This is a genomic window from Kitasatospora sp. NPDC029312 (assembly GCF_055569215.1).
Genome location: NZ_JBVHXY010000005.1, coordinates 1 through 56,138 on the forward strand (window position 1 = coordinate 1; position 56,138 = coordinate 56,138).

The following is a 56,138-nucleotide window of genomic DNA, read 5'->3' on the forward strand; positions in this document are numbered from 1 at the left end:
CGATGGTACTGCAGGGGGGACCCTGTGGGAGAGTAGGACGCCGCCGAACAATTCTTCTGAAGAACCCCCATCCGGATTCCCGGATGGGGGTTCTTTGCATTTCCCTTGACGTATCGTCGGTGCATGGACGATCAGACAGCGGTCATTGCGAACAACGTGCTCAGCCCGGGGCAGCGCGACGGCGCCCTGCGTGTTCTGGCGGAGGCCCAGGCGGTGGACGGCCGGGCCGCCGTGTCCGAGCAGGGCCGGCTCCGGCTGCGGAACGTCGAGACGGCCCGCCCTGGCGTCACCCACTTCATCGAGACGGAAGCCGGGACCGGGGCCGACGCCGTCCTCGGCTACGGCCAGCTCGAAGTCCCCGGCAGCCAGAGCGCCAACCCCGCCGCCGAGCTGGTGGTGGACCCGGCGGCCCGTGGGCGCGGCCTGGCCCGTCCGCTGGTGGACGCCGTCCTCGCGGAGGCGCACCGGGCGGGGCGCGACGCGGTGGACTTCTGGGTCCACGGCGGCCACCCGGCGGCCCGACACCTGGCCCAGGTGTACGGTGCCGAACTGGTGCGGGAGCTGCGGCAGATGCGCCGCTCCGGTCCCCAGACCGAGGCGGTGCCCGTCCCCGAGGGCGTCGAGCTCCGCACCTTCCGCCCGGGCGAGGACGACGCCGAGTGGCTGCGACTCAACGCCCTGGCCTTCGCCCATCACCCCGAGCAGGGCTCCTGGACCGCCCAGGACCTGGCGGAGCGCCTCGCCGAGCCCTGGTTCGACCCGGCCGGCTTCTTCCTCGCCACCCGTGACGGCAAGGTGGTCGGCTTCCACTGGACCAAGGTGCACCCGGCCACGGCCAGCGAGCCGCAGCTCGGCGAGGTCTACGTGGTCGGGGTGGACCCGGCCGAGCAGGGCAGTGGACTCGGCCGCGCGCTCACCGCGGCCGGCCTGCGTCATCTGACGGGCTCCGGAGCCGGCGAGCGCGGGCTGCAGACCGTCCTCCTGTACGTCGATGCCGACAATCCGGCCGCTGTCCGGGTATATGAACGACTGGGATTCACCATTCACGAGGTGGACCTGATGTACCGAGCCCAGTACCAGGCGGCTCGGCCCGCCTAGCCGCCACCCCACCCGGACCGCACCTCAGGGCCCAGCCGGGCCGGTCGTCGGCGACGGACGGAGGACGGCTCCGCCCCTTGCCCCGACCGACTCAGCTTTCCTCCTGGCCATGCGGTGTTTACCGTGGATTCAATTGCTGCCGCGAAGATCACAGGATGAAGTCCGTAGTGTCTCGCTCGTGCAGAGTCGACCGCCATTCGTCGGCCGGTCCTGTACGGACCGCGCCCGGAGGGTGGGCGCTGTCCCTGGGGGCAACCCGGGGTGAGGACGACGGCCCGCAGAGCCATTCGTGTCCGGACGCCGTCCTGTCGCTGGAGGAGCTGGAGCCCATGAGCATCCCCCGCCCCGTCTCTGCCCCGCCGTCGCCGACGGCCCGGATGTCCGGTTCACTGGGCATCCCGCCGGAGTTGCCGGCCACGGACGAGCAGGACCTCGAAGCCCTGCCGCAGGGCCGTTTCCTGGACCGCGAACGGAGCTGGCTCGCGTTCAACGAGCGCGTCCTGGAGCTGGCGGAGGACCCGGGGATACCGCTCCTCGAACGCGCCAAGTTCCTGGCGATCTTCGCGAGCAACCTGGACGAGTTCTTCATGGTCCGGGTGGCCGGGCTGAAGCGCCGGATTGCCACCGGAGTGGCCCAGCGCAGTGCGTCGGGCCTCCAGCCGCGCGAGGTGCTGGACCTGATCTGGACGCGCTCGCGCGAGCTGATGGCCCGGCACGCCGCCGCCTTCCAGCAGGAGGTGCTGCCGGACCTCGCCGCCGAGGGCATCGAGGTGGTCCGCTGGTCGGAGCTGGCCGAGAAGGAGCAGGCCCGGCTGCACACGCTGTTCCGGCAGAAGATCTTCCCCGTGCTGACCCCGCTGGCTGTCGATCCGGCGCACCCCTTCCCGTACATATCGGGACTCTCCCTCAACCTGGCCGTCGTGGTGCGCAACCCGGTGTCCGGGCACAAGCACTTCGCCCGGGTGAAGGTGCCGCAGTCGCTGGCCCGCTTCCTGGAGGCCTCGCCCCAGCGGTACGTGCCGCTGGAGGACGTCATGGGCGCCCACCTCGAGGAGCTGTTCCCGGGGATGGAGGTGCTGGCCCACCACGCCTTCCGGGTCACCCGCAACGAGGACCTCGAGGTGGAGGAGGACGACACCGAGAACATCCTCAAGGCCCTGGAGAAGGAGCTGATGCGGCGGCGCTTCGGCCCGCCGGTCCGGCTGGAGGTCGAGGAGTCGATCGACCCGTACATCCTGGACCTGCTGGTGCGGGAGCTGAACATCACCGAGGCGGAGGTCTTCCCGCTGCCCGGGCCGCTGGACCTGACCGGGCTGTTCGGGATCGCCGAGCTGGACCGCCCCGAGTTCAAGTACCCGAAGTTCGTGGCCGGTACGGCCCGCGGGCTGACCGACGTCGAGTCGGCCTCGCAGCCGGACATCTTCGCCGCGATGCGCGAGCGCGACGTCCTGCTGCACCACCCGTACGACAGCTTCTCCACCTCCGTGCAGGCCTTCCTCGAGCAGGCCGCCGCCGACCCTGACGTACTGGCGATCAAGCAGACCCTGTACCGCACCTCGGGCGACTCGCCGATCGTGGACGCGCTGATCGACGCGGCGGAGTCCGGCAAGCAGGTACTGGTCCTGGTCGAGATCAAGGCGCGCTTCGACGAGCAGGCCAACATCAAGTGGGCCCGCAAGCTGGAGGAGAGCGGCTGCCACGTGGTCTACGGCCTGGTCGGGCTGAAGACCCACTGCAAGCTGTCGCTGGTGGTCCGTCAGGAGGGCGACACCCTGCGCCGCTACTCGCACGTCGGCACCGGCAACTACCACCCGAAGACCGCCCGGCTGTACGAGGACCTCGGTCTGCTCACCACCGACCCGCAGGTCGGCGCGGACCTCTCGGACCTGTTCAACCGGCTCTCCGGCTACTCGCGCCGCGAGTCCTACCGCCGGCTGCTGACCGCGCCGCGCGGCCTGCGGGACGGGCTGGTCTCGCGGATCCACAACGAGATCGCCCACCACCAGGCGGGCCGGCCCGCGTTCGTGAAGATCAAGGTCAACTCGATCGTCGACGAGACCGTGATCGACGCGCTGTACCGCGCCTCGCAGGCCGGGGTGCCGGTGGACGTCTGGGTGCGCGGCATCTGCGCGATCCGGCCGGGTGTGCCCGGGCTGAGCGACAACATCCGGGTGCGCAGCATCCTGGGCCGCTTCCTGGAGCACTCCCGGGTGTTCGTGTTCGGCAACAACGGCGATCCGGAGGTCTGGATCGGCAGCGCCGACATGATGCACCGCAACCTGGACCGCCGGATCGAGGCGCTGATGCGGCTCACCGACCCGGCACACCGCGCCGAGCTGTCCGGGCTGATCGACCTCGGGATGTCGGACGAGACGGAGTCCTGGCACCTCGGGTCCGACGGCGCGTGGACCCGCCACTCGCTGGACGCCGACGGCCGGCCGCTGCGACACGTCCAGGACCTGCTCATCGACTCGCGTCAACGCCGCCGGGCCGCCACCTCGCGCTGACGCGTCCACTGATGCGAACCGCCGGAGCGGTTCCGGGCCTTCCGAGCCCGAGGGGATCTGCTCCGGCGGTCGGCCACCAGCTCCGGGGGACGGCCCCGGAGGAACGGGGATCTACCACGCCATGACCGATGCGCCGATGACGGCCCAGGCGGCCTCCACAGCGACCGCCGGGGACATCCTTTCCCGCCATCTCACCGCCCAGGCCGGGGCGTTCCTGCGCGCCCTGCCGCTCGCGGTGGGCGAGGTCGGCGCGAGACCCGGTTCGGCCGCGGTCGTTCCGGCGGTGGGTACCGCCGACCTGCTGCGGACCGTCCGGCGGATCGGCGGGCTGCTGCACACCTTCGGCGCCCTCTTCGAGCAGACCTGGGCCCACGAGTCGCGCACCGAACTGCGCTGGCTGCTCAACCTGTTGGCGCTGGAGCCCGGCTACGCCCGCCGGTCCGCGCGGCTGCTGGGCGCGCTGGACTCGCTGAGCGGCACCGCCCCGGAGGGGACGGGCATGCTGGCGGGGCACGCGGGCGCGCCCAAGGCGCGGGCGCTGCTGGACCGGCAGCTGACCCTGGCCCGGACCAGGGCGCACTCCACGGTGCTCCAGGAGCTCCGCTCGGCCCGGCTGCACGCGCTGGCGGACCGGATGACCCTGCTGGTCGGCGAGGCGCCGCTGCTGGACGCGGCGGGCGGCCGGGCCTCGGCGGTGCTGCTGCCGCAGGCGGCCGCCGCGTTCACCGCGCTCGCCGCGAGCACCCAGCAGCTGCCGCTGCAGCGGGCCGCGACCCCGTACGGCGGGGACGGGCTGCGCCGGCTGGGCGCGGTGCCGCAGCCCTTGGCCGCCCTCGGGCAGGAGAGGCCGCTCGCGCGCGTCCCGGTGGACGCGGACACCGCGCTGGCGGCCGACGACGCGCCCTGGTCCCGGCTGCGGATCCTGGTGAAGCGGGCCCGGTACGCGCTGGAGGTGTGCGGCCGGCCGTCGCCCGAGCTGGACGAGCTGGACGTGGTGCTGGGCCGGCACCAGGAGGCGGCGGACGCCGCGGTGACCGCCGCGACCGCGGCGCGCACCCCGAGGATCACCCCGGCGACCGCCTACGTGCTGGGCGTGGTGCACGCCGATCAGCGACTGGAGGTGGAGGCGGCGCGGTACGCCTTCGGCCGCCGGTGGCCCGACCTCCCGCCGGGCCCGGAGGGCTGGCTGGAGGTCCCCCCGGCCGAGGGCTGGGGGCATTCCCCCGCACCACGGACGGCCTGACGTGCGTGATCGCTCGAGCAGCGGCCTGACCCCCGGTGAGAGCCGGCCTCCGGGCCCCGGACCCAGCCCGGGTCCGAGCGCCGGGCACAGCTCCGACGACGGCCGAAGCCCGGGTGCCGACTCAGCAGCCGCCACCGCCATCACCGCCGCAGCCGCAGCCGCCGCAGCCGGAACGGCCCGGGGCCCGGTGATCCTGGCCGCGGGCGCGGTGCTGTGGCTGCCGGGCCGGCCGAAGCGGAGCGGCCGGCTGGGACGGCCGCGGGTCGCGGTGATCCACCGCCCGAAGTACGACGACTGGAGCCTGCCGAAGGGGAAGCTCGACCCGGGCGAGGGGGTGGTCGGGGCGGCGCTGCGCGAGGTGCGGGAGGAGACCGGCTTCCACTGCCTGCTCGGCCCGGAGCTGCCCACCCAGCACTACCTGGCGCAGGGCCGTCCGAAGGAGGTCCGGTACTGGGCGGCGGTGCCGACCAGCGGGGCCTTCCACCCGAACCGGGAGGTGGACCGGCTGGAGTGGCTGCCGGCCGGGAAGGCCCGGGCGCGGCTGACGCACGACCGCGACCGGTTGCTGATCGACGCCCTGCTGCTGATCCTGGGGGCGAAGCCCGTACGGATGAGCGGTGAGCCCCCGGTGGAGGAGCGGGGGAAGTGATCTCCCCGCACCCTCGCCGTGATGCAACCGTTACTACGTGGCGTAGTTTCCTGACATCCGTTCGAGGTTCACTCGCCGTTCACTTGCGACCGGCTGTCGTGTCACCTGCCCGGCTTAGCTTCGGGATCACCGGAGGGCCGAACGGGCCCCGGACCTCAGCAAAACCCGTGCCCGGCCGTCCACGGACGGCCCGCGCGACGGGCAATGCCACAGAAAGGGACACCCCTGTGAAGCTCCAGCGGAACGGCCGCTCCAAGGCCCTCGCCATCGGTGCCATGGCGCTCGTCAGCTCGCTGTCGCTCGCCGCCTGCGGTTCGGACGACAACAACACCACCAAGGCGTCCGGTGGCTCCGGCGGCACCACTGCGGCCTCGTCGATCAACTGTGGCAAGGCCGGTTCGCTGATCGCCGCGGGTTCGACCGCCCAGGGCGCGGCGATGGACGTGTGGAAGACCACCTTCAGCGCCGCCTGCTCCGGCACCACCATCAACTACCAGGGTGGCGGCTCCGGCGCCGGCATCCAGCAGTTCAACCAGGGCAAGATCCAGTTCGCCGGTTCCGACTCGGCCCTCAAGCCCGCCGAGGTCGACTCCTCCAAGGCGGTCTGCTCCGGCGGCCAGGGCATCGACCTGCCGATGGTCGGCGGTCTGATCGCGCTGGTCTACAACGTCGACGGCCTGGACAACCTGGTCCTGGACGGCCCGACCGCCGCCAAGATCTTCGACTCGCAGATCACCAAGTGGAACGACCCGGCGATCGCCGCCCTGAACCCGGGCGCCAAGCTGCCGGACGCCGAGATCCAGACCTTCCACCGCTCGGACGACTCCGGCACCACCGAGAACCTGACCAAGTACTTCGCCGCCGCCGGCAACGGCGCCTGGTCCTACCCGGCCGGCAAGGCCTGGGCGGGCAAGGGCGGCCAGTCGGCCAACGGCAGCGCCGGTGTCTCGGCCCAGGTGAAGCAGGTCAAGAACTCGATCAGCTACGTCGAGCTCGCCTACGCCCAGACGAACAGCCTGAAGAGCGCCGCGATCAACACCGGTGCCGCCAAGCCGGTCGCGGCCACCGCCGAGAACGCCGCCAACACCTTCGCCAAGGCGCAGGTCGCCGGCACCGGCAGCGACCTCTCGCTGAAGCTCGACTACGCGACCAAGGACGAGGGCTCCTACCCGCTGGTCCTGGTCACCTACGAGATCGTCTGCGACAAGGGCAACAAGGCCGACACCCTCGACACCCTGAAGTCCTTCCTGACCTACACGGCCAGCGACGCCGGCCAGAAGGCCGTCGGCGAGAAGGGCTACGTCCCGCTGCCGAAGACCCTCACCGACAAGGTCAACGGCGTCATCACGACCCTGGCCTGACCCGTCAGGCCCACCGGTGGGACGGCCCCGTGAGCGAGGGGGGCCGGGGCCGTCCCACCGGAACGACCGACCCAGCACCAACGTCCGGGGCACCGCCGCCATGGTGCCGTCCCCCTTCCGGGGCGGCGCCACCAGACCGGAGTACACCAATGACTTCATCCTCCCCTGCCGCCCCGCGAGGCAGGGAACGCCGACAGCGTGACAGCCGCGTCGGCGACAAGATCTTCATGAACCTCGCCCGTGGCTCGGGCATCCTGCTGCTGGTCATCATGGGCGCCATCGCCGCCTTCCTGGCCTGGCGCTCCGTCCTCGCGCTCAGCACCAACCAGGGCAACTTCCTCACCACGTTCGAGTGGACGCCGGACGCCCCGAAGCCGGTCTTCGGCATCGCCGTCCTGGCCGTCGGCACCATCGTCAGCGCCGTCATCGCGATGGTGATCGCCGTTCCGGTGGCGATCGGGATCGCGCTGTTCATCTCGCACTACGCGCCGCGCCGGATCGCCCAGCTGTTCGCCTACCTGGTCGACCTGCTCGCCGCCGTGCCCAGCATCGTCTACGGCCTGTGGGGCGCGCTCTTCCTGGTCCCGCACATGGACGGCCTGACCAGCTGGCTCAACGACTACCTGGGCTGGACGTACATCTTCGACCAGACCAAGACCGGCACCCCGCGCAACCTGTTCACCGTCGGCATCCTGCTGGCGATCATGGTCCTGCCGATCATCACCGCGGTCTCCCGCGAGGTGTTCCGCCAGGTGCCGCGGATGCACGAGGAAGCGGCGCTCGCGCTCGGCGCGACCCGCTGGGAGATGATCCGCACCGCGGTGCTGCCGTTCGGCCGCCCCGGCATCATCTCGGCCTCGATGCTCGGCCTCGGCCGCGCGCTCGGCGAGACCATCGCGGTCGCGGTGGTGCTCTCCGCCAACAACGTCCTGTCGCTGCACGTCCTCGACGCGGGCGGCGGCACCTTCGCGCAGAACATCGCGCTGAAGTTCGCCGAGGCCGGCGACAACGGGCGCAACGCGCTGATGGCCTCCGGCCTCGTCCTGTTCGTCATCACCCTGCTGGTGAACGGCGCCGCGCGACTGATCATCGCCCGCCGCAAGGAGTACTCGGGGGCCAACGCATGACCGCCGTCACGACCGCCCCCTCGGACGCCCGGCCGCTCGGCCGGACGCTGACCGCCAACCGGCTGCCCAAGTGGGCCCCACCCGTCACCGTCGCCGGCTCGATCGCCGTCGGCTGCGCGATCGGCGCCATCGGCGGCCTGCGCAGCCACCTCCAGTGGGGCCTGATCTCGGCCGTGCTGTTCCTGCTGGCCAGCTACCTGGTCTCGGCCCAGGTCGAGGGCCGCCGCCAGGCCAAGGACCGGCTCGCCACCTCGGTGGTGTGGGTCGCCTTCATCCTGGCCGTCGTCCCCCTCGTCTCGCTGACCGTCTACACGGTCCAGCAGGGCATCGAGGTGGTGAACGGGAACTTCCTGAGCCACTCGATGCGGGGCGTGATCCAGTCCGGCCCCGGCGGCGGCATCTACCACGCGCTGATCGGCACCCTGCAGCAGGTCGGTCTGGCCACCGCGATGGCGGCCCCGCTGGGCCTGCTGACCGCCGTCTACCTGGTCGAATACGGCCGCGGCCGGCTCGCCAAGGCCGTCACCTTCTTCGTCGACGTCATGACGGGCATCCCGTCCATCGTCGCCGGTCTGTTCATCCTCTCGCTCTGGAACCTCGCCCTGGGCTTCTCCTACTCCGGCTTCTCGGGCAGCCTCGCGCTGGCGATCCTGATGATCCCGGTCGTGGTCCGGTCCACCGAGGAGATGCTCAAGCTCGTCCCGAACGAGCTGCGCGAGGCCTCGTACGCCCTCGGCGTGCCGAAGTGGAAGACCATCCTGCGGATCGTCCTCCCCACCGCCATCGGCGGCATCACCACCGGTGTGATGCTCGCGGTCGCCCGCATCACGGGTGAGACCGCCCCGGTGATGATGCTGGTGTTCGGCGCGGACGCGATCAACACCAACCCGTTCGAAGGACCGCAGCAGTCCCTGCCGATGTACATCTGGCAGCAGTACTCGATGGTCAACAACGACTTCGGCTACGCCCGTGCCTGGGGTGCCGCGCTGGTGCTGATCGCCTTCGTGATGGGGCTCAACCTCATCGCCCGGGGCATCGCACGCTGGCGCTCGCCCAAGGGCGGACACTGACCGACCACTGACGTACGAAGAAGACGAGAGAAGCAACGATCATGGCCAAGCGCATCGACGTCAGCGGACTGTCGGCCTACTACGGCACCACCAAGGCCATCGAGGACATCTCGATGAGCATCGAACCCCGTTCGGTGACGGCCTTCATCGGCCCCTCCGGCTGCGGGAAGTCCACCTTCCTGCGCACCCTCAACCGGATGCACGAGGTGATCCCCGGCGCCCGGGTCGAGGGCAAGGTCCTGCTGGACGACGAGAACCTCTACGGCGCCAACGTCGACCCGGTCGCCGTGCGCCGCTCGGTCGGTATGGTCTTCCAGCGGCCGAACCCGTTCCCGACCATGTCGATCTACGACAACGTGGTCGCCGGGCTCAAGCTCGCGGGCGTGAAGAAGAAGGCCGTCCTGGACGAGGTGGTGGAGCGCTCACTGAAGGGCGCCAACCTCTGGAACGAGGTCAACAGCCGGCTGAGCAAGCCCGGCGCGGGCCTCTCCGGCGGCCAGCAGCAGCGGCTGTGCATCGCCCGGGCGATCGCGGTCGAGCCGCAGGTCCTGCTGATGGACGAGCCGTGCTCCGCGCTCGACCCGATCTCCACCCTCGCCATCGAGGACCTGATCGGCGAGCTGAAGTCGCAGTACACCATCGTCATCGTGACCCACAACATGCAGCAGGCGGCCCGCGTCAGCGACCGCACCGCCTTCTTCAACCTGTCGGGCGTGGGCCAGCCGGGCAAGCTGATCGAGCTGGACGACACTCAGCGGATCTTCTCCAACCCGTCGGTCCAGGCGACCGAGGACTACATCTCCGGCCGCTTCGGCTGAGCCGCCGGACACCGGCTGTCCCGCGGTGCTGCATGGCGGTGCCGCCGCGGGACATGAGAAGGGCCCGCCCCCGAGATGTGGGGGCGGGCCCTGTCTGTTACTCATTCGCTTACTCACCCGCTCGCCTCCGGGGCGCTCTGGCCCGGTGCCGACCGTCGGCGCTCCTGCGCTCGTGCCTCGCTTGTCGCTTCTCCCTTTCGGCACCGGCGCGCCCCTTCGGCTCGGGGCGGGGGTTCACCCGCTCGCCTCCGGGGCGCTGTGGATCCGGTGCTTCGGCTCGGGGCGGGCCGTCCGGGGCTCAGCCCCAGAACAGGTGCACGAACCAGTACACCAGCGCCGCGACGATGGCGGCCGCCGGCATCGTGATGAACCAGCCGAGCACGATGTTCTTCGCGACGCCCCAGCGCACCGCGCGGATCCGCTTGGTGGCCCCCACACCCATGATCGCCGCGGTGATGACGTGGGTGGTGGAGATCGGCGCCTTGAAGACGAACGACGTGATGTACATGATCGCCGAGGAGGTGGCCTCGGCCGCGAAGCCCTGCGGCGGGTCCAGCTCGATGATCTTCCGGCCGAGGGTCCGCATGATCCGCCAGCCGCCCGCGTAGGTGCCCAGCGACAGCATGGTCGCGCAGGAGATCTTCACCCAGACGGGGATGTCACCGGTGGTCTGGTGACCGGAGATGGTGAGCGCCATCACCACGATGCCCATGGTCTTCTGGGCGTCCTGCAGACCGTGCGCCAGCGCCATCGCGGCGGCCGAGGCGGTCTGGGCGACCCGGAAGTTGCGCTTGGCACGGTGCGGGTTGGCCCGGCGGAAGATCCACAGGATCGCCAGCATCACGAGGAAGCCGCCGACCAGGCCGACCACCGGGGACACGATCATCGGGATGACGATCTTGTCGACGACCCCGCTCCAGATCACGTCGATCCCGCCGGCCAGCGCCGCGCCCACCATGCCGCCGAACAGCGCGTGCGAGGAGGAGGACGGCAGACCGAAGTACCAGGTGACCAGGTTCCAGGCGATCGCGCCGACCAGGGCGGCGAACAGGATCGCCATGCCCTGGTTGCCGGACGGGGTCTCGATGATCCCCTTGGAGACCGTGTGCGCCACGCCGCTGCCCAGGAAGGCGCCGGCCAGGTTCATCACCGCGGCCATCGCGAGCGCGGCCTTCGGGGTGAGCGCCCGGGTGGAGACCGAGGTGGCGATCGCGTTGGCCGAGTCGTGGAAGCCGTTGGTGTAGGTGAAGAAGAACGCAACGCCGATGACGGCGATGAGTGCTGCCATGTCCACGAGGGTCAGGACTCCTTGACCGCGATGGTCTCCACGGTGTTGGCGACGTGCTCGAACGCGTCCGCCGCCTCCTCAAGGACGTCCACGACCTGCTTGAGCTTGAGCACCTCGATGGCGTCGTACTGGCCGGAGAAGAGGTGGGCGAGCAGCTTGCGGTGGATCTGGTCGGCCTGGTTCTCCAGCCGGTTGACCTCGATCCAGTACTCCGTGAGGTTCGACATGGTGCGCAGGTTCGGCATCGCCGCGGCGGTCAGCTCGGCGGCCCGGGCCAGCACCTCGATCTGCTGCTCGATGCCCTTCGGCAGGGTCTGGATGTCGTAGAGGACGACCAGGTCGACGGCCTCCTCCATGAAGTCCATGATGTCGTCCAGCGACGAGGCCAGGCTGTAGATGTCCTCGCGGTCGAACGGCGTGATGAAGGAGGAGTTCAGCTGGTGGAAGACGGCGTGGGTGGTGTCGTCCCCGGCGTGCTCGGCGGCGCGCATGCGCTCGACGATCTCCGCGCGGGCCGAGACGTCTGATCCCAGCAGTTCCAGCAGGAGCTTCGAGCCGACGACCAGGTTCTCCGCCGCGGCGGCGAACATGTCGTAGAAACTCGTCTCCTTCGGGGTCAGGCTAAAACGCACGGAAATCTCCGATGTGCGGGGTAGGGACTGAACGATGCTAGGTGCAACCGAGCGCAATCGCGCAAACGGGGTGGTACCGGGGGAGGCGGAACCTCCTCTTCCGATCGGCTGCCGCACCGGCTGATCCGCACCGCACGGCCAGGTGCGGACGGGAGCCCCCAGTCTGACGGAACCTCGCCCGGAACGCCCCCGTCGTGCGCCTCCGGGACGGGGGCGCCGCTCAGACGGGTTAACCGCACCGGAGCCCGCGCGGGAGCCGGCGCAGAGGCCGCACCGGAGCCCGCACCGGCCGTCCGGCACATGCCGAGTGGGCCGTCGGAACACCACGGAAGACCCGGGTGTTGGACACTGGTGGCCGACGCAGCCACCAGGCACTCAGACGAAGGCGGGCCGATGACCACGACGCAAGCGCGCACCGAGCCGGACGACGCGCACGAAGCCGAGCCGCAGGCCGACACCGCCGCCGCAGCCGTGGCCGCCGCAGGACACCGGAACGGGCACGGCCCGCACGGCTACAGCGCGCAGAAGGACGCCCACCTCAAGCGGCTGCGCCGGATCGAGGGCCAGATCCGCGGCCTCCAGCGGATGGTCGACGAGGACGTCTACTGCATCGACGTGCTCACCCAGGTCTCGGCCAGCACCAAGGCCCTGCAGTCCTTCGCGCTCTCGCTGCTGGAGGAGCACCTGCGGCACTGCGTCGCCGCGGCCGCCGAGCAGGGCGGCGTCGAGCTGGACGCCAAGGTGGCGGAGGCCACCGCCGCGATCGGCCGACTGCTGCGCAGCTGAGCCACCGGCCAGGACGGTCCGGACGGCCAGGACGGTCCGGACCTACCGGCCGTCAGCCCTCGCGCTCGCCCCGGCCCGGCTCCACCCGGTCCAGCAACACCTCGTCGATCCGCTCGGTCGGCAGCCGGTCGCCGCTGCTGGCCGTCGCGGCGATCATCAGCTCGCCGGCCAGCTCGATCTCGTCGAGGGCCGTGTCATCGTGGCCGCCGTTGCGGCCGCCCGTGGACGACACCACTCGCACCACCCCTTCAGTGCCTCGCCAGCCCGGGCGGCAGCCACCCGACGTCCAGCCTAGGCACTCCGGGGCCCGCCCACATGGCACGGACGGGCCATCTCGGCGCCGCCGAAACGGGTGGCCGTCGCTCCCCGGACGGCCACCCGCTCCGGCGGCGCCCCGTCTGCCCCCCGTACTACTTCGGGCTCTCCGAAGGCTTCATCTGGTAGATGTCCGAGGCCGGCGGCTCGGCCGCCTCGACCGGCTTGCCGAAGTCCGACAGCGAGGTCGTCGAGGTCACCTTCACCTGGTCCTTGGCCTCCTTCGACCCGGCCACCCCGGCGAAGGTGAACACCTCGACCACCTTGTGCAGCCGCCCCTGGTCGTCCAGCCAGGCGTCGTACGGGACCTCCTTGACGGTGAAGGTCTGCCCGCCCATCCGCAGACCGTCCCCGCCCCGGCCGCCCGTCGCGTCGGCCGCCTTGGCCAGGTCCAGGGTGCCCCGGTAGTGGTGCAGCGAGGCCCCGTCGACGGTCTCGGTGCCGACCAGGTCGGCCTTCTGCACCCCGCGCAGCGCACCGGCCGCCGAGGCCGGATCGGTGGCGCCGCTGCTCACCAGGTTGCCGTCCGGCAGCTGACGCACGTCCAGCTTCACCCACTTGCCCTCGGGCACCTTGGCGCCGCTGTTCTGCAGGTAGACGGTGCCGGGCAGGACCACCTCGACGATCTTCCCGGTGGTCGCCGCGCCCGGCGGCACCTGGACCTCCAGCCGGCCGATCCGCTTCACGTAGTCGTAGCCGCCCGTCCCGCTGAAGGACGCCTTCTTCTCCGCCGACTCGGTGACCAGTTCGGTGGCGGCGTGCGCGGAGCCGGTGCGACCGGTGATGTCGGCGGCGTTGCGCACCGCCGTCAACGGGTCGGTGGCCAGCTGGTCCGCGGCGCCCGTCCCCTGGTCCGAGGAACCACCGCCGGAGTCGCCCGTGCACCCGGCGGCTCCCGCGGCCAGGACGGCGGCGAGCAGGGCGGCCCCGGCCGCCGAGCGCAGGTGTGGCCCCGGACGGCGCGCTGGCCGCCCGGTTCGCTGCTGGTCGGTCATCTTCATCCTCGCGACAACCCCCTCGGGCCCGACTGCCCTGCCGGGACACCACCGGGTGGGCAGAGCTCTTTCCGGGCAAACGAGTTGGGCCGCGAAGGGTTACGGCGCCGGCGGAAACCGGACGAGTCGCCCGTCGGCCGACCGGCGCGTTACCGTGAACCACGTGCACAGTGAGCTGCCGGCCTCGCCCGGCACCGCCCGGATGCCCGAGCACCGCGTCGCGGTCGGCGAACGCGGTTCCTTCGCCTACGCGACCTGCAGCTGCGGCTGGTACTCCGCCGCCCGCCGCTCACGCGACCTGGCCCGCCGCGAGGGAGCCGGCCACCTCGCCGACCACGGTGGCGGCGAGCCGGACTAGGCCCGGGGGCTCCGCAGGCTGCCGAGGCGCTCAGGCCGCGAGGTCCGACTCCGGCGGCTGCTCCTCCGAGCGCACCGCCCCGCGGCCGCGCCGCCGGCCCCGCGGGGCGGTGCCACGGACCGGGCCGCCGCGCTCCGGCGCCCGGATCAGCGGGGCGACGGCCGTGCGGCTCAGCGCGTGACAGAACGGGACCAACACCGCCATCGCGATCGGCGCCAGCAGCAGCACCACGGCCACCGCGAGCGCGAAGCCGCCGATCACGTCCGTCGGGTAGTGGACGCCCATGAACATCCGGCAGAAGCCCTGCAACAGGGCCAGTCCGCCGGCGATCCAGCCCAGCCTCCGGTTCACCAGGAACAGCGCCACCGCGACGGCCATCGTCATGGTCGAGTGGTCGCTCACGAAGGAGTGGGTGCCGGCCTTGCCGTCCACCAGCACCAGCAGCCCGGGGTGGTCGACGAAGGGCCGCGGACGGTTCACGATCGCGGCGATCGGCAGGTTGGCCAACTCCGCGACGGCCACCGACAGCGGCACCCAGAGCAGGCCCGCGATCGCCACCGGCGCGTCCGTCCGGCGCCGGGCCTGCAGCCAGGCCACCAGCCCGAGCATGGCGAGGCCGATCAGGATGCCGTACTCGCCCACCCAGGAGACCAGGTGGTCCAGCCACTGGGGGGCGCGCTTGGCCAGGCCGTTGACGGCGTAGAGCAGGCCGAGGTCGGGGTTGGTCGTGTCGGCAAGCGGCGTCGACACGCCGCACCTCCTTCTGGTCCGCAGCAGCTGGTTCCGGCCGGGTCCCGCCCGGAGCGGAGAGCTGACGAGGGGCCACCGGATCAAACGTCATCTCCGGTGCACAGCGTTCCACGGAAAACGCGCGGTTATGGAAACTTGACTCAGCGTCCACAGCGCACACACAGATCCGCCAGGCTCAGCCGCCCGAGAGGGGCTGGCCGGGCGCGGTGGGGGCGGGCGGTGCGGCGACCGCGGGGCGGGCCGGGGGCAGCGGGCCGGAGGCGGCCGCCGGGGCGGCGGCGGGTGCCGGGGCGGCGGCGGGTGCCGACGGGGTCGTCGTGCCCGGGCGGCTCGGGGCGTTGACCGCCCCGCTGTCGTTGCGGGTCGGCAGCGCCTGGGCGCCGTCCGAGGTGACCCGGGTCGCTCCGATGTACTCCCTGGTGTCGATCTTGTCGTAGCGGATCACCGCCCCGGTGTGCGGCGCGTTGATCATGTAGCCGCCGCCGACGTAGATCCCGACGTGGTGGATGCTGCGCGGATCGCTCAGGTCCGTCGCCCAGAACACCAGGTCTCCCGGCCGCAGCTGATCGCGCGACGGGTGCGGACCTGCGTACCACTGGTCGTTGGCCACCCGGGGCAGGTTGATGCCCACGCTGGCGTACGCGGCCTGGGTGAGCCCCGAGCAGTCGAACCGCCCGTTCTGCGAGGGCAGGCCCTCACCGCCCCACAGGTACGGGGTGCCGAGCTTGGTCTGCGCGAAGTAGATCGCGGCCGCCGACTGCGCCGACACCTCCACCGGCGCGGTCGGCGCGGTGAAACTGCGGGCCATCGCCTGGATGTTCCGCACGTACCCCTGGGTCTCCCGGTACGGCGGGATGCCCCTGTTGCTCGTCACCGCGTACGGGCCGGCGTTGTAGGCGGCCAGCATGTTGGCCTGCGGATCGCCCGGCACCCCCGCGACGTCCTTGGCGAGCGCGCAGTCGTAGGCCGCCGCCGAGGCGATCGCGTCGTACGGGTTCCAGACGTCCTTCTTGCCGTCCGCGTCGCCGTCCGTCGCGTACATCGGCCAGGTGCCCGGCATGAACTGCGCCATTCCCTGCGCCCCGACGCCGGATTGGGCCTTCGGATCGAAACCGCTTTCCTGGTACAGCTGCGCCGCGAGCATCGGCGGGGAGATCTCCGGACAGAGGGATCCCCACTTCTGGATCGCCTCCTGGTAGGCGGCCGGAACGGTCCCCGGGGAGAGGGCGTAACGATTCGCCGACTGCTGCGGCGTCCCACTCGCCGCAAGCGTCCCCGTGGTCACCAGACCGATGAGCCCGAACGCGACAACTCCCGCAGCGGCGGCGGCCGTACCGGCCTTCCGGAGTACCATCAGCACCATCCCGACGAATCGTCAGTCGAAGTGTCCCGGAAGGCGTTGCTCACCGCAATCATCAGAGATACAAAGAGTGAGCGCTATCCTTCGTACGGTGGACATCCTCGCGTACGTGTCCGACGCCTCACGACCAATCCGCGAGAAGTAGCCAAGTCGACATCAGATCTGGCCAAGAATAGGTACCGACCCTTCGCGCGGGCGGGGTCCGGGCCCTTGAATTTGCCTGATCGGGCGGTGAGATGGAAATGAACCTGAGCAGCGTGCACACCTATGCGGTCGGCCACCTGGCCGAGGACCCACCCAAGAAGCCGAGCATCGACACCATCATCGGCGGGATCGCCCCGGACTGGGGCCCGTTCGCGAGCCTCGGGTCGGAGGCCCGGGTGATGGTCGAGGTCATCATGGCCATCGCCATCCTCGTCTGCCTCGGCCTCGCGGTATGGGGTGCCGCGAAACAGCGGATCGGCGCCACCGCGATGCGCGACAGCTTCGGCGCCGAACAGGGCAAGGGGCTGATCATCGCCGGGCTGACCGGCGTGTTCATCATCGGATCACTCGGCACTCTGTTCACCATTGTCTACGGCATGGCCATCTGACGAGCCAACAATCCGACAAGCCGACGATCCGAACACCTGACGACAGGGCAGCAGTCACCCGGCCCGCCTGAGGACAGGTCTCCGTCCCCACCCCACCGGGGGGCGGCCGCCAGGAGCCCACCCCCGTCCCCACCCCCCGTCCGCGCCCGCCCCCGGACGGAGGGCCCCCGGAGCCGCCCAGGCTCCCCGCACCAGGAGGGCCGCCGTGCCGTTGTCCGACGACCAGCCGCACACCCGTACGCGGCTGCCGGTCGGCGACCAGCCCGCGACCCCGCCGACCCTCGGCCAGTCCCGCCCGCTGCGCGCCCTGCTGGCCGTCCTCGTGGTCGTCACCCTCCTCGTGGTGGCCGTCGCCATCGCCAACCGCGGCAAACCCGACCCGGGCACCGGCGGCAGCTCCGCCGACCGCGCCGCCCCCACCGCCCCCTCCGGCGCCGGCCCGGCCCCCAGCGGCGACCAGCCCGTCGCCACCACCGCCAACGGCATCGCCAGCGGCTTCCCGCACACCGAACAGGGCGCCCAGTCCGCCGCCACCAACTACGTGGTGGCGATCGGCTCCGCGGACATGTTCCGCACCGACAGCCGCCACACCATCGTCGCCACCATCGCCGACCCGGGCGCGGTGGGCGCGCTGCAGAGCCGGCTCGACCAGGGCTTCGGCGGCGACACCGCCGCCCGCTACGGCCTCGACGCCCAGGGCCGCGCACCCAAGGGCCTCACCTTCGTCAGCCGCACCGTCCCGGTCGGCGCCAAGTCGGCCGGGTACACCGACGGGGACGCCAAGGTCGAGGTGTGGTGCACCGGCCTCACCGGCCTCGCCGGCGAACGCTCCGTCCAGCCGGTGACCGCGAACTGGTTCACCCTCACGCTCTCGCTCCACTGGACGGGCGGGGACTGGAAGCTCACCGACTTCGCCAGCAGGCAGGGCCCCGCGCCGATGCCCGGAGACCAGCAGGCCGCCACCGCCGATGAGATCACCGGCGCCGTCCAGCAGTTCGGGGGGTTCCGCTATGCCCGTTGACCAGCCCTCACGCCGCCCCTTCCGCCGACGTGCCGCCCGCCGCGCGGGCGCGGTGGCGGGTGCGTTGGCCACGCTCCAGGTTGGGGCGATGCTCGCGGCGCAACGGGTGTTCGCGGATCCCGCGCCGACTCCGACGCCCACCGGGACCGCGAACGCCAACTGTCCTGACCTGCCGATCTCCGGGAACGGCATCCTCTGCGTCGACAAGCCCGGCGGTGGCGGGTCGCTGCCCGGGAGCGGCACCGTCAACAGCGTGACCGACCCCCTCGGGTCGCTCGCCAAGGGCTGCGCCCAGGCGGCGGCGTGGGTGGTGCGGAAGCTGTCGGGGGCGATCGACGGGACGACGCAGGTGGACTTCACCAACGCGTCGTTCCTCCAGCAGTACGCCGTGGTGTTCGCGGTGTCGACGGTGATCACGCTGGTGCTGTGGCTGCTGGCGGTGACCAAGCGGGCGGTGCGTGGGGCGCCGCTGACGACGGCGATCTCGGAGGCGATCGGCTTCCTGTGGCTGACCGTGGTGGCCTCGGCGTTCACGCCGCTGATCCTGTTCACCGTGGTGAGCGTGACGGACGGGCTGACCAAGGCGATCTCGGTGGGGACGAAGTCGGACACCGGGACGTACCTGGGCGCGTTCGCCGACACCCTGGAGAAGGGGGACGTCGGCGGCGGTCCGCTGATCCTGGTGATCGTGTCGCTGGTCGCCGTGCTGGCGGCGGCGGTGCTCTGGATCGAACTGGTGATCCGGGCCGCGATGCTGTACGTGGGCGCGCTGCTGGGGACGGCGGTGTACGCGGGGCTGGTGGACCGGCAGCTGTGGAAGCACGTGCGCCGGTGGGCCGGGATGATGCTGGCGGTGGACCTGGCGAAGCCGATCATCGTGATCATCCTCGGGCTGGCGGGCGCGGTGGCGACGGGGGCGGGGGCCAACGACGACTTCGCCCGGGTGCTGTCCGGGCTGGCGATCCTGTTCCTGTCGATCTTCGCGAGCGCCGCGGTGTACCGCTTCGTCCCGACCTTCGGCGACGAGATGCTGAACATGCGGCGGGCCCGGGCCAGCGCGGTGCAGGCCGGCTCGGCGATGATCAACGGCACCGCGAACCTGATGAAGCAGGGCATCACCACCCACGGCGACCGCGGTCAGCCGGCGGGTGCGGGCGGCGGGGGTGCGGGCGGCGGCTCGGTCGCGCCCGGCATCGCCGCGCACGCCGGCCGGACGCCGGCCCCGCCGCCGCAGGCCGGGCCGCCGCAGGCCCAGGCTCCGATCCGCAACAGCAATCCAGCGAAGGGAGGGTGACGGGTAAGTGAGCAGCGAACCGCTCGGCCAGTACGGCGCCCAGTACGCCCAGCCGTACGTGCACCAGCGCCGCACCTACCTGATCGGCAAGGCCCGCCCGAACGCGCCGATCGGCCGGAACCGGGAGTCCGGGGAGATCCTGCTGATCATCTTCGGGGCGTTCCTCGGCATGCTCTGGGGCCTGCTGATGCCCGTCCTGGCGTTGCGGATCGGAGGCCTGGTCGGCCTGCCGATGCTGGCCATCGCGGCGGTGTACGTGCCGTACCGCAAGCGGACGTTCTACAAGTGGGCGGAGATCAACCGCACCTACCGCCGGACGGTCCGCAGCGGGCGCGCGGTGTGGCGGTCGGACGCCATGGACGCGGGGACCCGGTTGGACGGCCGTGAGGTGGAGATCGGGCCGCCGCCCGGGGTGGGGCGGCTGCGCTGGCTGACCGCGCCGTTCGGGCCGGACGAGGTCGGGGTGCTGATGCACCTGGAGCGGCGGACGGTGACGGCCGCGATCGAGATCGAGGGCCCGGGCGTGGGCCTGCGCGACTCGGAGGACCAGGAGGCGCTGGTCGACCGGTTCGGCACGCTGCTGAAGCACGTCGCGAACGGGGACGGCTTCGTCACCCGGCTGCAGATCCTGGCCAGGACGCTGCCGGCCGACCCGGACGCGCACGCCAAGGACGTCGAGCGGCGCGGTGACCACGATGCCCCGCGCTGGCTTCAGGAGTCGTACGACCAGCTGCAGTCGATGGTGTCGACCTCCTCGGAGCAGCACCGGGCGTACCTGGTGGCGTGCATGCACTACACCCGCGACCTGGCCGCCGAGGCGCACGCGATGGGGCGCAGCGCCTACGAGAAGCGCGGCGGCGGCCGGTCCCGGGACGACGACGGGTTGGCGGCCGTGATGGCGCGTGAGCTGACCGACATCTGCGCCCGGCTGGCCGAGGCGGACATCCGGGTGCGCCAGCCGCTGGGCCAGGCCCGGCTGTCCTCGCTGCTGCACTCGATGTACGACCCGGACCACCCGATCGACCACATCCAGGCGATGTCCCGGCGCAACGCCTGGCCGGCCGAGCTGGACGCGACCCACCCGCAGTACCTGCGGGCCAAGACCCGCGAGTCGGCGACCCGGGAGCCGTGGTGCCACGCGACCGCGTGGATCAAGGAGTGGCCGCTCACCCCGGTGGGCGTCAACTTCCTGGCGCCGCTGCTGGTGCACACCCCGGACGTGATCCGCACGGTGGCGGTGACGATGGACCTGGAGCCCACCGACGTCGCGATCGAGCGGATGCTGACCGAGAAGACCAACGACGAGGCGGAGGCCAGCCGCGCGGCCAAGATGAACCGCACGGTGGACCCGCGCGACCTGGCCCACACCGGCCGGGTGGACCAGCGCGGCGACGACCTGGCGTCCGGCGCGGCCGGGGTGAACCTGGTCGGCTACATCACGGTCTCCTCGCGCAACCCCGAGGCGCTGGCCCGCGACAAGCGGACCATCCGGGCCTCGGCCGGCAAGAGCTACCTCAAGCTGGAGTGGTGCGACCGCGAGCACCACCGGGCCTTCGTCAACACCCTGCCGTTCGCCACCGGCATCCGCCGCTGAGCGACGGCGGCCGTCCGTGCGTACCGTTGCCATCCGTACCGTGTTCGTCCACACCGTGCTCGTCCACCCCGTTCTCGTCCACCCCTACCGCTGACACCAGGAGGCCGCTCATGGGGCTCGGCAACCTCACCGACGCGTTCACCAGCCTGATGTTCGGCAAGGTGGAGACCACCCGGCTGCCGGTGCGCACCTCCACCGGCCAGGCGCAGGCCGTCTACCTGCCCACCGCCGCACCGGGGTTGGGCGACTCGGGCGTGATCATCGGGCGGGAGGTGTACAGCGGCAAGGGGTACGTGTACGACCCCTTCCAGCTGTACGGGCAGCAGCTCCCGGCTCCGCACTGGCTGGTGCTGGGGGAGTCCGGCAACGGCAAGTCGGCGCTGGAGAAGACGTACGTCCTGCGCCAGTTGAGGTTCCGGGACCGTCAGATCGTGGTGCTCGACGCGCAGGGCGAGGACGGCGTCGGCGAGTGGAACCTGATCGCGAACGCGCTGGGCATAAAGTCGATCCGGCTGGATCCGATGGCGGCCCGGGACGGCGGCGTGAAGCTCAACCCGCTGGATCCGGCGATCACCCAGACCGGCCAGCTGTCGCTGCTGCGCACCATCATCGAGGTGGCGATGGGGCGCGGTCTGGAGGAGCGGGCCGGCTTCGCGCTGAAGGCCGCGCACGCCCATGTGGTGGCTTCGGTGACGGACCGCCAGCCGGTGCTGGACGACATCATCGACACCCTGCGCAGCCCCGAGCTGTCCTCGGTGGAGTCGCTGGGCGTGGCGGTGGACGAGGTGCAGTCCTGGGGCCTGGACGTGGCGCTGGTGCTGGACCGGCTGGTCGACGGTGACCTGCGCGGCATGTTCGACGGGCCGACCACGGACGGCATCGACCTGGACGCCCCGCTGATCGTCTTCGACCTCTCGCACATCGACCGCAACTCGATCGCGATGCCGATCCTGATGGCGATCGTCGGGGTGTGGCTGGAGCACACCTGGATCCGGCCGGACCGGAAGAAGCGCATCTTCCTGGTCGAGGAGGCCTGGCACATCATCAACAGCCCGTTCGTGGCGCAGCTGTTCCAGCGGTTGCTGAAGTTCGGGCGCCGGCTCGGCCTGTCCTTCGTCGCGGTGGTGCACCACCTGTCGGACGTGGTGGACGGCGCGGCGGCCAAGGAGGCCTCGGCGATCCTGAAGATGGCCTCCACCCGGACGATCTACATGCAGAAGGCCGAGGAGGCGCGGGCCACCGGTCGGGTGCTGGGCCTGCCGCGCTGGGCGGTGGAGATCATCCCGACGCTGTCGCCCGGCATCGCGGTCTGGGACGTCAACGGCAACGTCCAGGTGGTCAAGCACATCATCACCGAGGCCGAGCGGCCGCTGGTGTACACCGACCGCGCGATGACCGAGGACGCCGTGGCCGAACGGGTCCGGGCCGAGCGGCAGTTGGCGGCCGAGCCGGGGGTCTGACCGGCGGTCAACAGCGTGTGCGGCAGCGGTCCCGCGCCGTCCGCGCACCGCAGGGGCGGCGACGGTTCGTCAGCAGGTCATCAGCTTGTTACGTTCGACGTCCTGACAGCTACGCGCGTTGACCCTAGGCTGCACACGCACGACTCATGCCCGAACACCGGTGCTGTCCACCGCCGGTACTCCCTCCGAGGCGCAGGGGACCCCTTCATGCTCACCGTCAGATCCCGACGGACGGCGCTCGCCGTCGTCGCCGCCGCAGGTCTGCTCGGCACGGTGGCCGTGCCGACGGCCGCCCAGGCCGCCGACGCCAAGCGTCACAAGACCGTCAACCTCCAGCTGCTGGCGATCAACGACTTCCACGGCAACCTGGAGCCTCCGGCCGGGTCCTCCGGCACCGTCAAGGAGATCGACCCGGCCACGGGCAAGGAGGTCGCCACCCCGGCCGGCGGCATCGAGTACCTGGCCACCGAACTGCGCAAGGCCCGGATCCCGGCCGACGACTCGATCACCGTCGCGGCCGGCGACATCGTCGGCGCCAGCCCGCTCACCTCGGCGCTCTTCCACGACGAGCCGACCATCGAGGCGATGGACAAGCTCGGCCTGGACGTCACCTCCGTGGGCAACCACGAGTTCGACGAGGGCGCGCAGGAGCTGCTGCGGATGCAGGAGGGCGGTTGCCACCCCACCGACGGCTGCTACGAGCCCGGCCGCACCTTCAAGGGCGCCGCCTTCAACTACCTGTCGGCGAACGTCACCGACGAGAGGACCGGCAGAACGCTGCTCCCTCCGTACTGGGTGACCAAGTCGCAGGGCGTGAAGATCGGCTTCATCGGCGTCACCCTGGAGGGCACGCCGAACATCGTGACCGCCGAGGGCGTCAAGGGCCTGAAGTTCGCCGACGAGGTCTCCACGATCAACAAGTACGCCGCGGAGCTGAAGTCCAAGGGCGTCAACTCGATCGTCGCGTTGGTCCACGAGGGCGGCTACCCGGCCAGCAGCGTCTACAACTACGACTGCGGCCCGGCCGGCCAGGGCATCTCCGGCCCGATCGTCGACATCGCGAGGAAGATCGACCCGGCGGTCGGTGCCATCGTCACCGGCCACACCCACAACGCGTACGCCTGCAGCATCCCCGACCCGAACGGCGTGCCGCGCTCGGTGACCAGTGCCGCCTCCTTCGGTCGGCTCTTCACCGAGATCGACATGAAGCTGGACAGGACCACCGGGCAGATCGTGCGTCCCTCGGTCAAGGCCGAGAACCACGTGGTGCGCCGCACGGTCGAGAAGGCGCCCGACATGACGGCGCTGGTCGACCACTACCGGAAGCTGGCCGCCCCGATCGCCAACCGGCCGATCGGTTACATCGGTTCGGACATCAACGGCCGTGGCAGCAGCGACCTGGAGAAGCCGCTCGGTGACGTGATCGCCGACGCGCAGCTGGCAGGGCTCTCCCCGGCCGACAAGGGCGGGGCGCAGGTGGCCTTCATGAACCCCGGCGGCATCCGCTCCGACCTGGTCTACCAGGCCTCGGGCGGCGAGGGCGACGGCGTGGTGACCTACGGCGAGGCGTTCACCGTCCAGCCGTTCACCAACATGATGCAGGTCAAGACGCTGACCGGCGCCCAGCTGGTCCAGCTGCTGCAGCAGCAGGTGAGCGGCGCCAACGACGCGGCGCCGAAGGTCCTCCAGGTGTCCTCGAACCTGCACTACACCCTGGACATGCGCAAGACCGGCGCGGACCGGGTCGTGGTGGACTCGATCCGGCTGAACGGCGCGCCGGTCGGCCCGGCCGGCACGTACCGCGTCGCGGCCAACGAGTTCCTGGCCGGCGGCGGCGACGGCTTCCCGGCCTTCGCGGCCGGTACCGACAAGCTCGTCGGCGCGTCCGACCTGGACGTCTTCACGGCCTACCTGGCGGCGCACAGCTCGGCGGCCGCGCCGCTGAAGCCGCCGGCGCAGGACCGGATCAAGGTCCTCGGCCCGGGCAGCGACATCGACTGACCGCGCGCCGGACATGAGGACGGGCGGGGCGCTGTCGGGGCGCCCCGCCCGTCCTGCTCTTCCCGCCGCTGCTCCAGGGCCGCTTTCGGGGTCGGGAGGGGCTGTGCGCGGGGCCGTGCGCGGGGCCTTACTCGGGGGCCGGGCCGCCGGGCAGCCGGACGGTGGCCAGCGCACCCGGTCCGCCGTCCTCGGCCGGGCCGAGGGTGACCTCGCCGCCCGCCTCCCGGACGCTCTGCGCGACGATCGACAGGCCCAGGCCGGAGCCGGGCAGCTGGCGCGAGGAGGGAGAGCGCCAGAACCGGTCGAAGACGTACTGCAGTTCGTCCGGCGGAATGCCGGGGCCGTGGTCGCGCACGGTCAACACGCCCTGCCGCAGCCGGACTTCGATGGTGCCGCCGGGCGGGCTGTACTTGACCGCGTTGTCCAGCAGGTTGATCACGGCCCGCTCCAGCCCCGCCGCGTCGCCGTGCACGTACCAGGGCTCCGCGCTCGTGTCGAAGACCAGCCCCGGCCCGCGCAGCTTGGCCCGCTCCACGGCCCGCCCGGCGATCTCGTGCAGGGCGACGACGGCGAGGTTCGGTCCCGTCTTCGGGGAGTCGGGGCGGGAGAGCTGGAGCAGGTCGCCGATCAGGACGGTGAGTTCCTGCATCTGCGCCTTCATGTTGCCGAGCAGCTTGGTCTTGGTCGCCGGGGGCAGCGGGCGGCCGGTGTCGTTGCTGCGGATCAGCAGGTCGACGTTGGTACGCAGCGAGGTGAGCGGGGTCCGCAGCTCGTGGCCCGCGTCGGCGATCAGCCGGGTCTGGCGTTCGCGGGAGTTGGCGAGGGCGGTGCTCATCGAGTTGAAGGAGGTCGACAGCCGGGCGATCTCGTCGTGCCCCTGGACAGGGATGGTGGTGCCGACCTCCTCCGTCCGGGCGATGTGCTCGACGGCGTCGGTGAGTCGGTCGACGGGCTTGAGGGCGGAGCGGGCGACCAGACGGCCGGCGACGGCGGCGAGGAGGATGCCGCCGACGGAGACGGAGCCGAGGAGGACGGCGAGGCCCTGGAGGGAGTCCTCGACGCCCTGGGTGGAGGTGGCCACCATCAGCAGAGCGGGCTGTGATCCGGAGTGGGTGAGGGAGATGCGGACGACTGCCGGTGTTCCGTCGGTGAACTGGCCGTCCCGGATGATCGATTGGCCGGGGCCGAGGCTGAAGCCCGCAGCGTCGCCGGGCCTGACCACGATGGCCTTGGTCGCGTACGGGGGGAGGCAGACCCCCGCCGGGTTGGCCACGACGTACTGGGTGTCCCGGGGCACCGCGCCGAAATTCTCCGGGGCGATACCGGTTCGCTGGTGCTCCAAAGCCTTCTCGGCGGTGTCGTAACACAGGAGACGGCCGCTCCCTGGCAGCGGCGGCGGTGCACTCGCGAGGTCGTTCCGGACCTGGCCGTAGAGCTGCTTCTCCACGATGAACCAGCACGCCAGCGCGGACAGCGCGATCGCCACCGCCACCGCCGCCGCGCTCAGGAAGGTGAGGCGGCTGCGGAGGGACCGGGAGCGGAGCCAGTGGAGCAGGCGCCGCCGGCGGCTGGGGGCGCGTGGCGGTGCCAGTGGTGGCGGGGGCGGAAGAGCGTTCACGCGCCGGCGCCGGCGGCCGGGCGCAGCGCGTAGCCGACGCCCCGTACGGTCTGGATGAGGCGCGGCATGCCGCCCTGCTCGGTCTTGCGGCGCAGGTACATCACGTACACGTCCAGGGAGTTGGAGGAGGGCTCGAAGTCGAAGCCCCAGACCGCCTTCAGGATCTGTTCGCGGGTGAGGACCTGGCGGGGGTGGGAGAGGAACATCTCCAGCAGCATGAACTCGGTGCGGGTGAGTTCGACCGGCTTGCCGGCGCGGGTGACCTCGCGGGTGGCGGTGTTCATCCGCAGGTCGGCGAAGGCGAGTACCTCGCTCTCGTCCTCGGCGGCGGCGCGGGCGGCGGCCTCGGCGGCGAGGGCGTTGCGGCGCAGCAGGGCGCGGACGCGGGCGAGGAGTTCGTCGAGCTCGAAGGGCTTGGCGAGGTAGTCGTCGGCGCCGACGTCGAGGCCGGTGACGCGGTCGCCGACGGCGTCGCGGGCGGTGAGCATCAGCACCGGGACGGTGTCGCCGCGGGAGCGCATCCGGCGGACGGCGGTGAGGCCGTCCATCCGGGGCATCATGATGTCCAGCAGGACGAGGTCGGGCTTGTCGCGTTCGACGGACTCCAGTGCCTCGTAACCGTCGGTGGCGGTGGCGACCTCGTACCCCTCGAAGGCGAGGCTGCTCTCCAGGGCGTCCCGGAGGGCGGGTTCGTCGTCGACCACGAGGAGCCGGGCGGAGGGGTGGCCGGCCTCGGCGGGGGTGCGGTCGTCGGCGGACGGGGTCATGGGCTGGTGCCCTTTCTCGTCGGATGGGGTGCCTGCTGGGAGCAATTGTCCGCCTCGCGGACGCCTGCCGGCTCTTACGGATTGTGACTCACGGGTTCTGGCCGGCTTCGAGCTTCGGCAGGACCTGCTTGATGTCGTTGATCGGGATGGCGAAGCCGAGGCCGACGCTGCCGGCCGTGCTGCTGCCGCCGCCGGCGGTGGAGTTGGCGCCGTTGGGGGCGTACATGGCCGAGTTGATGGCGATGATCTGGCCGTTGGCGTTGATCAGCGGGCCGCCGGAGTTGCCGGGGTTGAGGGCGGCGTCGGTCTGGAACGCCTTGTAGGTGGTGGTGTCGCCGGTGCTCTGCTGCTGGGGGGTGCTGCCGCGTAGGCCGGGCAGGTCGGGGAAGCCGAAGCCGCCGTTGTTGCTGGTGCTGCCTTCGTCGAGTTGGACGGTGACGTCGCGGTTTTCGGCGCTGATGATGCCGGAGGTGACGGTGCCGGTGAGGCCGTCGGGGTTGCCGATGGCCACGACGGGGTCGCCGACGGCCACGGTGGAGGAGTCGCCGAGGACGGCGGGGGTGAGGTTCTTGGCGCCGGTCGCGGTGATCACGGCGACGTCGAGGTTCTTGTCGGTGCCGGTGACGGTGGCGGGGGCGGTGGAGCCGTCCTTGAAGGTCACGGTGATCCGCCCGCCGTTCGCGGTCGCGGTGTCGATCACGTGGTAGTTGGTGAGGATCCGGCCGGAGGTGTCGAGGACGACGCCGGTGCCGGTGGCGGTGCCGTTGCCGGTCTTGACGGTGATCTGGACGACGCTGGGTGAGACGGCCGCGGCGATGGCCGGCACGTCGGCGCCGCCGTCGGAGCGGGCGGAGACCGGGCTGGCGATGGTGCCGACGTGGTTGCCGGAGGACTGCCGGTCGGCGGCGACGACCCCGCCGGTGAGCCCGCCGATGACGGCGGCGGTCGCGGCGACGGCGGTGACCAGGGCGAGCCGTCCGCGCAGCAGGCCGCGCCGGGCCCGGTTGCCGTGGCCGGGGCGGTCCGGGCCCGCGGGGTGCCCGAGGAGGGTCGGCGGCTCGGGCGGGACGGGCGGGGGAGGGGGCGGTCCGTCGAAGGCGCCGCCGGAGTGGTCCTCGCGGTAGGCGTACCCGCTGTACGGGTCGGTGCCGCCGGGGCCCGCGGCGCCGCTGCCGAGGACGGTGCCTTCGATGACGCGGGGCCGGTACGGGGCGTCGGACCGGTACGGGTCGTGGGGCTCGTCGGGGTGCTGCTGCTGTTCGCTCATGCCGACCAAGCTCCGCCCGGTGCATGAGGACCGGATGAGAAGCGGCTCAGAAGGGCCCGAGAAGCCCGTCGGCTTCTCATAAAGCCTGGTCACGCCGCCTTCGGAGCGGAATCGGCTATTCCGCCGGGGTTCGGCCGGGAGCAGCCCCGTCGCAGCCGCAGGAACGGCGGACGACCAGGCGGGACGGGAACTTGCGGACCCGCTCGGTGTCCGAGCCGGGGACCATCAGCGAGTCGTCCAGCACCAGGTCGACGGCGGCCCGGGCCATCGCGTCGCGGTCGGAGGCGACGGTGGTCAGCGGCGGGTCGGCGAGCGCGGCCTCGGGCACGTCGTCGAAGCCGGCCACCGCGAGGTCCTCGGGCACGCGCAGGCCGACCTCGCGGGCGGCCCGCAGCACACCGATGGCCTGGTCGTCGGTGGAGCAGAAGATCGCCCTCGGCCGGTCCGGGGAGCGGAGCACGTCGAGCGCGACGTCGTAGGCGCCGTAGCGGTGGAAGGGCGCGTCGATCAGGTGCGGCTCGGTGGGGACGCCGTGCGCGTCCATGGCGCGCTGCCAGCCCTCGACGTGGTCGATGACCGGGTCGCCGGGGGCCGGGGAGTCGACCGGGCCGCCGAAGCAGGCCACGTACGAGTGGCCGTGCTCCTCCAGCAGGTGGCGGACGACGGCCTCGGCGCCGCCCACGTCGTCGGTGACCACGGCGACGTCGTCGATCGCCTCGGGGCGGCGGTGCAGCAGCACCACCTTCGCCCCCTCCATCGCGGCGAACTCCTCGGCGGCGCGCTGCGAGGGCCCCTGGCTGACCAGGATCAGGCCGGAGACCCGCATGCCGAGGAAGGCGCGGACGTAGTGGACCTCGCGGTCGTCCACGTAGTCGGAGTTGCCGATCAGCACGAGCTTGCCGCGCTCGGAGGCGGCCCGTTCCACGGCGTGCGCCATCTCGGCGAAGAAGGGCTGGCGGGCGTCGGGGACGACCATGCCGATCAGGTTGGTCCGGCGGGAGGCCATCGCCTGGGCGACGCTGTTCGGCCGGTAGCCGAGCTGCTCGATCGCCGCGAGGACCTTCTCCTTGGTCGCGGGCGCGACCGGACGCGGCCCGTTGTTGATCACGTAGCTGACGACCGCGGTCGAGGTCCCAGCCAGTCGGGCTACATCGTCGCGCGTCACCTTGGCCACGGGGGGAGTCTACGCGTGTGGCCCCGGGGGCGGCAGTGGGACCTGAGCCGCCCGCGGGGCGCACCGGCGCAATCGGGACGAGCCGGGCGGCGCGGGCCGCCCGGCTTCCCGGTCACGCCTCCAGCGGGGTGGAGGGGCGCTGGGCGAGGTCCGGACGCTCGCCCTTCTCGGACTTGTCCGGGACGACGAAGCGGTAGCCGACGTTGCGCACGGTGCCGATCAGCTGCTCGTGCTCGACGCCGAGCTTGGCGCGCAGCCGCCGCACGTGGACGTCCACCGTCCGGGTGCCGCCGAAGTAGTCGTAGCCCCAGACCTCCTGCAGCAGCTGCGCCCGGGTGAAGACCCGGCCGGGGTGCTGGGCCAGGTACTTGAGCAGCTCGAACTCCTTGAAGGTGAGGTCGAGCGCCCGGCCCTTGAGCTTGGCGGAGTAGGTGGCCTCGTCGACCGAGAGGTCGCCGTTGCGGATCTCCATCGGGCTGTCGTCGACGGCGACCTGGAGCCGGCCGAGCGAGAGCCGCAGCCGGGCTTCGACCTCGGCCGGGCCGGCGGTGTCCAGCAGGACGTCGTCGATGCCCCATTCGGCGGTGACGGCGGCCAGGCCGCCCTCGGTGACCACCAGGATCAGCGGACAGCCGATGCCGGTGGAGCGCAGCAGCTGGCACAGGCTGCGGATCTGGGGCAGGTCACGCCGCCCGTCGACCAGGATGACGTCCGCACTGGGGGTGTCCACCAGGGCGGCCCCTTCGGCGGGGGCCACCCGGACGTTGTGCAGCAGCAGGCCGAGGGCCGGCAGCACTTCCGCCGAGGGCTGCAGCGCGTTGGTCAGGAGGAGGAGGGAGCTCATACCCGGTGGTCCCCTTTCCGGGTCGTCGTGGTCGCGGTGGGGCTGCCGCCACAGCCGGATGGCGCACGATCGGGGAGGTGCCGCCCGCGGCGCGTCCCGGCAGGGGCGGCGGTGGGCGACGTGAGGGTGAGGAGGAGGGCGCGGACGACCGGCGGCCGGGGCGTGCGGGGGGAGCTCAGGGCGGAACGGCGCTCGCGCCGGGGGTCCCGCAACCCCTGGCGCGCCGTCCGCGCTCCGCTCGTCCTGCTCATCCGCGAACCCTCCGGTCTGGTCCGGTACCGGGTGGCGGCCCGGCGCCGGGTGACGACCCCCGCCGGCCGGGCACGTCCTCGTGCCCTGTCGAGCAGGGGGTTCCTGCGGCGCGTCGGGGGTGGGCCGACGAATCGCAAGAACGTCCGTACTGGCGTCCTGAAAGCACAAAAGGACCCGGGGGCGACTCTGCCCGGATCCCTCTTGGTGGTTGAGGATAGCCGACCCGCTCCCGCCCCGGGAGTGCGCGAATCCGGCGGTTCGCCCAATCCGGGCGTGCGCCGGGTGAGACTGGACACAACATCGGGCGCCGTCGCACACCCGCCCGGCCAGGGCGATTGCCGGTCACGACGGCGGACACGCCATCATGGACGCACATCGGCGGTGCCGCGCGGGTCCATTCGTTCGGGTGGTCGGGCGGCCGCCCCGGTGGCGAGCCGGACCGGGCCACCGGGACCGGGCGAGGACGAACGGAAGGGGTGGCCCGATGGGCGCGACCACCGAGCCCGCGAGCGGTGCCCGGGTGCGCGGGACGATCCGCTACTGGGCGGCGGCGAAGTCCGAGGCCGGGCTGGCCGAGGAGCCGTACCAGGCGGCGACCCTGGCGGAGGCGCTGGCGGCGGCCAAGGAGCGGCACGCGGACCGGCCGAAGTTCGTCCAGCTGCTCGGGCACTGCTCGTACCTGGTCGACGGCAGCCAGGCGGGCGGCCGCGACCACGCGACCGTCGCCCTGACCGAGGGCGGGACGGTCGAGGTCCTCCCGCCGTTCGCGGGAGGGTGAGCGGCGTGACGGACATGAACGACCCGAACCGGGGCGGCGGCTACGGCAACTGGCCGCAGCAGCCCCAGCCGCAGCAGCCCCACCCGCATCAGCAGCAGTACGCGCGGCATGCCCGGCAGTACCCGTACGGCTGTCCGGTGGACGACGAAGCGGCGACCACGCTGCTGCCGCCGGTGCCCCCGATGGACGATGCCGCGACCGCGCTGCTCCCGCCCGTCCCCGCGCTGGATGACGCGGCGGCCACCACACTGCTGCCGCCCGTGACGGTCTCCGGCGCGATGCCGGTCGCCCCGCCGCCGCACCTGGGGCGGCCCCCGGCGCAGCCGCGGTTCCAGCCCCAGCCGTACGCGGAGCCCCAGCCGCACGCGCAGCCGCAGGAGCAGCCCCGGTCGCACGCGCGGCCTCAGCCTCAGCCGTGGCAGGAGCCGCCGTCCCGGGCGCGGCACCGTGCGCCGTCGCCGCAGCCCGCGCCGCAGCAGGCCGCGCCCGGCGCGCCCTCGGCCCCCGTCGGGCCCGCCGTCGACTCGCCGACCATGACGCTCAAGCGCCCGACCGCCCCGTCGCCCGGCCAGGCGCCGGGCGCCCCCGGCGTGCCCGGCGCCCAGCCGTACGGGGCCGTCCCGGCGCAGCCGCTGCCGGTAGCGCCGCGGCCCGGCGGCCCGGGCGACCGGACGGGTTCGCCGATCATCGACCCGGGCCTGCAGCCTGCCCTCATCACCGCCGGTGCGGCCGCGCTGCTGGCCGGTGGCGCCGCGTTGGGTCAGGTGGCGCTGGCCCTGGTGGTCGCGCTGCTGCAGCTGCTGACGGCGGCCGGCTGGTTCCGGTTGAACGGCATGTGGCCGGCCCGCCAGGGCATCCTGCTCGCCGCGCTGGCCGGGTTCACCGCGGACGCGGCCGTGCTGCTGGCGGACGCGGACGGCGGGGTGGCGGCCGTGGTGGGCACCCTGGGCGGGTTCTTCCTGCTGGTGCTGGTGCTGCAGACGTTCCGTCCGTCGGATCCGAAGGAGCGGTTCTACGCGCTGACCGTGCTCGGTTCGGCCACCGTGGTGACGGCGCTGTGCACGATGCTGCTGCTGGCCGACTGGGTGCCGGCCGGGGTGGGGGCGGTCGCGCTGGCCGTGCTGCTGGCGGCGGCGCCGCTGCCGGGCCCCAAGCAGCTGGGCCCGGTGCTGGGTCTGGTCGCGGCGGTCCTGCTGGGCTTGCTGGTGGGCGCACCGCCGGCCTTGGGGGCGCTCGCCGGGCTGGGTGCGCTGGTCGGCCGCCGGGTCGCGGCGTACGACTTCCCGTCCCGCTTCGTCCACATGACGGCGGGCGTGGCGCTGCCGCTGGCGGTGTCCGCGCCGCTGATCTGGATCGCCACCGACCTGCTGGCCGGCTGAGCCCGGTACGTCACACCTGCCCGCCCCGGAACCACCTTCCGGGGCGGGACGTCGTACGGTCGTGCGGGAGCGGCCGCGTGCAGCGGTCGCCAGGGAACGGCGACGGACCACAGCGACGGACCGCAGCGGATGACGACGGCGAGCGGCGACGACGGGGGACACGATGCGCGGATGGCTGAAGGCGACGATCGGCCTGGTGGTGCTCTCCGGGCTGCTGGTGGGTGCGGACCGGATCGCCGTCGGGGTGGCCGAGGACGAGGCCGCCGACCGGCTGGTCAAGAGCGGGCAGATGAGTCAACGGCCGGACGTGACGATCGAGGGCTTCCCGTTCCTCACCCAGGTGGTCTCGAAGAAGCTGGACGACGTCCGGATCTCCTCGGACGACCTGACCGTCCAGAACAACGGCCACCGGGTGGCGCTGCACTCCTTCAAGGCCAAGCTCTCCGGCGTCTCGGTGAGCGACAGCCTGAACACCGCGACCGTGGCCGACGGCACCGGCAGCGGCGTGATCTCGTACCAGGACCTCGCCCAGCTGCTGCCGCCGGCCTCCGAGCTGCTGGGCGCCCCGGTGCCGGGCGGCGGCAGTTCCCGGCTGAGCCTGTCGTACGGCGGTCCGGGCAAGGTCAAGGCCTCGCTGGGGCCGGTCTCGGTGGGTGAGGCGACCGTGCACAACGAGGGCAACACCATCACTGTGGACGGTCTGAAGCTGAGCTCGCTGGCCGAGATGGTCGCCGGGCTCACCAACCGGAAGATCCAGCCGGCCAGTTTCACCCTGGACTCGATGCCGGCCGGGCTGGCGCTGGCCGCGAAGGACGGCGCGACGCCGCTGCCGGAGGGTCTCCAGCTGTCCTTCGAGGGCAAGGGCGTCAAGCTGCTGGGCTGACCGCGGGCCCACCCCGCGCCTCCGCCCCGCTTCACCCCGCTTCCGTTCCGCCCCGCGGGACGCGCTGTCCAGCGCCGACCGCGGAGCGGTGCCGTTTCCGCCCGTTGCGCCCCGCCGCCGGGGGTGCTTCCCACTAACGCCCGGCCGCGAGGACGGCAAATCCCACCATCCGACTGTTTCCATCTCGATATTCGATACGCTGATGACAGCGGGCCTCGGATGTCCCTAGCATCGTCGGCATGAAGCGACAGACGGATCTCACGAAGCGGCGGGCGGTCGACCTGTGCCGCGTGGCCGCCTGTCTGTGTCGAATGCGCTGAATCGGCAGTCTCGCAGGGCAGTTGACGCCCGCCGCCGATTCCCATGGTGACCCGTTCCGGCTGTTGCGGCCGATGGTCGCCGCCGTACTCCGCAGTCCCCCGCCCGGCCCTCCGGTTCCCTGCTCCGTCCCGTCATTCGGACAGGAATTCGGACCGCATCCGTCCGGGCGCCCTGCAGCACCTCCTCAGCAGCACCTTCCGCCAACCGCCCTCGGATGGAGAACACCACCATGAGCCGCAGCGACGTCCTGGTCGACGCCGACTGGGTCCAGGCCCACCTGGACGACCCGAAGGTCGTCATCGTCGAGGTCGACGAGGACACCTCCGCGTACGACAAGAACCACATCCGCAACGCCGTCCGGATCGACTGGAAGCAGGACCTCCAGGACCCGGTCCGCCGCGACTTCATCGACCAGGCCGGCTTCGAGGCGCTGCTGAGCGCCAAGGGGATCGCCAACGACGACACCGTGGTGCTCTACGGCGGCAACAACAACTGGTTCGCCTCCTACGCCTACTGGTACTTCAAGCTGTACGGCCACGGCGACGTCCGCCTGCTGGACGGCGGCCGCAAGAAGTGGGAGCTGGACTCCCGCGACCTGGTCGCCGAGGTCCCGGTCCGCCCGGCCACCGAGTACAAGGCGCAGGCCGCCGACTCCTCGATCCGCGCCTTCCGCGACGACGTGATCGCGGCCATCGGCAACCTCAACCTGGTCGACGTCCGCTCGCCCGACGAGTTCTCCGGCAAGCTGCTCGCCCCGGCCCACCTTCCGCAGGAGCAGTCGCAGCGCCCCGGCCACGTGCCGAGCGCCCGCAACATCCCGTGGGCCAAGAACGCCAACGACGACGGCACCTTCAAGAGCGACGACGAGCTCAAGGCCCTGTACGAGGCCGAGGGCATCGACCTGGCGAAGGACACCATCGCCTACTGCCGCATCGGCGAGCGCTCCGCGCTGACCTGGTTCGTGCTGCACGAGCTGCTCGGCCAGCAGAACGTCAAGAACTACGACGGTTCGTGGACCGAGTACGGCAGCCTGGTCGGCGTGCCGATCGAGCTCGGCAGCAACTGAGCCCCGGCTCGAGCCGTAAGTCAGAAGGGAAGACAGACATGTGCGGTGCGAAGGCCGGCGGCCCGGACCTGGCAGGAGTTGACGTGGCGAACGAGACGATCATCCAGGGTTCGGTGACCCGCGACGGTGAGCCGGTCAACGGCTACGTCCGGCTGCTGGACGAGGGCGGTGAGTTCACGGCCGAGGTGCCCACCTCGGCGACCGGTCAGTTCCGGTTCTTCGCCCGCCCGGGCAAGTGGACCCTGCGCGCCCTGGTCCCGGGCCAGACCGTGGACCGTCAGGTGGTGGCCTCCCAGGGCACCGCCGTCGAGGTCGCGATCGCGGTCTGACCGGACCCCGACCGGACCCGGACCGGACCGCGACCGAAGCGAGACCGGCCCGGACGACCCCCCGAGGGCCCTGCCACGGCAGGGCCCTCGGCCGTACCGTGGAGACGTGCAGACAAGGCGTCGGCGGCGCTTCTACTACGCCATGATGGGCGTGTGCCTGGGCCTGTTCGTCATGGCCTGGGGCGTGGTGCGGTTCTTCTCGGTGGGCGCCGCCGTCGGCATGTGCGTGGTGGCGATGGTCATCCCGCCGGCCGCCGCGGTCTTCGCCAACAAACGCGACCCGGACGACGACTGGTGGAACGACCCGCGCTGGGACGACCCGAAGTGGGACGACCCCGGTCACGACCGGGACCGCCCCGACGACGAGCCGCACGACTCCCCCGGTGGAAGGCGTTAGCGCCGGTCGAGGGCGGACGGCCCGCGACCCGACGGCACAACCCACCGGGACGCGGCTCAGTACACCAGCGCCTGGACGTCGTTCGACATGATCTCGCTGACGAAGACCTGCGCGCCCGCGATCCGGACGCCTTCGACGGTGTCCTTCTGCCCGATCCCGCGCCGCGCCGCGCACTGGGTGCACAGCGTCACCGACCCGGCCGCCAGGATCGACTCCAGCAGGTCCGGCAGCGGCGCCGCGTGCGGCAGCTCGAACTCCGCCGCCTTCCCCGGCAGGGCGAACCAGGAGGACTCCCCGGTCAGCCAGAGCGAGACCTCGATCCCGCTGGCGACGGCCACGGCCGCCACCGTGAACGCCTGCGAGCACCGCTCCGGCGCATCCGCCCCTGCGGTGACCTTGATGACGAGCTTCTTCGACATGGCGCCACCTTAGAGGGCCCGCCGCCGCGGCCCGCCGTCATCCCGGAATCCCGTGGGGAAACCTTGGGCGGCGCCGGAGGGCGGGGGCGCGGACGGCGACGTGGTGGGGCTCACCGCGACCGGCCGGAGCCCGGCGGATAGAGTGAGCGCCAGCAAAATCCACCACACTGTCGCCGCCTGGGAGCCCCCCGTGTCCGGTCTGGAAATGTTCTTCGACGGTCTGCTGGCCCTCATGGCCGTGCTGATCACCTGGTTCGCCATCTTCTCGGTGATGAAGCTGTACCAGGGCCAGCGCTGAGCCTGCCGTACGGTTGAGGCAGACCGCACCGACCACGACAGTGACCAGGAACATGATCGAGATCCCCTCTGACCTCCACAAGGACGTCGTCCCGCTCGCCTTCCTCCTCGGCACCTGGGAGGGCGCGGGCGTCTATGACTTTCCCGGCACGGAGAAGTGCAACTTCGGCCAGGAGATCGTCATCCGCCACGACGGCCGGCCCTTCCTGGAGTTCCGCTCCCGCACGTGGGTGCTGAACGACGAGGGCGAGAAGGTCCGTCCGCTGGAGAACGAGCACGCCTTCTGGCGCGTGACCAGCAACCACGACGGCACCAGCGGGGTCCGGGGGATCGAGATCTCCTCCCTCCGCGACGACGGCACGGTCGAGATCTGGTACGGCGAGCTGGCGGACGGCAAGCCGCAGGTCGACGTGGCCACCGACGCCGTGGCCCGGATCGAGGGCTCCCCGGACTACTCCGGCGGCAAGCGGCTGTACGGCTTCGTCAACGGCGAGCTGCTCTGGGTCGGCGAGAAGGCCGCCCCGAACGTGCCACTGCGCCCGTACATGTCCGCGCAGCTGAAGAAGGTGCTCAGCCCGGCCCAGCTGATCAAGGACATCAACGACCTGCCGGACGACGGCATCGCCTTCTTCAAGTAAGGCCCGCGCACGAGGTAGGGACCGGCCCGCGGCCGGTCCCTACACTTGCATCAGGACCCCCGACCTTGGCAGGGACAGCACCGTGGCGGACACCGGCACCACCGACTGGCAGCTCTCCGGCGACTGGCACCTCTCCGACGACTGGAAGGCCGACCTGCGCGAGCGCGGCTACCGGCTCACCCCGCAGCGGCAGCTCGTCCTGGAGGCCGTCGACGTCCTCGACCACGCCACCCCCGACGACATCCTCTGCCACGTCCGCAAGACCGCCAGCGGTGTCAACATCTCCACGGTCTACCGGACCCTGGAGCTGCTGGAGGAGCTGGGCCTGGTCTCGCACGCCCACCTGGGCCACGGCGCCCCGACCTACCACCTGGCCGGCCGCCACCACCACCTGCACCTGGTCTGCCGGGACTGCGAGAAGGTCACGGAGACCGGCACCGAGATAGCCCAGCCGCTGATCGACCGGCTGCGCGAGCAGCACGGCTTCGACACCGACCTCAAGCACTTCGCCATCTTCGGCCGCTGCGCCGACTGCGCCGCCGGGCGCCCGGGCGACCGGTCGTAAGCTGGCCGGTATGACCGGTGTGAAGAGCCCGCTGCTTGCCCTGCCCGGAGCCGTCCCCGCCGAGGGGGCCGACGAGGGCGTCGCCGCCCACTACGGCGACATCTTCCGCGAACAACGCGACCTCGCTCGGGGCACCGGCTTCGTGGACCTCTCGCACCGCGGCGTGGTCACCGTCACCGGCGACGACCGCCTCTCCTGGCTGCACCTGCTGCTCACCCAGCACGTCAGCGAGCTGCCGCCGCAGCACGCCACCGAGGCCCTGGTGCTCTCCCCGAACGGGCACGTCGAGCACGCCCTCTACCTGGTCGACGACGGCACCACCACCTGGGCGCACGTCGAGCCGGGCACCCAGGGCGCGCTGGTCGCGTACCTGGAGAGCATGAAGTTCTTCTACCGGGTGGAGGTCGCCGACGCGACCGCCGACTACGCCGTGGTCCACCTGCCGGCCGGCTCCACCGCCTCCGTCGAGGGCGCCGCCGCGGTGCGCGAACTCCCGTACGGACGCGATCTGTTCGTGCCGCGTGCCGACCTGGCCGAGCTCGCCGAAGGGTACGGCCCGGCGGCCGGGGTGTGGGCGTACGAGGCGCTGCGGATCGAGGACCACCGGCCCCGGCTGGGCTTCGAGACCGACCACCGCACCATCCCGCACGAGGTCGACTGGCTGCGCACCGCCGTCCACCTGCAGAAGGGCTGCTACCGGGGCCAGGAGACGGTCGCCCGGGTGCACAACCTGGGCCGCCCGCCGCGCCGGCTGGTCTTCCTGCACCTGGACGGCACCGAGGAGACCCTGCCCCCGCACGGCACCGAGGTGCGGCTGGCCACCGACCCGGACGGGCGGGCGCTGGGCTCCGTGACCTCCTCGGCCCGGCACCACGAGCTGGGGCCGATCGCGCTGGCGATCGTCAAGCGGAACGTCCCGGTGGACGCGGTGCTGCTGGCCGGGACGGTTCCGGGCACCCAGGACGTGATCGTCCCGCAGTGAACGGCGGGCCGCGGGCTGCGGCCTCAGACCTCGACGAGGACGGTGAACGGGCCGTCGTTCACCAGCGCCACCCGCATGTCGGCACCGAACCGGCCCGTCTCCACCTTGGCGCCCAGCGCGCGCAGCTGGGCGACCACCTCGTCCACCAGCGGTTCGGCGACCGGGCCGGGGGCCGCGGCGTTCCAGGTGGGCCGGCGGCCCTTGCGGGCGTCGCCGTAGAGCGTGAACTGGCTGATCACCAGTAGCGGGGCGCCGAGGTCGGAGCAACTCTGCTCGACGCCCTCGTCGTTGGCGGGAAGCAGCCGCAGTGTCCAGAGTTTGCGGGCGAGTTGGGCGGCCTTGGCGGGGGTGTCGTCGTGGGTGACGCCGACCAGGACGCACAGCCCGGGCCCCTCGATCGCGCCGACGGTCTCTCCGGCCACGGTCACCCTGGCCTCGGTCACTCGCTGCACCACTGCTCGCATGCCGCCATTGTGCCGGAGCCGCCGTACCGCCAAGGGGGTGACCCGGGCGCACATCGGGGGCGTGCGCACTGGCAGCGCACGCCGTGATGCGCGCGCCTGCGCAGGGCGGGGCGCCACTCTTGCTGCGGAAAGGGTCGGTCATATCAGCCACCTCCGTTCGCCAGGGGGCCGTTCGGGTGCACGGGCGGTGCGCGCGCGCCGGGTGGGGTGGCACGCTGGGGACGTACGAAGGGCCCGGCGCGCCTGGAGGTCCGCCGCACCGGGCCCGGGTTCGGCCGGGCGGTCGAGCCGGTAGGTCAGGCGTTCTGGCCGGGTCGCCCCGGCGAGTGGTTCCGGCCGGGGAACGGAACCCTTCGGGGACCCCGGGCGTGCCAACGGACGGGACGCGGGAGCCCGTCGGGGGACGGGCCGGACCGGCGGCAGGGACGGAGTGCCGCGAGCGGGCGGGATCGGACGACGGCAGGTGGGTTGCATGATGGACGCGAGCAGCGCGGCGGGGAACCGCTCCGGGCAGGTGGCGCAGGCCCCCGGGGCTTCCTCCTGGGCGGCCGGCCCGGACGGCGAGCCCGAGCTGGAGCGGCTGGGCCTGGACCAACTGCGGGTGCTGCGCAGGGAGACCCTGGAGCAGGAGGCCGACCTGTCCTACCTGCGGCGGCTGCTGCACGGCCGGATGGACATCCTGCGCGCCGAGCTCGACCGGCGCCCCGGTGGTGGCACCGCCCCCTCCACCCGGATGCCGGACGACGGCGGTGGCGAGCTGCTGGACCGGCTGCCCGCCATCCTGACCGACGCGCCCTCCACCGTGCGGCGCTCGGCCCGGCACGTCACCCTAGGTCCGCCGCGCACCCAGGAGTCGCAGCTGGAGGCGGACGCCCTGATGGGGGACGTGCAGCTCGCCGACCTTGCCGCGCACCCGGCCGAGGAACTGGTGGCCGCCCTGGAACGGCTGCACGCGCACGAGCGCGAGGTCTCCGGACGGCGCCAACGGCTGCTGCGGACGGCCGACGGTTGCAATGCCGAGATCACCCGCAGGTACCGTGATGGGGAAGCACGGGTCGACGACCTGCTCTCCGAGAGGCCGCTCTGACCGGGTGAGTCGTCGCGGGCGGGTGGGCCCGGCTTCCGCCCGGTCCACCCCCGCCCCCGGAAGGCTCCCGATGTCGCAGTCCGCCACCCCGCCCGTGCTCGCCGAGGTCGTCCGCTCGGGCTTCACCGAGGGCCGCCACCACGGCTCCCTGGTCCTGCTCGCCGCCGACGGTTCGGTGGAGTTCGCGCTGGGGGACCCTGACGCGCCGGTCTTCCCCCGCTCGACGGCCAAGCCGTTCCAGGCGGTGGCCACCCTGCGGGCCGGGCTGGCGATCGAGGGCGAGCTGCTGGCGCTGGCCGCCTCCAGCCACTCCGCAGAATCGTTCCACCTCGACGGGGTGCGGGCCATCCTCGGCTCCGCTGGCCTCGACGAGGCAGCCCTGCGCACCCCGGCCGACCTGCCGCTCGACGACACCGAGGCGGAACTGCTGCTCGGCGCGGGGGGTGGGCGCGCCCCGATCCTGATGGACTGCTCCGGCAAGCACGCCGGCTGGCTGGCCGCCTGCGTCGCCAACGGCTGGGACACCGGCCGCTACCTCGACCCCGACCACCCGATCCAGCGGCTGGCCCGCGAGGCCCTGGAGGAGGCCACCGGCGAGGCCCCGGCACACGCCGGGGTGGACGGCTGCGGCGCCCCGCTGCTGGCCGTCACGCTGACCGGCCTGGCCCGCGCCTACCGCGGCCTGGTGCTGGCCGCCGAGGGCACCGCCCAGCGCCGCGTCGCCGATGCGATGCGCGCCCACCCCGAGTACGTGGCCGGCACCCGCCGGGCGGACACCTGGCTGATGCGGGCCGTCCCCGGCGCGCTGTCCAAGATGGGCGCCGAGGCCGTCCAGGTCGTCGCGCTGCCGGACGGACGGGCGCTCGCCTTCAAGATCGACGACGGCGCCGAGCGGGCCCGCGGGCCGGTCCTGGCGGCCGCGCTGCGCCGGCTCGGCGTGACCGGCGCGCAGGACACCGTCGAGCGGATAGGCGCGGCCCCGCTGCTCGGCGGCGGCGTCCCGGTCGGCGAGGTGCGGGCGGCGTTCTGAGGGGTGTCCCCGGGCGCCCCCTGGCGGGCGCCGCCGGGGTGCGGGCGGACCCTCGCCGGTGCACGGTGGACCGGGGGCCGTCGCACAGCTGAGGGAGTCCGCCATGACCGACCATGTGTACCGGGTGACCGAGATCGTCGGGTCCTCGACCGAGAGCGTCGACGCCGCGATCCGCAACGGGGTGGAGCGGGCCTCCCGGACGTTGCGCAACCTCGACTGGTTCGAGGTGTCGCAGGTCAGGGGCCACCTGGAGGACGGCCGGATCAAGCACTACCAGGTGTGCATGAAGGTCGGTTTCCGGCTGGAGGACTGAACCCGGAAGTCGGCGGCCCGCCTCCGGACGCGACAGGGCCGGGGCGCGCGGAGGAATCCGCGTGCCCCGGCCCCTGGCAGTCCCGACCCGCCTCGAACCGTCCTGGCCGAGCCGGATCGGAACGACGGCTCAGTGGCCGCCCTGCTCCGCGAGGCGCTTGATCGAAGCGGTGACCTCGGCCTCGGCCTCGGCGCGGCCGACCCAGTTGGCACCCTCGACGGACTTGCCGGGCTCCAGGTCCTTGTAGACCTCGAAGAAGTGCTGGATCTCCAGGCGGTCGAACTCCGACACGTGGTGGATGTCCCGCAGGTGCTCCCAGCGCGGGTCCGTCGCCGGGACGCAGAGCAGCTTGTCGTCGCCGCCGGCCTCGTCGGTCATGTGGAACATGCCGATGGCGCGGCACTTGATCAGGCAGCCCGGGAAGGTCGGCTCGTCCAGGATGACCAGGGCGTCCAGCGGGTCGCCGTCCTCGCCGAGCGTGCCCTCGACGTAGCCGTAGTCGGCCGGGTAGCGGGTCGAGGTGAAGAGCATCCGGTCGAGCCGCAGACGGCCGGTCTCGTGGTCGACCTCGTACTTGTTACGAGAGCCCTTCGGGATCTCGATCAGGACGTCGAACTCCAACGGTTCCTCCAAGGTAGGGACTGACAGAATCCAAGTGTCTCCTACGGGGGTGAGTGCTCAGGAAAGGGGCCGGTCGGTGCGAGCTGGGGCGGGGGCGGCACGCCGTCGCAGGGGGACGGCCGCGGGACTGTTCGGAGCGGGCCTGCTGGTCGCCGGGGCCGTCCTGACCCCGAGCGGCGCGTACGCGCAGCCGTCGCCGACCCCCGGAGGCCACAGCGCGGGGCGCGGCGAGGACGACGACAGCCAGGGCGGCCAGGGTGACCAAGGCGGCCGGGGCGGCCGCAAGGGCGAGCACGGGAAGGCGAAGCCCCGTACGGGCGGGAGCCCGGGCGCCGGACCGGCCCGCCGGGCCGAACCGCCCGTCAGCCCCGCGCCGGTCGTGCTCCCGGTGCCCGCGCCGGCGGGCGCCGTGCTGGCCCCCGCGGAGAACGGGCCGGAGGCCGCCGCTCCCACCGCCCAGGGACTGCAACAGGCGCTCGCCCCCGCCCTCGCGGACAAGGGTCTGGGCACCGTGACGATCGCCGTCGCGGACGCCACCGACGGCCGGCTCCTCTACGGCTCCGGGGAGAACACCCCGGCCACCCCCGCCTCCACCACCAAGCTCGCCACCTCCGTCGCCGCGCTGTCCCTGCTCCCCGGCGACACCCGCCTCGCCACCCGGGTGGTCCGCGGCCCGAGCCCGGGCACCATCACCCTGGTCGGCGGCGGGGACCCGACGCTCACCGCGCTGCCCGCCGACCAGGTGCAGGTCGGCGGACAGCCCGTCGACGCCGACACGGCACCCGCCTCGCTGGAGGCGCTCGCCCGGCAGACCGCCGCCGCCCTCAAGGCGGCCGGCACCACCACGGTCGGGCTGGACTACGACCTGTCGATGTACACGGGCGACCCGCGGCACAAGAACCACGACGGGCAGAACATCGCGCTGGTCGTCCCGCTGATGGTGGACGAGGCCAAGGTCGACCCCAGGAGCCGGGAGGAGGCCCCGGACCGGGTCCCCGACCCGGCCGGCGCGGCCGCCGACGCCTTCGCCACGATGCTCGCCGCCCAGGGCGTCACCGTCGCGGGCAAGGCCAAGCCGGCCACCGCCCCGGCCGCCGCCGACGCCCCCGTCCTCGGCAAGGTCGAGTCGCCGACGGTGGCCCGGCTGGTGGAGCGCCTGCTGACCACCTCGGACAACCAGCTCGCCGAGGCGATCGCCCGTCAGGTCGCCCTGGCCGCCCACCAGCCGGCCGGCTTCGAGGGCGCGGCGACCGCCGTCACCCAGCAGCTCGCCGCGCTCGGGGTGCCGATGACCGGTGTGCTCCTCAACGACGGCAGCGGCCTGCACCCGGACGACGAGATCCCGCCCGCCGTGCTGGTCCGACTCCTCGCCCTGGCCGCCTCCGAGCAGCACCCCGAGCTGCGTCCGGTCCTCACCGGCCTGCCCGTCGCCGGGTTCACCGGCACCCTCGTCAAGCGCTACGGCTCCGGCTCCGGCGCCGCCGACGCGGCCGGGCTGATCCGCGCCAAGACCGGCACCCTCAGCGGCGTCAACGCCCTGGCCGGCACCGTCGTGGACGTCGACGGCCGCCTACTCCTCTTCGCCGTCATGTCCCGCACCGCCGCCCCCGCCGACACCGCCCGGGCCGCGATGGACCGCGTCGCCGCCCGCCTCACCGCCTGCGGCTGCCACTGACTCCGGTGACCCCGAGCAGCGCGGCCCGGCGCTGACGGACGTCGCCGCCGCCCGGCAGAGCGGCGGCAGCCGCTCGGGGTGGGTCAGTCGTCCCGGCGACGGCGGCCGGCGGTGTCGGCCGCGCACGACGATCGCGCTGCTCCGCGCTGTTCCGGCGCCCGGCCGAGTGCTTCCGGTCGGAGTGTTCGTCCACCTCCGCTGCCCACCCGGGCGGCACCTGCCCGATCTCCGACCTCCGACCCCCGGCGCCGCCACGGCGGCGGTCCCGCCCCGGCCGTCGCCGGTACGGCCGGGTGCGTCGGCGGAGGAGAGGGTGGCAGCCGGGTTCGGGTGGCCGTGCGGGCGGGCAGGACGGGGGAAAGGCGGTGTTTCAGCCGTCGTTCGTACCCCTGGGCCGGTGGTTCCGGCGGTGGTCGCGGATCCGGGTCCGGGTGGCCGATGTTGGCGGCCGGTGGCTGCCGTTGGTGGTGATGAGCACGTACGGTGAGGGCATGACGAGCGCGAGTGGCGGGGCTGACATGGTCGACTGGAATCTCGCGGTCGCTACCGCGACGAGGCTGGTGCGGCCGGGGCCGGAGGTGAGCCGGGCGGAGGCGGCGGCGGTGGTCGCCGAGCTGCGCCGGCACGCCCTGGAGGCGGAGGAGCACGTGCGGGCGTTCACCGGGATGCGGTCGAGCAGCCTGGCCGCGGCCGCCGCGACCCCCGTGCTGGTGGTGGACCGCCCGGGCTGGGTGCGGGCGAACGTGGCGGGCTTCCGGACGGTCGTCCAGCCGCTGGTGGAGAAGCTGCAGGCGCGCCGGGCGAACAGCGCGGCGGCGGGCGTGTTCGGCGCGGTGGGGGAGAAGGCCACCGGCATCGAGGTCGGGGCGCTGCTGGCGTTCCTGTCGACCAAGGTGCTGGGCCAGTACGAGACCTTCGCGCCGGCCGAGCCCTCGCTGGAGACCCCGGACAGCCCGGCGGCGCTGTTCGACAAGCCGCGGCTGGGCCCGGAGGGCCCCGGCCCGGGCCGGCTGCTGCTGGTGGCGCCGAACATCGTGCACGTCGAGCGCGAGCTGGACGTGGACCCGTCCGACTTCCGGCTCTGGGTCTGTCTGCACGAGGAGACGCACCGGACGCAGTTCACGGCGGTGCCCTGGCTGCGCGACCACATCCAGTCCGAGGTGCAGGCCTTCCTGGCCGAGACGGACGTCGACCCGGGCGCCCTGCTGGAGCGGCTGCGGGACGCGGCGGGTTCGTTCGGCGGCGCCCTGCCCGGGGCGGGTGGCCGGGAGGGCCGGGAGGGCGCCTCGGCGAGCCTGCTGGAGATCGTCCAGTCGCCCGCGCAGCGGGAGATCCTGGGCCGGCTGACGGCGGTGATGTCGCTGCTGGAGGGCCACGCGGACGTGGTGATGGACGGGGTCGGCCCGGCGGTGGTGCCGACGGTCGCGGAGATCCGGGAGAAGTTCCAGCAGCGCCGCGACCGGGGGGCGAACCGGCTGGACCTGATGCTGCGCCGGCTGCTGGGCATGGACGCCAAGCTGCGGCAGTACCAGGACGGCGCGGTGTTCGTCCGCGCGGTGGTGGAGCAGGTGGGCATGGAGGGGTTCAACCGGGTGTGGACGTCCCCGAACACCCTGCCGACCAAGGACGAGATCCACGACCCGGCGGCCTGGGTCGCCCGGGTCGCCCGCTGAGGAAGCCGACAAGCCGAGACCGCCGTTGGTCGGTGGTGGTCAAACCCGCTCGTACGAGTGGTCCAATCAGGCAGGTGGTGGGTGAAGATACGTTTCTCCATTCACCCGAACGTGGGACGGTGGTCGTACCGATGGCGCGGGTGGCGTAGCGGGTCGCTGCTTTCTGCCACCATCTGTGAGCGCCCGGTAACGCGGCGCTCATGTCGGCGCGCGGCCCCGGCCGCGCCCGCCGCAGTCCTGTCCCCTCCGCCGAGGAGTCGTCCGCCGTGGGCCCTCACCCCGCCGTAGCCGCGATACGCCTGGCCGTTCGCCGTACCCTCACCGACCTCGCCGCCGAGGCCGGTACCACCTTCACCGTCCCCGTGCGCGAGCCGCGCGAGCGCCCCGCCGGGGCGCCCCTGGTCGGTGCCGCCGTCGGCACCACCCTGATCGGAAACGCCGCCCGCCACCCCTCCGGGCTGCCCCGCACCCCGGCCGCCCCCGGTTCGCCGCTGGTGCTGGTCGCGGTCAGCGGCGGCGCGGACTCGATGGCACTGGCCATCGCCGCCGCCTTCGAGGCCCCCAAGATCGGCCTGCGGGTCGGTGCCGTCACCATCGACCACGGCCTGCAGCCCGGCTCCGCCGACCGCGCCGCCCAGGTGGCCGAGCGGCTGCGTTCGCTGGGCCTGGACCCGGTCGAGGCGATCCCGGTGCGGGTCGGCCGCGACGGCGGCCCGGAGGCCGCCGCGCGCGATGCCCGTTACGCCGCCCTCGACGAGGCGGCCGAGCGCCACGGCGCGATCGCGGTGCTGCTCGGCCACACCCGGGACGACCAGGCCGAGACCGTCCTGCTGGGCCTCGCCCGGGGTTCGGGCGCCCGCTCGCTGGCCGGCATGCCGGCCCAGAAGGGCCGCTACCGCCGTCCGCTGCTGGAGCTGGACCGGGCGGCCACCCGGCAGGCCTGCTCCGCCCAGGCGATCCCGGTCTGGGACGACCCGCACAACTGTGATCCCGCCTACACCCGCTCGCGGGTCCGCCACGAGGTGCTGCCGGTGCTGGAGAAGCACCTGGGCGGCGGCGTGGTGGAGGCCCTGGCCCGCACCGCCCGGCTGTTCCGCGACGACGCCGACGCCCTCGACCAGTGGGCCGCCCTGGCCGAACGCGACCTCCGGACGGGCGAAGGGACCCTGGACGCCGTGAAGCTGGCCGAGCTGCCGTCCGCCGTGCGGCGGCGGGTGCTGCGCCGGGCCGCGCTGCGCGCGGGCTGCCCGGCCGGGGACCTGTTCGCCCGGCACCTGGAGACGGTGGACCTGCTGGTCACCGGATGGCGGGGTCAGGGGCCGCTGCACCTACCCGGGGGAGTCGAGGCCACCCGCCGGTGTGGCACGCTGGTCTTTCGGCGGCAGGGCGACTGAGGGCGAGGCATGTCCAGGGGGAGCCGGCCGCCGGCCACACAGACCCCGAACGTTTGAGGACGTATCCCCGGTGGACCAGAACGACATGGGCGCTGACCTCGCGAAGGTGCTCATCAGCAAGGACGAGATCGACGCCAAACTCCTGGAGCTGGCCGAGCGGATCGACCGGGACTACGCAGGCAAGGACCTGCTGATCGTCGGCGTCCTCAAGGGGGCCGTGATGGTCATGGCCGACCTCGCCCGCGCCCTGCACTCGCAGGTCACCATGGACTGGATGGCGGTCTCCTCGTACGGCATGGGCACCAAGTCCTCGGGCGTGGTGCGCATCCTGAAGGACCTGGACACCGACATCGCGGGCCGCGACGTCCTGATCGTCGAGGACATCATCGACTCCGGTCTGACGCTGTCCTGGCTGCTGGGCAACCTGGGTTCGCGCGGCCCGGCCTCGCTCGAGGTCTGCACCCTGCTGCGCAAGCCGGACGCCGCCAAGGTCGAGATCGACGTGAAGTACGTCGGTTTCGACATTCCGAACGAGTTCGTGGTCGGCTACGGGCTGGACTACGCGGAGAAGCTGCGTAACCTCCCCTTCATCGGGACCCTCGCCCCGCACGTCTACGGCGGCTGAGGCCCCGTTCGGACTACGGGCGGGAACAGTAGGTGGTTCCCGCCCGTTGGACCGGGGGGACAAAGAACGACAGCCGTGTCGCCGTGCTCCCGCCATGGGCGGGTCCGACTGCGGTACGGTCCAATAAACCGCTCTTCACATGAGCACCGACCGGATGCGCCGGGGCCCCCGCCCCGCAGCGCCGTTGAGTGGCAGGAGGGACGGGGCGGCAACGCCCCGCATGGATGGACGTCAAGCGATACTTCCGTGCGCCGATCATGTGGATCGTGCTGGCCGTCCTCGCCGTCATCGTACTGATGCAGGTCGTTTCGGACTCGAACGGCTACAAGACGGTGGACACCGGTCAGGTCGTCGCAGCGATCGACGCGCACAACGTCAAGTCGGCGCAGATCACCACCGGTGACTCGAACACGATCAAGATCCAGCTGAAGGACGGCGCCACGCTGTCCGCGGCCGGTACGGGCAAGGCCCCGTCCGGCACCAAGTTCCAGGCCTCGTACATCGGCGACCAGGGTGTCGCGATCGCCGACAAGCTCCAGGCCCAGATCAACGACAAGGACTCCAACACACTCGCCGAGGGCTACACCGTCAGCCCGGAGAAGCAGAGCACCTTCGTCAGCCTGCTGCTGTCGATGCTGCCGATCGTGATCATCGTCCTGGTCTTCCTGTTCCTGATGAACCAGATGCAGGGCGGCGGCTCGCGCGTCATGCAGTTCGGCAAGTCCAAGGCCAAGCTGCTCACCAAGGACACCCCGAAGACCACTTTCTCCGACGTCGCGGGCGCCGACGAGGCGGTCGAGGAGCTCCACGAGATCAAGGAGTTCCTCCAGGAGCCGGCCAAGTTCCAGGCCGTCGGCGCCAAGATCCCCAAGGGTGTGCTGCTCTACGGCCCGCCCGGTACCGGCAAGACCCTGCTGGCGCGTGCCGTCGCGGGCGAGGCCGGGGTGCCGTTCTACTCGATCTCCGGCTCGGACTTCGTCGAGATGTTCGTCGGTGTCGGTGCCAGCCGTGTCCGCGACCTGTTCGAGCAGGCCAAGGCGAACGCCCCGGCGATCGTCTTCGTCGACGAGATCGACGCCGTCGGCCGGCACCGCGGCGCGGGCCTCGGCGGCGGCCACGACGAGCGCGAGCAGACCCTCAACCAGCTGCTGGTCGAGATGGACGGCTTCGACGTCAAGGGCGGCGTGATCCTGATCGCGGCGACCAACCGCCCCGACATCCTGGACCCGGCGCTGCTGCGCCCGGGCCGCTTCGACCGCCAGATCGCGGTGGAGCGCCCCGACCTCCAGGGCCGCCTGGACATCCTCAAGGTGCACCAGAAGGGCAAGCCGATCGCGCCCGACGTCGACCTGTCGGCCGTCGCCAAGCGCACCCCCGGCTTCACCGGCGCCGACCTCTCGAACGTGCTCAACGAGGCCGCGCTGCTGACCGCCCGCGGGGACAAGAAGCTGATCGACAACGGCACCCTGGACGAGGCGATCGACCGCGTCGTGGCAGGTCCGCAGAAGCGCACGCGGATCATGTCCGACAAGGAGAAGAAGATCACCGCGTACCACGAGGGCGGTCACGCCCTGGTCGCGGCGGCCTGTCAGTACAGCGACCCGGTCCACAAGATCACCATCCTGTCCCGCGGTCGGGCCCTCGGCTACACCATGGTGCTGCCGGACGAGGACAAGTACTCCACCACCCGCAACGAGATGCTCGACCAGCTGGCCTACATGCTGGGCGGGCGCGCGGCGGAGGAGCTGGTCTTCCACGACCCGACCACCGGCGCCTCGAACGACATCGAGAAGGCCACCGCCACGGCGCGGGCCATGGTCACCCAGTACGGCATGACCGAGCGCCTGGGTGCGATCAAGTTCGGCAGCGACAACTCGGAGCCGTTCCTGGGCCGCGAGATGGGTCACCAGCGCGACTACTCGGAAGAGGTCGCCGCGCTGGTCGACGAGGAGGTCAAGAAGCTCATCGAGAGCGCGCACAACGAGGCCTGGGAGATCCTGGTCGAGAACCGCGACGTGCTCGACAACCTGGTTCTGGAACTCCTGGAGAAGGAGACCCTGAACAAGGAGCAGATCGCCGAGATCTTCGCCCCCGTGGTCAAGCGCCCGGCCCGGCCGGCGTGGACGGGTTCGACCCGCCGCACGCCGTCCACCCGGCCGCCGGTGCAGTCGCCGAAGGAGCTGGCGCTCACCAACGGCGCCGCAGCGACCGACACCGCTCCGGTGGACATCGTGAAGCTCCCGCCGCTGCCGGCCGCCGAGCCGCCGACCGAGAGCTGATCACCGGGAGCCGGGCCCGGCTCCCTAGGGAATGGATGCCGCGTCACCAGGGTTTGTACCCTGGAGGCGCGGCATCCGTGCTGTTCAGCCAGAGTCTTTCCACATCTAAGCGAGGCCCGCATGATCGACCCGGTGACGCTCGACGGTCCGCCTGCCGTCGGGATCTTCGACCAGAAGCGGGCCGAGAACGCCATCCGTGAACTACTGCTCGCCGTGGGGGAGGACCCGGATCGCGAGGGCCTGCTGGAGACGCCGGCCCGGGTGGCGCGGGCCTACAAGGAGATATTCGCGGGCCTCTGGCAGGAGCCCGAGGACGTCCTGACCACCACCTTCGACCTCGGCCACGACGAGATGGTGCTGGTCAAGGACATCGAGCTGACCTCGGTCTGCGAGCACCACCTGGTGCCGTTCCGCGGAGTGGCGCACGTCGGGTACATCCCGTCCCCCAGCGGCAAGATCACCGGTCTGTCCAAGCTGGCCCGGCTGGTCGACGTCTACGCCCGCCGCCCGCAGGTGCAGGAGCGGCTGACCAGCCAGGTGGCCGACGCCCTGATGCGGATCCTGGAGCCGCGCGGGGCGATCGTCGTGGTCGAGTGCGAGCACATGTGCATGTCGATGCGGGGCATCCGCAAGCCCGGTGCCAAGACCATCACCTCCTGCGTGCGCGGCCAGCTGCGCGACCCGGCGACCCGGGCCGAGGCGATGAGCCTCATCATCGGCCGGTAGCCCGCGCGGGTCGCCGGGTGCGGCGGCTCAGAGCACCTCGTGCTCCGCGTGCGGCGGCGCCGGGGTGCCCAGCGCGTTCCGGCGCTCGGGCATCCGCAGGGTGACCATCCGGCGCCAGCCGAAGGCGCGGTCGTACAGGTACAGCGCGTGCACCCCGAGGGTGACCACGGCGAGCTGCCAGCGCGGCCAGCGCAGGATCCGCGCCATCCGGGCGGTGACCGCGAGCCCGACGTCCCGGTGGGTGCGGATCTCGCCGCGGGCGGCGGCCTCCAGGGTGTGCCGGATGTACGGGCCGTGGCCCTCGGCCGCCAGCCGCAGCAGCTCCTCGTGGCAGTAGGCGAGGTGGTTGTCCTCGTCGGCGGCGATCATCCGCATCGCCCGGCCGAGGTCGGGGTTGTCCTCGTACGCCTTGACCAGCTGGCGCATCTGCTCGGCGGCGCGCTGCTCGGTGACCCGGCTGTGCGCGAGGTAGACGATGATCTCCCGGTCGGTCAGCGGGACGTCGCTGTGGAGCCGCTCGTGGGAGAGGCCGACGCCCTGGCGCTCCAGCAGCATGCAGTAGTCGGCCTCCTCCGGGACGGGCACCTTGGGCAGGCCGCGCTTGTTGAGCAGCTGGGTGAAGATCCGGCCGTGCTTGCGTTCGTCGGCGCCGTGCCGGGCGACCTTCGGCGCGAGGACCGGGTCCCGGGTGAGCGCGGTGATCCGCTCGTTCTCCCAGCCGCCCTGGTCCTCGCCGCCGGCCGCGATGCTGCAGAACAGTTGGTACGCCTGGTCGTTCCGGTAGATGTCGTTGAAGAGCGAGCGGGTGCTCAGCACGGCGCCTCCTGCGCGCATCCGGGGCGGCGCCCGGCGGGTGTCCGACGGACGGTCGCGATACGTTCCCCCGAACCGCCGGACGGCCGGGCCGACCGGCGGGTAATCACCCGCCCGCCTCAGCCGAGGTGGGTGCCCAGCCATTCGAGCGAGGCGGGCAGCTCCCGGGTCCAGCTGTCGAAGTTGTGGCCGCCGTCGTCCAGGTAGAGCGACTCGACCTTGAACTGGGGGTTGGCGGCGGCCACCTGGGTGGCCTGGTCGACGAACTGGGCGGTCTGCGGGTAGTCGCCCTCCTTGCGGGTGGAGACCACCAGCAGGTTGAGCGACGGCACCGGGAGGTTCTGCAGCCGCCAGCCGAGGTCGTGCTGCTGGGTCAGGGCCTTGTCGCCGTTGAAGAGGTCGCCGCCGGTGTAGTTGTCCTGGCGCACGGTGAAGTCGCCGTGCAGCCCGGCCGCGCTGCCGAAGACGTTCGGGAAGCGCATCGCCAGCCGCATCGCGCAGCTGCCGCCGGTGGAGTAGCCGAAGGTCGCCCAGGAACCGGCCGAGCGACCGACCCGGTAGGTGCTGCGGACGGCCTCGGGCACGTCCTTGACGAACCAGGTCTCGGTCCGCGGCCCGCCGGGGACGTCCACGCACTCGGTGTCCCGGGACGGGACCACCGCCGGGCGGGCCATCACCAGGACGGTCGGCGGCATCTTGCCGGAGCGCTGCAGCTCGATCGCGGTCTGGGCGAAGGGCAGCTCGTGCAGCAGGTTCAGGGAGGTGCCCGGGTAGCCGGCGATGCCCAGCAGGACGGGGAAGCGGACCAGGGCGAACTTCGGGTCGAAGTACTCGGGCGGCAGGTAGACGAACATCTGGTCGGAGAAGCCGGTCTCCTTGCCGTTGACCCGCACCGACTCGACCTTGCCGACCTCCTCGGGCGGGCCCTTCGGCAGGTTGGTGACGGTCTCCAGCCCGCCCTCGGTGGTCGGCTGGATCAGCTCGTCGGAGACCGGGGTGCCGCCCTTGTGGTTGTCGTTGCCGGCCAGCGCGAGCTTGGCGCCGCCGGAGCTGAGCAGGTCGTCCCAGGAGGTGTAGAAGCCGAAGGAGTTGTTCACGGACAGCGCCAGCACCGCGAGGATCGAGACCTGAACGACGGTCAGCAGGCCGATCCGGCCGAGCACCGGAAGCGGGCGCTGCTTGGCCAGCCGGGGCCAGATCCACAGGGTGGTGACAAGGGCCGCAGCACCGAGTGCGAGCAGCGAGTTCACCAGCGCGTCGCTGGTCAGTTCCATGCCGTCGGCCTTCCGGTGGGACACTGGCGGAGCAGGCTTCATCGTCTGGCGGGCCATCAGGCCGGGCTACCGCTGCTAGGCCGACCGGGCGCCCGGACGGGCCGGGAGGGCGGCGGAGGCCGGGGGCAACCGGCACCCTAGAATGCGGCGTCCACCGTACGTAACGCGTATCGGAGGGCCCCGACCCGCCACGCGGCGGCGGGCGTCGGCTCCCACCCCCGGCTCAACCGCAGCGCATTCAGGGCCCCGGTTTACCTACCGTTTCCCGATCCTTGGTATGCGCATGGCCTGATGAAGGAATAGGCATGAAGGTCCATCACACGTGCTCCCCCGGAGTGACCGGACACCGCCCCGCAGCCTCTACCCTGAGCTTCCATGAGCGTTCCCGTGTCCGTTGAGCCGAGCCCCGAGCAGCCGCCGCGCCGTCGGCGGGGTCTGCAGACGCTGCGCAACCAGGCGGCCGCCGTCCCGAGGGCCTGGCTCCCGGGAGCGGTCGGCTACGCCTGCCTGCTGATCGGGCTGGTGGACATCGCCAGCGCGGTGTTCCCCAAGCTCCGGCACACCAAGATGCACACCTTCGCCGGGCAGCTGCCGGGCGGCACCACCAGCCTGGCCGCGGTCGGCACGCTGATGGTCGGCATCCTGCTGGTGCCGCTGGCGCACGCGCTGCGCCGGCGCAAGCGGCGGGCCTGGCGGGTGGTCTGCGTGCTGCTGCCGGTCGGCGCGGCGCTGCACATCGTGCGCTGGCACCAGGTCGGCCCGGCGGTCGTGTCGCTGGCGGTCTGGCTCGTGATGCTCCTGCACCAGCGCGAGTTCTACGCCAAGGCCGACCCGCGCACCCGCTGGCGCGCGGTGGTCAACCTGGTCGTCATGGGCGCCCTGAGCGTGCTGCTCGGCCTGCTGATCGTGAGCACCCGGACCAAGTACGAGTTCGGCCACCCCGGCTTCACCGAGCGCCTGGTGCACGTCGGGTACGGGCTCTTCGGCTTCGAGGGCCCGATCCGCTACACCAACGAGCGGATGTCCGACCTGGTCGCCTACCTGCTGGGCGGGCTGGGCCTGCTGACCGCCTTCACCACCGCCTACCTGGCGCTGCGCCCCGGAAAGCCGAAGCCGGAGCTCAGCGCCGAGGACGAGGAGAAGGTCCGCGAGCTGCTCAAGCGCCACGGCGAGCGCGACTCGCTCGGCTACTTCGCGCTGCGCCGAGACAAGAGCGTGCTGTTCTCGCCCACCGGCAAGGCCGCGATCTCCTACCGGGTGGTCTCCGGCGTGATGCTCGCCTCCGGGGACCCGGTCGGCGACGTCGAGGCCTGGCCGGGCGCGATCAAGGTGTTCATGGCCGAGGCCCGCGAGCACGCCTGGGTGCCGGCCGTGATGGGCTGCAGCGAGGTCGGCGGCGAGGTCTGGACCCGTGAGGCGGGCCTGGACGCGCTGGAGCTGGGCGACGAGGCGATCGTCGACACCTCGACCTTCTCGCTGGCCGGCCGCGCCATGCGCAACGTCCGCCAGATGGTCAAGCGGATCGAGCGCAACGGCTACTCCTGCAAGGTGCGCCGGGTCTCCGAGCTCACTGCGGAGGAGAAGTACCGGATCGCCGACGCCGCCGCCCGCTGGCGCGGCACCGACACCGAGCGCGGGTTCTCGATGGCCCTCGGCCGCTTCGGCGACCCGCTGGACGACGACTGCGTGGTGGTCACCGCGCACAAGGAGCCGGAGGAGGGCGAGAGCGGTGACGACCTGAAGGCCGTGCTGCACTTCGTGCCCTGGGGGCCGGACGGCATCTCGCTGGAGCTGATGCGCCGCGACCGCGCCGCCGACCCGGGCCTGAACGAGCTGCTGATCGTCGCCGCCCTGCAGGCCGTGCCCGCCATGGGCGTGCGCCGGGTGTCGCTCAACTTCGCGATGTTCCGCTCGGCGCTGGCCCGCGGCGAGCGGATCGGCGCCGGCCCGGTGCTGCGCGCCTGGCGCGGACTGCTGGTCTTCCTGTCCCGCTGGTTCCAGATCGAGTCGCTGTACAAGTTCAACGCCAAGTTCCAGCCGGAGTGGGAGCCGCGCTTCCTGGTCTTCCCGAACACCCGGGACCTGCCGCGGATCGGCTTCGCCGCGATGCAGGCGGAGGCCTTCATCACCCTGGGCATGCCGCGCTTCGGCCGCAAGCGCCAGCGTGAGGGCCTGATGCCCGTCCCGTCGGGCCGTGAGGTCACCGAGGCCGCCTGAGGCCGCTCGACACCGTCCGGGGCCCCCGCCGAGAACGCTCGGCCGGGGCCCCGTTCGATAATGGGGAACATGAGCGATACGCCGTCCTTCCCGTTTCCGGCCGGTCTGCCGCGGCTCGGCCGCTGCGCCGTGATGGGCGTGGTCAACGTCACGCCCGACTCCTTCTCGGACGGCGGGCTCTGGTTCGATCCCGCCAAGGCGATCGCGCACGGACTCGCGCTGCGCGCCCGCGGCGCGGACCTGGTGGACGTCGGCGGCGAGTCCACCCGGCCCGGCTCGCAGCGGGTGCCCGAGGAGGAGGAGCTGCGCCGGGTGCTGCCGGTGGTGCGCGAGCTCTCCGCCGCCGGCGTGGTGGTGTCCGTCGACACCATGCGGGCCTCGGTCGCCGAGCGGGCCGTCGAGGCCGGCGCGGCGATCGTCAACGACGTCTCCGGCGGGCTCGCCGACCCGGCGATGGGCCGGGTGGTCGCCGAGACCGGCGCGCCCTTCGTGGTGATGCACTGGCGCGGGCAGTCCGCCGACATGGACCGGCTCGCCGTCTACGACGACGTGGTGGCGGACGTGGTCGCCGAGCTGACCGGGCGGATGGACGCGCTGCTGGCCGCCGGGGTCAAGGAGGACCAGCTGATCCTCGACCCGGGGCTCGGCTTCGCCAAGACCGCCGAGCACAACTGGGCGCTGCTCGGCCGGCTGGAGGCACTCACCGCGCTCGGCCGTCCCGTGCTCGTCGCCGCTTCGCGCAAGCGGTTCCTGGGTACGCTGCTGGCCGACCCGGAAACCGGGGAGCTGCGCCCGGCCCGTGAGCGGGACGACGCGACCGCCGCGGTCTCGGTGCTGTCCGCCCAGGCCGGAGCCTGGGCGGTGCGGGTGCACGACGTGTCGGGTACGGCGGACGCCGTCCGCGTGGTCGCGGCCTGGCAGCGCGGCGCGGCTGGGGTGAGGGAGGGTCTGTGACAGGTGACGGCAGGTTGAGCGGCGGTACGGCCGGAAAGGCCCACGAGGTGGACCTGGAGGCGGTGCTCGCGGCGAACCGGGCGTTCTACGAGGCGCTGGAGCGGGGGGACGTCGAGGCGGTCGAGAACGCCTGGCTGGGGCCGGAGCACGCCGACGACAAGGGCGGCGTGGTGTGCGTGCACCCCGGCTGGCCGGTGTTGCGCGGGCGGGCGCAGGTGACCCGCTCGTACATGTTGATCATGATGAACACGGAGTACATCCAGTTCTTCCTGACCGATGTCGAGGCCGAGGTCCACGGCGATGTGGCCCTTGTCACGTGCACCGAGAACATCCTCTCCGGCGGTGAGGCGGAGGAGGAGGGCGAACTCGGTCCGCTGGTCGGCGGAAAGGTCGTCTCCAGCAATCTGTTCCGCCGTACCCCGGCCGGGTGGAAACTCTGGTCGCACCACGGTTCACCCGTTCTGACCAGCGGCGACGAGGACGACGAGGAATGACGACGGCGGTCGCGCGATAGCGGCGCCGGACCGTCGCCGGGGAATTCCCGAGTGGGTGCCCGACGTTCACGTCAATCGCCGGATCGGTGCGCGTGGCGACGGTTCGTGCCGGGTAGGACGGTCAGGCGTTGTCCGCGCTCGCGGGTAGATTCGAAACGGAGTGGCGGGCGTGCTGCCCGCCTTCGCCCTGCCCGTCCGTGCCT

At 72.2% G+C, this 56,138-nt stretch carries 54 protein-coding genes; 38 read left to right on the forward strand and 16 right to left on the reverse strand.

The features are described from left to right. Positions 1-123 precede the first annotated feature (123 nt). The 8 genes from mshD to pstB all read left to right on the forward strand — a co-directional run bounded on the left by mshD (position 124) and on the right by pstB (position 9,873). Positions 124-1,098, forward strand: coding sequence for a mycothiol synthase (gene mshD, locus ACZ4WV_RS06045; protein ID WP_465743270.1), 975 nt, complete (start codon positions 124-126; stop codon positions 1,096-1,098). A 155-nt stretch (positions 1,099-1,253) separates the two neighbouring features. Then, positions 1,254-3,605 carry an RNA degradosome polyphosphate kinase gene (locus ACZ4WV_RS06050; protein ID WP_465743272.1) on the forward strand — a complete coding sequence of 784 codons (2,352 nt, stop codon included), beginning with the start codon at positions 1,254-1,256 and terminating at the stop codon, positions 3,603-3,605. Between the two features lie 121 nt (positions 3,606-3,726). Continuing rightward, on the forward strand, positions 3,727-4,848 hold the full coding sequence (locus ACZ4WV_RS06055; RefSeq protein ID WP_465743274.1) for a CHAD domain-containing protein: 1,122 nt from the start codon (positions 3,727-3,729) through the stop codon (positions 4,846-4,848). Between the two features lies 1 nt (position 4,849). Beyond that, positions 4,850-5,497, forward strand: coding sequence for an NUDIX hydrolase (locus ACZ4WV_RS06060; RefSeq protein WP_465743276.1), 648 nt, complete (start codon positions 4,850-4,852; stop codon positions 5,495-5,497). A 227-nt stretch (positions 5,498-5,724) separates the two neighbouring features. After that, entirely contained in the window at positions 5,725-6,858 is a 1,134-nt protein-coding gene (gene pstS, locus ACZ4WV_RS06065) for a phosphate ABC transporter substrate-binding protein PstS (protein WP_465743278.1), read from the forward strand. Positions 6,859-7,007: 149 nt separating this feature from the next. After that, complete coding sequence (gene pstC / locus ACZ4WV_RS06070) at positions 7,008-7,985, forward strand: phosphate ABC transporter permease subunit PstC (RefSeq protein ID WP_465743280.1); 978 nt, start codon at positions 7,008-7,010, stop codon at positions 7,983-7,985. Continuing rightward, the gene (gene pstA / locus ACZ4WV_RS06075; protein WP_465743282.1) at positions 7,982-9,055 is read left to right on the forward strand and encodes a phosphate ABC transporter permease PstA; all 1,074 of its coding nucleotides are present in this window, start codon (positions 7,982-7,984) and stop codon (positions 9,053-9,055) included. The genes pstC and pstA overlap by 4 nt, the downstream gene beginning before the upstream one ends. Before the next feature lie 41 nt (positions 9,056-9,096). Beyond that, positions 9,097-9,873, forward strand: a complete 777-nt coding sequence (gene pstB / locus ACZ4WV_RS06080; protein ID WP_465743284.1) for a phosphate ABC transporter ATP-binding protein PstB — start codon at positions 9,097-9,099, stop codon at positions 9,871-9,873. Between the two features lie 298 nt (positions 9,874-10,171). Here the strand turns inward: pstB and ACZ4WV_RS06085 are convergent, their stop codons facing one another. Beyond that, complete coding sequence (locus ACZ4WV_RS06085) at positions 10,172-11,167, reverse strand: inorganic phosphate transporter (protein WP_465743286.1); 996 nt, start codon at positions 11,165-11,167, stop codon at positions 10,172-10,174. A gap of 5 nt (positions 11,168-11,172) precedes the next feature. Then, positions 11,173-11,793 (reverse strand): DUF47 domain-containing protein, encoded by a 621-nt coding sequence (locus ACZ4WV_RS06090; protein WP_380445984.1) that lies wholly within the window; start codon positions 11,791-11,793, stop codon positions 11,173-11,175. Between the two features lie 393 nt (positions 11,794-12,186). Between ACZ4WV_RS06090 and ACZ4WV_RS06095 the strand changes: the two genes are divergently transcribed. Next, positions 12,187-12,579, forward strand: coding sequence for a metal-sensitive transcriptional regulator (locus ACZ4WV_RS06095; protein ID WP_465743288.1), 393 nt, complete (start codon positions 12,187-12,189; stop codon positions 12,577-12,579). Between the two features lie 52 nt (positions 12,580-12,631). On the opposite strand, the gene ACZ4WV_RS06100 is transcribed toward ACZ4WV_RS06095, so the two are convergent. Next, entirely contained in the window at positions 12,632-12,814 is a 183-nt protein-coding gene (locus tag ACZ4WV_RS06100) for a hypothetical protein (protein WP_465743290.1), read from the reverse strand. Positions 12,815-12,989: 175 nt separating this feature from the next. Then, on the reverse strand, positions 12,990-13,889 hold the full coding sequence (locus ACZ4WV_RS06105) for an SCO4651 family lipoprotein (protein WP_465743292.1): 900 nt from the start codon (positions 13,887-13,889) through the stop codon (positions 12,990-12,992). Between the two features lie 163 nt (positions 13,890-14,052). On the opposite strand from ACZ4WV_RS06105, the gene ACZ4WV_RS06110 reads away from it, so the two are divergent. Further along, entirely contained in the window at positions 14,053-14,247 is a 195-nt protein-coding gene (locus ACZ4WV_RS06110) for a hypothetical protein (protein WP_465743294.1), read from the forward strand. A 30-nt stretch (positions 14,248-14,277) separates the two neighbouring features. Here ACZ4WV_RS06110 and ACZ4WV_RS06115 read toward each other — a convergent pair whose 3' ends face one another. Both ACZ4WV_RS06115 and ACZ4WV_RS06120 read right to left on the reverse strand, forming a co-directional pair. Next, positions 14,278-14,997, reverse strand: coding sequence for a phosphatase PAP2 family protein (locus tag ACZ4WV_RS06115; RefSeq protein WP_465743296.1), 720 nt, complete (start codon positions 14,995-14,997; stop codon positions 14,278-14,280). A 175-nt stretch (positions 14,998-15,172) separates the two neighbouring features. Then, complete coding sequence (locus tag ACZ4WV_RS06120) at positions 15,173-16,351, reverse strand: C40 family peptidase (RefSeq protein WP_465743298.1); 1,179 nt, start codon at positions 16,349-16,351, stop codon at positions 15,173-15,175. A 248-nt stretch (positions 16,352-16,599) separates the two neighbouring features. Between ACZ4WV_RS06120 and ACZ4WV_RS06125 the strand changes: the two genes are divergently transcribed. From ACZ4WV_RS06125 to ACZ4WV_RS06150, 6 genes are all read left to right on the forward strand, one after another. Further along, positions 16,600-16,950 carry a hypothetical protein gene (locus tag ACZ4WV_RS06125; RefSeq protein WP_392902644.1) on the forward strand — a complete coding sequence of 117 codons (351 nt, stop codon included), beginning with the start codon at positions 16,600-16,602 and terminating at the stop codon, positions 16,948-16,950. Positions 16,951-17,155: 205 nt separating this feature from the next. Continuing rightward, on the forward strand, positions 17,156-17,971 hold the full coding sequence (locus ACZ4WV_RS06130) for a DUF8175 domain-containg protein (RefSeq protein WP_465743300.1): 816 nt from the start codon (positions 17,156-17,158) through the stop codon (positions 17,969-17,971). A gap of 88 nt (positions 17,972-18,059) precedes the next feature. Then, positions 18,060-19,265 carry a hypothetical protein gene (locus ACZ4WV_RS06135; protein WP_465743301.1) on the forward strand — a complete coding sequence of 402 codons (1,206 nt, stop codon included), beginning with the start codon at positions 18,060-18,062 and terminating at the stop codon, positions 19,263-19,265. A gap of 7 nt (positions 19,266-19,272) precedes the next feature. Beyond that, positions 19,273-20,859 (forward strand): SCO6880 family protein, encoded by a 1,587-nt coding sequence (locus ACZ4WV_RS06140; protein ID WP_465743303.1) that lies wholly within the window; start codon positions 19,273-19,275, stop codon positions 20,857-20,859. Between the two features lie 110 nt (positions 20,860-20,969). Beyond that, positions 20,970-22,319: an ATP-binding protein gene (locus ACZ4WV_RS06145; RefSeq protein ID WP_465743305.1), complete on the forward strand. Its 1,350-nt coding sequence runs from the start codon at positions 20,970-20,972 to the stop codon at positions 22,317-22,319. A gap of 207 nt (positions 22,320-22,526) precedes the next feature. Beyond that, on the forward strand, positions 22,527-24,320 hold the full coding sequence (locus tag ACZ4WV_RS06150; RefSeq protein ID WP_465743307.1) for a bifunctional metallophosphatase/5'-nucleotidase: 1,794 nt from the start codon (positions 22,527-22,529) through the stop codon (positions 24,318-24,320). Positions 24,321-24,447: 127 nt separating this feature from the next. Here ACZ4WV_RS06150 and ACZ4WV_RS06155 read toward each other — a convergent pair whose 3' ends face one another. The 5 genes from ACZ4WV_RS06155 to ACZ4WV_RS06175 form a co-directional block, all read right to left on the reverse strand. Then, positions 24,448-25,938, reverse strand: a complete 1,491-nt coding sequence (locus tag ACZ4WV_RS06155) for a HAMP domain-containing sensor histidine kinase (protein ID WP_465743309.1) — start codon at positions 25,936-25,938, stop codon at positions 24,448-24,450. Next, positions 25,935-26,705 (reverse strand): response regulator transcription factor, encoded by a 771-nt coding sequence (locus tag ACZ4WV_RS06160; RefSeq protein WP_465743311.1) that lies wholly within the window; start codon positions 26,703-26,705, stop codon positions 25,935-25,937. The genes ACZ4WV_RS06155 and ACZ4WV_RS06160 overlap by 4 nt, the downstream gene beginning before the upstream one ends. Positions 26,706-26,793: 88 nt before the next feature. Continuing rightward, complete coding sequence (locus ACZ4WV_RS06165) at positions 26,794-27,972, reverse strand: S1C family serine protease (protein WP_465743313.1); 1,179 nt, start codon at positions 27,970-27,972, stop codon at positions 26,794-26,796. Between the two features lie 115 nt (positions 27,973-28,087). After that, entirely contained in the window at positions 28,088-29,146 is a 1,059-nt protein-coding gene (locus ACZ4WV_RS06170) for a LacI family DNA-binding transcriptional regulator (protein WP_465743315.1), read from the reverse strand. 112 nt (positions 29,147-29,258) lie between these two features. Then, positions 29,259-29,990 (reverse strand): winged helix-turn-helix transcriptional regulator, encoded by a 732-nt coding sequence (locus ACZ4WV_RS06175; RefSeq protein ID WP_465743317.1) that lies wholly within the window; start codon positions 29,988-29,990, stop codon positions 29,259-29,261. A gap of 736 nt (positions 29,991-30,726) precedes the next feature. Between ACZ4WV_RS06175 and ACZ4WV_RS06180 the strand changes: the two genes are divergently transcribed. From ACZ4WV_RS06180 to ACZ4WV_RS06210, 7 genes are all read left to right on the forward strand, one after another. Continuing rightward, the gene (locus tag ACZ4WV_RS06180) at positions 30,727-31,020 is read left to right on the forward strand and encodes a MoaD/ThiS family protein (protein ID WP_465743319.1); all 294 of its coding nucleotides are present in this window, start codon (positions 30,727-30,729) and stop codon (positions 31,018-31,020) included. A gap of 5 nt (positions 31,021-31,025) precedes the next feature. Then, positions 31,026-32,399 (forward strand): hypothetical protein, encoded by a 1,374-nt coding sequence (locus tag ACZ4WV_RS06185; protein WP_465743321.1) that lies wholly within the window; start codon positions 31,026-31,028, stop codon positions 32,397-32,399. Positions 32,400-32,562: 163 nt separating this feature from the next. Continuing rightward, positions 32,563-33,282: an LmeA family phospholipid-binding protein gene (locus tag ACZ4WV_RS06190; RefSeq protein ID WP_465743323.1), complete on the forward strand. Its 720-nt coding sequence runs from the start codon at positions 32,563-32,565 to the stop codon at positions 33,280-33,282. A 239-nt stretch (positions 33,283-33,521) separates the two neighbouring features. Then, positions 33,522-33,602, forward strand: a complete 81-nt coding sequence (locus ACZ4WV_RS06195; protein WP_350517234.1) for an Ms5788A family Cys-rich leader peptide — start codon at positions 33,522-33,524, stop codon at positions 33,600-33,602. Between the two features lie 230 nt (positions 33,603-33,832). Next, positions 33,833-34,669 carry a sulfurtransferase gene (locus ACZ4WV_RS06200; RefSeq protein WP_465743325.1) on the forward strand — a complete coding sequence of 279 codons (837 nt, stop codon included), beginning with the start codon at positions 33,833-33,835 and terminating at the stop codon, positions 34,667-34,669. 38 nt (positions 34,670-34,707) lie between these two features. After that, on the forward strand, positions 34,708-34,998 hold the full coding sequence (locus tag ACZ4WV_RS06205) for a DUF1416 domain-containing protein (RefSeq protein ID WP_030059605.1): 291 nt from the start codon (positions 34,708-34,710) through the stop codon (positions 34,996-34,998). Between the two features lie 106 nt (positions 34,999-35,104). Beyond that, a complete protein-coding gene (locus ACZ4WV_RS06210) occupies positions 35,105-35,395 on the forward strand; it encodes a DUF3099 domain-containing protein (RefSeq protein ID WP_465743327.1) in 291 nt (96 codons plus the stop codon). A 56-nt stretch (positions 35,396-35,451) separates the two neighbouring features. Here ACZ4WV_RS06210 and ACZ4WV_RS06215 read toward each other — a convergent pair whose 3' ends face one another. Further along, positions 35,452-35,814 (reverse strand): DsrE family protein, encoded by a 363-nt coding sequence (locus ACZ4WV_RS06215; RefSeq protein WP_465743329.1) that lies wholly within the window; start codon positions 35,812-35,814, stop codon positions 35,452-35,454. Positions 35,815-36,164: 350 nt separating this feature from the next. On the opposite strand from ACZ4WV_RS06215, the gene ACZ4WV_RS06220 reads away from it, so the two are divergent. The 3 genes from ACZ4WV_RS06220 to ygfZ all read left to right on the forward strand — a co-directional run bounded on the left by ACZ4WV_RS06220 (position 36,165) and on the right by ygfZ (position 38,296). Continuing rightward, complete coding sequence (locus ACZ4WV_RS06220) at positions 36,165-36,749, forward strand: heme-binding beta-barrel domain-containing protein (protein WP_465743331.1); 585 nt, start codon at positions 36,165-36,167, stop codon at positions 36,747-36,749. Positions 36,750-36,831: 82 nt separating this feature from the next. Further along, positions 36,832-37,314: a Fur family transcriptional regulator gene (locus ACZ4WV_RS06225; RefSeq protein ID WP_465743333.1), complete on the forward strand. Its 483-nt coding sequence runs from the start codon at positions 36,832-36,834 to the stop codon at positions 37,312-37,314. Between the two features lie 19 nt (positions 37,315-37,333). Further along, the gene (gene ygfZ / locus ACZ4WV_RS06230) at positions 37,334-38,296 is read left to right on the forward strand and encodes a CAF17-like 4Fe-4S cluster assembly/insertion protein YgfZ (RefSeq protein ID WP_465743681.1); all 963 of its coding nucleotides are present in this window, start codon (positions 37,334-37,336) and stop codon (positions 38,294-38,296) included. A 23-nt stretch (positions 38,297-38,319) separates the two neighbouring features. On the opposite strand, the gene dtd is transcribed toward ygfZ, so the two are convergent. Further along, positions 38,320-38,760, reverse strand: coding sequence for a D-aminoacyl-tRNA deacylase (dtd, locus tag ACZ4WV_RS06235; RefSeq protein ID WP_359818859.1), 441 nt, complete (start codon positions 38,758-38,760; stop codon positions 38,320-38,322). 475 nt (positions 38,761-39,235) lie between these two features. Between dtd and ACZ4WV_RS06240 the strand changes: the two genes are divergently transcribed. The 3 genes from ACZ4WV_RS06240 (at position 39,236) to ACZ4WV_RS06250 (ending at position 41,190) form a co-directional block, all read left to right on the forward strand. Next, positions 39,236-39,847 (forward strand): RsiG family protein, encoded by a 612-nt coding sequence (locus ACZ4WV_RS06240; RefSeq protein WP_465743683.1) that lies wholly within the window; start codon positions 39,236-39,238, stop codon positions 39,845-39,847. Between the two features lie 70 nt (positions 39,848-39,917). Next, positions 39,918-40,877 (forward strand): asparaginase, encoded by a 960-nt coding sequence (locus ACZ4WV_RS06245; protein WP_465743336.1) that lies wholly within the window; start codon positions 39,918-39,920, stop codon positions 40,875-40,877. A 103-nt stretch (positions 40,878-40,980) separates the two neighbouring features. After that, a complete protein-coding gene (locus ACZ4WV_RS06250; RefSeq protein ID WP_224285507.1) occupies positions 40,981-41,190 on the forward strand; it encodes a dodecin in 210 nt (69 codons plus the stop codon). Positions 41,191-41,319: 129 nt separating this feature from the next. Here the strand turns inward: ACZ4WV_RS06250 and ACZ4WV_RS06255 are convergent, their stop codons facing one another. Then, a complete protein-coding gene (locus ACZ4WV_RS06255) occupies positions 41,320-41,811 on the reverse strand; it encodes an inorganic diphosphatase (RefSeq protein WP_030059594.1) in 492 nt (163 codons plus the stop codon). Positions 41,812-41,887: 76 nt separating this feature from the next. Between ACZ4WV_RS06255 and dacB the strand changes: the two genes are divergently transcribed. The 6 genes from dacB (at position 41,888) to folE (ending at position 50,183) form a co-directional block, all read left to right on the forward strand. Further along, entirely contained in the window at positions 41,888-43,486 is a 1,599-nt protein-coding gene (gene dacB, locus ACZ4WV_RS06260) for a D-alanyl-D-alanine carboxypeptidase/D-alanyl-D-alanine endopeptidase (protein WP_465743338.1), read from the forward strand. 491 nt (positions 43,487-43,977) lie between these two features. Next, positions 43,978-45,159 carry a zinc-dependent metalloprotease gene (locus tag ACZ4WV_RS06265; RefSeq protein WP_465743340.1) on the forward strand — a complete coding sequence of 394 codons (1,182 nt, stop codon included), beginning with the start codon at positions 43,978-43,980 and terminating at the stop codon, positions 45,157-45,159. Positions 45,160-45,425: 266 nt separating this feature from the next. Continuing rightward, the gene (gene tilS, locus ACZ4WV_RS06270; protein ID WP_465743342.1) at positions 45,426-46,553 is read left to right on the forward strand and encodes a tRNA lysidine(34) synthetase TilS; all 1,128 of its coding nucleotides are present in this window, start codon (positions 45,426-45,428) and stop codon (positions 46,551-46,553) included. A gap of 70 nt (positions 46,554-46,623) precedes the next feature. Further along, positions 46,624-47,178, forward strand: coding sequence for a hypoxanthine phosphoribosyltransferase (hpt, locus tag ACZ4WV_RS06275; protein ID WP_030059589.1), 555 nt, complete (start codon positions 46,624-46,626; stop codon positions 47,176-47,178). Positions 47,179-47,402: 224 nt separating this feature from the next. Next, the gene (gene ftsH / locus ACZ4WV_RS06280) at positions 47,403-49,457 is read left to right on the forward strand and encodes an ATP-dependent zinc metalloprotease FtsH (protein ID WP_465743344.1); all 2,055 of its coding nucleotides are present in this window, start codon (positions 47,403-47,405) and stop codon (positions 49,455-49,457) included. 120 nt (positions 49,458-49,577) lie between these two features. Continuing rightward, entirely contained in the window at positions 49,578-50,183 is a 606-nt protein-coding gene (gene folE / locus ACZ4WV_RS06285; protein ID WP_400929200.1) for a GTP cyclohydrolase I FolE, read from the forward strand. A gap of 27 nt (positions 50,184-50,210) precedes the next feature. Here folE and ACZ4WV_RS06290 read toward each other — a convergent pair whose 3' ends face one another. Next, positions 50,211-50,999: a ferritin-like domain-containing protein gene (locus ACZ4WV_RS06290; protein ID WP_465743347.1), complete on the reverse strand. Its 789-nt coding sequence runs from the start codon at positions 50,997-50,999 to the stop codon at positions 50,211-50,213. Between the two features lie 116 nt (positions 51,000-51,115). Further along, on the reverse strand, positions 51,116-52,270 hold the full coding sequence (locus ACZ4WV_RS06295; protein WP_465743349.1) for an alpha/beta hydrolase: 1,155 nt from the start codon (positions 52,268-52,270) through the stop codon (positions 51,116-51,118). Between the two features lie 375 nt (positions 52,271-52,645). Between ACZ4WV_RS06295 and ACZ4WV_RS06300 the strand changes: the two genes are divergently transcribed. From ACZ4WV_RS06300 to ACZ4WV_RS06310, 3 genes are all read left to right on the forward strand, one after another. Further along, positions 52,646-54,487: a phosphatidylglycerol lysyltransferase domain-containing protein gene (locus ACZ4WV_RS06300; RefSeq protein ID WP_465743351.1), complete on the forward strand. Its 1,842-nt coding sequence runs from the start codon at positions 52,646-52,648 to the stop codon at positions 54,485-54,487. Positions 54,488-54,556: 69 nt separating this feature from the next. After that, on the forward strand, positions 54,557-55,441 hold the full coding sequence (gene folP, locus ACZ4WV_RS06305; protein WP_465743353.1) for a dihydropteroate synthase: 885 nt from the start codon (positions 54,557-54,559) through the stop codon (positions 55,439-55,441). Further along, positions 55,438-55,935, forward strand: a complete 498-nt coding sequence (locus tag ACZ4WV_RS06310; RefSeq protein WP_465743355.1) for a nuclear transport factor 2 family protein — start codon at positions 55,438-55,440, stop codon at positions 55,933-55,935. Before folP ends, ACZ4WV_RS06310 begins: the two co-directional genes overlap by 4 nt. Positions 55,936-56,138: the final 203 nt, after the last annotated feature.

What these genes read in the sequence shown, in the direction of transcription:
- mshD (WP_465743270.1), top strand. Translation starts at nt 124, where the DNA reads ATGGACGATCAGACAGCGGTCATTGCGAACAACGTGCTCAGCCCGGGG.
- ACZ4WV_RS06050 (WP_465743272.1), top strand. Translation starts at nt 1,254, where the DNA reads ATGAAGTCCGTAGTGTCTCGCTCGTGCAGAGTCGACCGCCATTCGTCG.
- ACZ4WV_RS06055 (WP_465743274.1), top strand. Translation starts at nt 3,727, where the DNA reads ATGACCGATGCGCCGATGACGGCCCAGGCGGCCTCCACAGCGACCGCC.
- pstC (WP_465743280.1), top strand. Translation starts at nt 7,008, where the DNA reads ATGACTTCATCCTCCCCTGCCGCCCCGCGAGGCAGGGAACGCCGACAG.
- pstA (WP_465743282.1), top strand. Translation starts at nt 7,982, where the DNA reads ATGACCGCCGTCACGACCGCCCCCTCGGACGCCCGGCCGCTCGGCCGG.
- pstB (WP_465743284.1), top strand. Translation starts at nt 9,097, where the DNA reads ATGGCCAAGCGCATCGACGTCAGCGGACTGTCGGCCTACTACGGCACC.
- ACZ4WV_RS06095 (WP_465743288.1), top strand. Translation starts at nt 12,187, where the DNA reads ATGACCACGACGCAAGCGCGCACCGAGCCGGACGACGCGCACGAAGCC.
- ACZ4WV_RS06105 (WP_465743292.1), bottom strand. Translation starts at nt 13,889, where the DNA reads ATGACCGACCAGCAGCGAACCGGGCGGCCAGCGCGCCGTCCGGGGCCA.
- ACZ4WV_RS06120 (WP_465743298.1), bottom strand. Translation starts at nt 16,351, where the DNA reads ATGGTACTCCGGAAGGCCGGTACGGCCGCCGCCGCTGCGGGAGTTGTC.
- ACZ4WV_RS06125 (WP_392902644.1), top strand. Translation starts at nt 16,600, where the DNA reads ATGAACCTGAGCAGCGTGCACACCTATGCGGTCGGCCACCTGGCCGAG.
- ACZ4WV_RS06135 (WP_465743301.1), top strand. Translation starts at nt 18,060, where the DNA reads ATGCTCGCGGCGCAACGGGTGTTCGCGGATCCCGCGCCGACTCCGACG.
- ACZ4WV_RS06145 (WP_465743305.1), top strand. Translation starts at nt 20,970, where the DNA reads ATGGGGCTCGGCAACCTCACCGACGCGTTCACCAGCCTGATGTTCGGC.
- ACZ4WV_RS06150 (WP_465743307.1), top strand. Translation starts at nt 22,527, where the DNA reads ATGCTCACCGTCAGATCCCGACGGACGGCGCTCGCCGTCGTCGCCGCC.
- ACZ4WV_RS06160 (WP_465743311.1), bottom strand. Translation starts at nt 26,705, where the DNA reads ATGACCCCGTCCGCCGACGACCGCACCCCCGCCGAGGCCGGCCACCCC.
- ACZ4WV_RS06165 (WP_465743313.1), bottom strand. Translation starts at nt 27,972, where the DNA reads ATGAGCGAACAGCAGCAGCACCCCGACGAGCCCCACGACCCGTACCGG.
- ACZ4WV_RS06175 (WP_465743317.1), bottom strand. Translation starts at nt 29,990, where the DNA reads ATGAGCTCCCTCCTCCTCCTGACCAACGCGCTGCAGCCCTCGGCGGAA.
- ACZ4WV_RS06180 (WP_465743319.1), top strand. Translation starts at nt 30,727, where the DNA reads ATGGGCGCGACCACCGAGCCCGCGAGCGGTGCCCGGGTGCGCGGGACG.
- ACZ4WV_RS06190 (WP_465743323.1), top strand. Translation starts at nt 32,563, where the DNA reads ATGCGCGGATGGCTGAAGGCGACGATCGGCCTGGTGGTGCTCTCCGGG.
- ACZ4WV_RS06195 (WP_350517234.1), top strand. Translation starts at nt 33,522, where the DNA reads ATGAAGCGACAGACGGATCTCACGAAGCGGCGGGCGGTCGACCTGTGC.
- ACZ4WV_RS06200 (WP_465743325.1), top strand. Translation starts at nt 33,833, where the DNA reads ATGAGCCGCAGCGACGTCCTGGTCGACGCCGACTGGGTCCAGGCCCAC.
- ACZ4WV_RS06205 (WP_030059605.1), top strand. Translation starts at nt 34,708, where the DNA reads ATGTGCGGTGCGAAGGCCGGCGGCCCGGACCTGGCAGGAGTTGACGTG.
- ACZ4WV_RS06215 (WP_465743329.1), bottom strand. Translation starts at nt 35,814, where the DNA reads ATGTCGAAGAAGCTCGTCATCAAGGTCACCGCAGGGGCGGATGCGCCG.
- ACZ4WV_RS06220 (WP_465743331.1), top strand. Translation starts at nt 36,165, where the DNA reads ATGATCGAGATCCCCTCTGACCTCCACAAGGACGTCGTCCCGCTCGCC.
- dtd (WP_359818859.1), bottom strand. Translation starts at nt 38,760, where the DNA reads ATGCGAGCAGTGGTGCAGCGAGTGACCGAGGCCAGGGTGACCGTGGCC.
- ACZ4WV_RS06240 (WP_465743683.1), top strand. Translation starts at nt 39,236, where the DNA reads ATGGACGCGAGCAGCGCGGCGGGGAACCGCTCCGGGCAGGTGGCGCAG.
- ACZ4WV_RS06245 (WP_465743336.1), top strand. Translation starts at nt 39,918, where the DNA reads ATGTCGCAGTCCGCCACCCCGCCCGTGCTCGCCGAGGTCGTCCGCTCG.
- ACZ4WV_RS06250 (WP_224285507.1), top strand. Translation starts at nt 40,981, where the DNA reads ATGACCGACCATGTGTACCGGGTGACCGAGATCGTCGGGTCCTCGACC.
- ACZ4WV_RS06265 (WP_465743340.1), top strand. Translation starts at nt 43,978, where the DNA reads ATGACGAGCGCGAGTGGCGGGGCTGACATGGTCGACTGGAATCTCGCG.
- ftsH (WP_465743344.1), top strand. Translation starts at nt 47,403, where the DNA reads ATGGACGTCAAGCGATACTTCCGTGCGCCGATCATGTGGATCGTGCTG.
- folE (WP_400929200.1), top strand. Translation starts at nt 49,578, where the DNA reads ATGATCGACCCGGTGACGCTCGACGGTCCGCCTGCCGTCGGGATCTTC.
- ACZ4WV_RS06295 (WP_465743349.1), bottom strand. Translation starts at nt 52,270, where the DNA reads ATGGAACTGACCAGCGACGCGCTGGTGAACTCGCTGCTCGCACTCGGT.
- ACZ4WV_RS06300 (WP_465743351.1), top strand. Translation starts at nt 52,646, where the DNA reads ATGAGCGTTCCCGTGTCCGTTGAGCCGAGCCCCGAGCAGCCGCCGCGC.
- folP (WP_465743353.1), top strand. Translation starts at nt 54,557, where the DNA reads ATGAGCGATACGCCGTCCTTCCCGTTTCCGGCCGGTCTGCCGCGGCTC.